Source organism: Streptomyces sp. ISL-12 (genome assembly GCF_018614415.1).
Lineage (GTDB): Bacteria > Actinomycetota > Actinomycetes > Streptomycetales > Streptomycetaceae > Streptomyces.
Map to the genome: position 1 here is coordinate 1 of NZ_JAGGOO010000158.1, position 55,834 is coordinate 55,834.

Here is a 55,834-nt window from a genome sequence, read left to right on the forward strand (position 1 = left end):
ACGGTTTCCTCTCGGGTCTGGTGGGCTCGGAGTTGTGTATAAGAGCCGGGGGGGGGGGGGGGCGGGGGCTGCTGGGGGGGGCTGCGCGCCGGGGGGGTGGGGGGGCCGGGGGGCGGCTGGGGCCTCCGGTGCCGCGGGGTCCGGTGTGCCGCCGGGGGCGGCGGGGCCGTGCCCACGCGTGCCGTCCTGCTCCGTGCCGCCGCCGTGACCGTCCCGGCCCTGTGCTGCCGGGGCCCCCGCGTCGGAGGCGGGGCCGGGGGGAAGGGGAGCGGGGGCATCGGCGTGGTCGGTGCCGCCGTCCTGGGGCCGGCCGGGGCGTGCGGAGCCGGGGGCCGGGGCCGTAGACCCCGTGTGGTGCTCGGCCGGCTCGCCGTTGCCGGACCGCGGCTGCCCGCTCCCGCCGCTCACGTCCACGGTTTCCCCTCGTTCGAAGCGTCTTCCGCTCCTGCCGGGCGGAAGGGTCTCATGTCGATGGTATGCGGCCCGCTCGCCCCCTTCCGCCCCGGCACCCCTGTGCTCCCCCTGCTCTCCCCGCTCCCCCCGTTCTCCTTGCTCCCTCTGCTCTCCCCGCTCTCCCACGTCACGGGCGTCACCGCCGTGGCTGGGTCACTGTCAGTGGCGGGCCGTAGGGTCTGTCGCATGGAGACGAGCATCGAGGGTGTGGTGGGAGACCCCGCCGGTCCGGGCGCACCGGTGGACCCGCCGGTGCCAGCCGGTACGGCGGCATCGGCGGCAACAGCGACGCCGGGGGCGGACGAGGGCGCGGCGGCCTCAGTGGGCACGGCGACCGGGGTGGCCGCCGTGACGGACGTGGCCGCCGTGAATCCCGTGGTGGAGCCCGCCGCCCCCGCCGCCAGGCCCGTCGCCATCCCTCCCGCCTCGCTCTCGCCCTCGCGGGCCGGCGACTTCATGCAGTGCCCGCTGCTGTACCGGTTCCGGGTGATCGACCGGCTCCCGGAGAAGCCGAGCGAGGCGGCGACCCGGGGCACCCTGGTGCACGCGGTGCTGGAGCGGCTCTTCGACGCCCCGGCGGCCGAGCGCACCCCGCCGCGCGCGAAGGCCCTGGTGCCCGGCCAGTGGGACCGGCTGCGCGAGACCCGGCCCGAGGTGGTGGAGCTGTTCGCCGACGACCCGGAGGGCGAGCGGCTGGCGCGCTGGCTGGCCGAGGCGGAGCGGCTCGTGGAGCGCTGGTTCACGCTGGAGGACCCGAGCCGGCTGGAGCCGGCCGAGCGGGAGCTGTTCGTCGAGACGGAGCTGGAGTCCGGGCTGCGGCTGCGCGGCATCATCGACCGGGTCGACGTGGCGCCCACCGGCGAGGTGCGGATCGTCGACTACAAGACGGGCAAGGCGCCCCGGCCGGAGTACTCCGAGAGCGCGCTGTTCCAGATGAAGTTCTACGCGCTGGTGGTGTGGCGGCTGAAGAAGGTCGTCCCCCGCCGGCTGCAACTGGTCTACCTGGGCAGCGGTGACGTGCTGACGTACGACCCGGTCGTCGCCGATCTGGAGCGGGTCGAGCGCAAGCTGCTGGCGCTGTGGGACGCGATCCGGCGGGCGACCGAGACGGGCGAGTGGCGGCCGCGGCCCACCAAGTTGTGCGGCTGGTGCGACCACCAGGCGCACTGTCCGGAGTTCGGCGGCACTCCCCCGCCGTATCCGCTGCCGGTGGTGGCGGCCGGGCCGGGAGGGAGCGGCCAGGGGTAGCGCCCCGGCCGCGTCCGGTGCCACGGGCGCAGGGCAGAATGGGGCCGGACTAGCGAAGGAGACTTACGTGGCCATCCGTGTCCTACTGGTCGACGACCAGCCGCTGCTGCGTACGGGCTTCCGGATGATTCTGGAAGCGGAGCAGGACATCGCGGTCGTCGGCGAGGCCGGTGACGGCCTCCAGGCGCTGGACCAGGTGCGGGCGTTGCAGCCCGATGTGGTCCTGATGGACATCCGTATGCCGCGGATGGACGGCGTGGAGGCGACCCGGCAGATCACCGGGCCCGGGCGGGACGGCCCGGCGAAGGTGCTGGTGCTGACCACCTTCGACCTCGACGAATATGTGGTGGAGGCGCTGCGGGCGGGGGCCAGCGGCTTCCTGCTGAAGGACGCCCCGGCCAACGAACTGGTGCAGGCGATCCGGGTGGTGGCGGACGGTGAGGCGATGCTAGCGCCGAGCATCACCAAGCGGCTGCTCGACAAGTACGCGACCCATCTGCCCTCGGGCGAGGAGCCGGTGCCGGACACCCTGCACACGCTCACCGAGCGTGAGGTGGAGGTGCTGAAGCTGGTGGCGCGCGGTCTGTCCAACGCGGAGATCGCCGCCGATCTGTTCGTCAGCGAGACGACCGTCAAGACGCATGTCGGGCACGTCCTGACCAAGCTGGGACTGCGCGACCGGGTGCAGGCCGCGGTGTACGCGTACGAGAGCGGACTGGTGCGCCCCGGCGCGCAGTAGGCCGGTCGCGGCACGGCAACGTGAAGGGCGCCCCTCTCCGGAAGAAGAGGGGCGCCCTTTCGGTGTGCGGCCGGTGTGTCCGGCGTGCGGTGCGGGCGGGCTCAGTCGCTGACGCCGCGGCCCAGCTCCCAGAGCTGGAGCGAGGAGGCGGAGTTGAGCAGGTAGGCGGTGCCGGTGATGTCGTCGCGGGTGGCGACGTACTGCTTGCCCTGCCACAGCGGCAGCAGCGGTACGTCCTCGGCGACGATGTCCTGGATCTCCGTCAGGCTGTCGGCGGCGGACAGCCGGTCGGCCTCGCGGCGGGACTCCGGGATCAGCGTGTTGATTATCTTGCTGTTGGCGTACGGCGAGTACAGGGTGTTGTTCTTGTCGAGGAACGGCGCGATGAAGCTGTCGGCGTCCGGGAAGTCGGGGAACCAGCCCATGCCGAAGACGTCGTACTCGTGCTTCTTCTGCCCCTCCCGGTACTTGTCCCAGATGGTGCCCTTGATGTCGACGTCGAAGAGACCGCTGTCGTTGAGCTGCTTCTGCAGCTCCTCGAACTCCGTCTTGGCGGCCGCGCCGTAGTGGTCGGTGGTGTAGTTCAGCGTCAGCTTCACCGGCGTGGTGATGTTGGCCTGTTGCAGCAGCGCCCTCGCCTTGTCGACGCTCGGGTCGCCGTACTCGTTGAAGAACGAGTTGGAGTGGCCGGTGATGGTGGCCGGGACCATCGAGTACAGCGGCTCGGCCTGGGAGCCGTAGACCTTGGAGACCAGTTCGCTGCGGTTGATCAGCTGGGCCATCGCCTGACGGACGGCCTTGTTCTTGACGGTCGCGGCCTCGGTGTTGAACGCGAGGTAGCGGATCTCCAGGCCGGACACCTCGACCAGGTCGACGGCGCCGCCGGAGGCCTTGGACAGCTCGTCGATCTGGTCGGGCGTCATCGCGCGCGTCATCACGTCGATGTCGCCGTTCTCGATGTCGGCGCCCATCGTCTCGGCGTCGGCGTACGAGACCATCTCGACCTTGTCGTTGTTCACCGTCAGAGTCCCCTTGTAGTTGGGGTTCTTGGTGAACACGGCCTTGGTCAGCTCGTCGCCCTCGGTCTCCGCCTTGAAGGTGTAGGGGCCGGAGCCGGAGAGCTCGAAGCCCTCGCGCAGCTTGTCCTTCGCGTAGTCGTCGGAGTCGACGATGCCGGCGACGGGGGTCGACAGCTTGTACGGGAAGGTGGCGTCGGCGGTGTTGAGGTGGAAGATCACCTCGCGGTCGCCCTGTGTCTCGACGGTGTCGATGGTGGACAGCAGCGAGGAGACGCCGGTGTCGGCCTGGATGGCGATGGCCCGCTCGATGGAGTACTTCACGTCGGCGGCGGTGATGGCGTCACCGTTGGCGAACTTCAGACCGTCCCGCAGGGTGCAGGAGTAGCGCTCGTTGCCCGTGTCGGTGAAGCCGCACTGCTCGGCGGCCTCGGGCACCGGCTCGCCGTCGCCGCGCGGCTGGATCATCAGCGTCTGCTGGGTCTGGCGCAGGATGTTCCAGAGGCCCACGTCGTACGCCCACGCCGGGTCGAGGGGCGCGGGGGCCTCTTTCGTGGCGGTGAACCGGTCCGTGGTGCCGACGACGATCGCGTCTCCGCCGCCACTGCCACCGTCGGAGCCGCCGCACGCGGCGAGCACCGGCGCGAGCAGGCCGACCACGGCCGGCAGCACCAAAGTCTTGCGGTTCATGCTCGGGATTCTCCAGGGCTGTCGATTCCGTGTATCCGGCTTGCAGGGGTGTCGCGGCCGATCACGGGGGTAAGGGCTGAGGTTCTCGCGACGAGATTAGTCCGCGTCCGCACGACAGTTCGCAGCCGCTGGAGTTGAGCCCCCATCACGCAGTGAAACCGGGCGTGGACACACCGAAAACCCGACAGTGGAAGGATTCGTGCAGGGTTTCACCAATCAGGACACATGGGCACTGCGCCGCCCCCGGCAGTACGACGAACAGCACAGGCACAGCTTTCTGTCGACCCCCGGGAGCGTGGGGAACGTCACATGGCCAAGCAGGTGTGTGAGGCACTCAATTCGGCCGTCCCGGGACGGGGAATTACCCTTCGAAACCCCTTCGCCACGCATCTCGGCAACTCACCGGTAGGTTTCCGCGAATTACCCTTCTTTACCGGTGCACGCTGGGTGAACGCCTAGCGCGTGTGCGTCATCAACCCGCGTAGAAATGCCAGGTCCACCTGTTCCAGCGAGGGCACGACGGTGCGTCTGAGGGCCGGTGCGATGGGGGCGACGGACGGAACCGCGACGACGTGGCAGCCCGCGGCCTCGGCGGCGGCGACGCCGGTCGCGGTGTCCTCGACGACGGCGCATCGGTGGGGATCCGCGCCGAGTCCGGCGGCGGCGGTCAGGTACGGGTCCGGGTACGGCTTGGTGCGCGGGACCTCGTCGCCCGCGACCGTCAGGGCGAAGTGGTGGGCGCCGAGCGAGGTGAGCACCCGGTCGATGATGCGCCGGTGGGAGGCGGAGACCAGAGCGGTGGGGATCTCGTGCTCGGACAGCTCGGCCAGCAGCCGCTCGGCCCCGGGCATGAGGGGCAGGGCCCGGCCGATGCGCTCCTCGAAGCCGTCGTTGAGCAGCACGGTGAGTTCGGCCAGTGAGATGTCGGCGCCGGTGGCCTCGATCAGGAAGCCGGCGCTGCGGGTCATGGGGCCGCCGACCACGACATGGCGCCAGGAGTCGTCCAGGGTGTACCCGAGCCCGGCGAAGACCTCCGCCTCCACGTCCCACCAGAAGCCCTCGGTGTCCACCAGGGTTCCGTCCATGTCCAGGAGCACGGCCTGGAGGGCGGAGCCTTCGGCCGTACGGGTACCGAGCGCGGGGACCGTACTGGTCATCCACTTACCTCCTTGAGGGACGATCAGGCCGGTTCCCTGAGCGGGAACCGGCCTGCGGTGGACCGACCAGTGTACGTCGCCCGCGGACGAAGCGCCCGGCGGTGTGCCGGCGGGCGGTGACGTACGGCCCGCCGGGCGCTGACCCGGGGCCCGGCCGACGGTGACGTACGGCTCAGCGGGCGTTGAAGTACTTCGCCTCGGGGTGGTGGATCACGATGGCGTCGGTGGACTGTTCGGGGTGGAGCTGGAACTCCTCCGACAGGTGGACGCCGATCCGCTCCGGCTCCAGCAGGGCGGCGATCTTCGCCCGGTCCTCCAGGTCGGGGCAGGCGCCGTAGCCCAGCGAGAAGCGGGCGCCCCGGTACTTCAGCTCGAACATGCCCTGCATCTCGTCGGGGTCCTCCCCGGCGAAGCCCAGTTCGGAGCGGACGCGGGCGTGCCAGTACTCGGCGAGGGCCTCGGCGAGCTGGACGGACAGGCCGTGCAGTTCGAGGTAGTCGCGGTAGGCGTTGGCCTCGAACATCCGGGCGGTCTCCTCGCCGATGCGGGAGCCGACGGTGACGACCTGGAAGCCGACGACGTCCCGCTCGCCGGACTCCTCCGGGCGGAAGAAGTCGGCCAGGCACAGGCGCCGGCCGCGCCGCTGGCGGGGGAAGGTGAAGCGGGTGCGCTCGTTGCCGTCGTCGTCGAGGACGATGAGGTCGTCGTCCTTGGAGACGCACGGGAAGTAGCCGTAGACCACGGCCGCTTCCAGCAGGTTCTCCGTCTGGAGCCGGTCGAGCAGACCGCGCAGCCGGGGCCGTCCCTCGCTCTCGACCAGTTCCTCGTACGACGGTCCGTCGCCGGTGCGGGCCTGCTTCAGGCCCCACTGGCCCTTGAACAGGGCGCCTTCGTCCAGCCAGGAGGCGTACTCCTTGAGCTGGATGCCCTTGATGACGCGGGTGCCCCAGAAGGGGGGCTCGGGGACCGGGTTGTCGACGGCGACGTCGGAGCGGACGTGGCCGGCCTCCGGGCGCTCCTCGACCTCGACGGTCGCGGCCCGGACCCGGCGCTGGCGCAGCTCGGGGAGCTTGGCGCCGGGCACGCCGCGCTTGATGCCGATGAGCGCGTCCATCAGCCGCAGTCCCTCGAACGCGTCCCGCGCGTAGCGGACTTCGCCCTCGTAGATCTCGTGGAGGTCCTGCTCGACGTAGGCGCGGGTGAGGGCGGCGCCGCCGAGGATGACGGGGAAGTCGGCGGCCATGCCCCGCTGGTTGAGCTCCTCCAGGTTCTCCTTCATGATCACCGTGGACTTCACCAGCAGCCCGGACATGCCGATCACGTCGGCCTTGTGCTCCTCGGCCGCCTCCAGGATCGCGGAGACCGGCTGCTTGATGCCGAGGTTGACGACGTTGTAGCCGTTGTTGGACAGGATGATGTCGACCAGGTTCTTGCCGATGTCGTGCACGTCCCCGCGCACCGTGGCCAGCACGATCGTGCCCTTGCCCGCCTCGTCCGTCTTCTCCATGTGCGGTTCCAGGTACGCGACCGCGGTCTTCATCACCTCCGCGGACTGGAGGACGAACGGCAGCTGCATCTGGCCGGAACCGAACAGCTCGCCGACCACCTTCATGCCCTCGAGCAGCACCTCGTTGACGATCTCCAGGGCTGGACGGGCCTCCAGCGCCGCCTCCAGGTCCGCCTCCAGGCCGTTGCGCTCGCCGTCGATGATCCGCCGCTGCAGGCGCTCCTCCAGCGGCAGCGCGGCCAGTTCCTCGGCCTTGGACGCCCTCAGCGACTTGGCCGTGGCGCCCTCGAACAGCTGCATGAGCTTCTGCAGCGGGTCGTAGCCCTCGCGGCGCCGGTCGTAGATCAGGTCGAGGGCGGTGGTGACCTGCTCCTCGTCGAAGCGCGCGATCGGCAGGATCTTCGACGCGTGCACGATCGCCGAGTCCAGGCCCGCCTTCACGCACTCGTCCAGGAAGACCGAGTTCAGCAGGATCCGGGCGGCCGGGTTGAGACCGAAGGAGATGTTCGACAGGCCGAGGGTGGTCTGCACGCGCGGGTGACGGCGCTTCAGCTCGCGGATGCCCTCGATGGTGGCGACCCCGTCCCGGCGGGACTCCTCCTGGCCGGTGCAGATGGTGAAGGTCAGGCAGTCCACCAGGATGTCCTCCTCGCGGACGCCCCAGTTCCCGGTCAGGTCCGCGATCAGCCGTTCGGCGATCTCGACCTTCTTCTCCGCGGTGCGGGCCTGGCCCTCCTCGTCGATGGTCAGCGCGATCAGCGCCGCGCCGTGCTCCCGGGCGAGCGCGGTCACCTTCGCGAATCGGGACTCCGGACCGTCGCCGTCCTCGTAGTTCACCGAGTTGATCACCGCGCGGCCGCCGAGCTTCTCCAGCCCGGCGCGGATGACGGGAACCTCGGTGGAGTCCAGCACGATGGGGAGGGTGGAGGCGGTGGCGAAGCGGCCGGCCAGCTCCTCCATGTCGGCGACGCCGTCCCGGCCGACGTAGTCCACGCACAGGTCCAGCATGTGCGCGCCCTCGCGGATCTGGTCCCGGGCCATCTCCACGCAGTCGTCCCAGCGGCCCTCCAGCATGGCCTCACGGAACTTCTTCGACCCGTTGGCGTTCGTCCGCTCACCGATCGCCAGGTAGGAGGTGTCCTGGCGGAACGGCACCGACTGGTACAGGGAGGCGGCGCCCGGCTCGGGGCGCGGCTCGCGCTCGGCCGGGGCGAGCCCTTCGACCCGCTGCACGACCTGCCGCAGGTGCTCCGGCGTGGTTCCGCAGCAGCCGCCGACCAGCGACAGGCCGTACTCGCGGACGAACGTCTCCTGCGCGTCCGCCAGCTCGGGGGCGCCCAGCGGGTAGTGGGCGCCGTCCTTGCCGAGGACCGGCAGGCCGGCGTTGGGCATGCAGGACAGCGGGATCCGGGAGTGCCGGGCCAGGAAGCGCAGGTGCTCGCTCATCTCGGCCGGGCCGGTGGCGCAGTTCAGGCCGATCATGTCGATGCCCAGCGGCTCCAGCGCGGTCAGCGCCGCGCCGATCTCCGAGCCGAGCAGCATGGTGCCGGTGGTCTCGACGGTCACGGACACGATCACCGGCATGTCGATGCCGAGCGCGTCCAGGGCGCGGCGGGCGCCGAGCACGGCGGACTTGGTCTGGAGCAGGTCCTGCGTGGTCTCCACCAGCAGGGCGTCGGCGCCTCCGGCGACCAGGCCCTCGGCGTTGCGCTGATAGGCGTCGCGCAGTACTCCGTACGGGGCGTGCCCGAGGGTGGGGAGCTTGGTGCCGGGGCCCATGGAGCCCAGGACCCAGCGCTGCCGGCCGTCGCGCGCGGCGAACTCGTCGGCCACCTCGCGGGCCACCCGGGCGCCGGCCTCGGACAGCTCGTGGACCCGGTGCGCGATGTCGTACTCGCCGAGGGCGGAGTGGTTGGCGCCGAAGGTGTTGGTCTCCACGCAGTCCACGCCGACCGCGAAGTACTCCTCGTGGACCGAACGGACGATGTCCGGCCGGGTCAGGTTCAGGACCTCGTTGCAGCCCTCCAGCTGCTGGAAGTCGTCCAGCGTGGGGTTCTGCGCCTGCAGCATGGTGCCCATCGCACCGTCGGCGACCACCACGCGGGTGGCGAGCGCCTCGCGCAGGGCGGTGACACGGGTCCGGGTGTCGGCGGACGGGGTGGACGGCGACGAGGCCATGGACGGGCTCCCTAGGATGCGACGGCTGTCGGCTTTGCGGCTTCCCGGGGACATCGGTACACAACACACCGGGAGGGCGCACGCCGCCAGGGTAGCCGGGAGGCGGGGCCCGCGGTCAGGGCGTCCACGGGACGGACGAGGATGGGACGCGGTGCCGAGGTGTCCCGGGGGTGTCCTGGGGGTGTCACGGTGTGCGGGGCGCGGTGGCCGAGGGTGCCCTGAGCGCCGTAAGCGCCGTAAGCGCCGAGGGTGCCTCGCCGTGCGGTCGCCGTGGCCGAGGAGTGCCACAGTTGCGCACCGACCATTGGCGAGAGGTCGGCATGGACCGGTAGTGTTCGGCATTGCCGAACAGTGGAAGTGACGTCGCACGTCGACGGTAGGACGGGACGGAGGCGGGACGGCGATGGCACGGAACATCCAGTCGCTCGAACGGGCGGCCGCGATGCTGCGGCTGCTCGCGGGCGGCGAGCGACGGCTCGGCCTGTCGGACATCGCCTCGTCGCTGGGCCTGGCCAAGGGCACCGCCCACGGCATCCTGCGCACCCTCCAGCAGGAGGGCTTCGTCGAGCAGGACACCGCCTCCGGTCGCTACCAGCTCGGGGCGGAGCTGCTGCGCCTGGGCACCACCTACCTGGACGTGCACGAACTGCGGGCCCGCGCCCTGGTGTGGGCGGACGACCTGGCCCGCTCCAGCGGCGAGAGCGTCCACCTGGGCGTGCTGCACCAGCAGGGCGTGCTGATCGTGCACCACGTCTTCCGGCCCGACGACAGCCGGCAGGTGCTGGAGATCGGCGCCATGCAGCCGCTGCACTCCACCGCCCTGGGCAAGGTGCTCTCCGCCTACGACCCGGTCGCGCACAGCGAGGCGCTGGAGACCGAGCGCCGGGCGTTCACCGACCGGACGATCTGCGAGCCGGACGCCTTCGAGCACGTACTGGACCTCACGCGCGCGCGTGGCTACGCGGCGGACATCGAGGAGACCTGGGAGGGCGTCGCCTCGATCGCCGCGCCCATCCACGACCGGCGGCGCATGCCGGTCGGCTCGGTCGGCATCACGGGGGCCGTGGAGCGGGTCTGCCAGGAGGGCGAGCTGCGCCCGGAGCTGATCGCGGCGGTGCGGGACTGCGCCCGCGCGGTCTCCCGGGACCTGGGCGCCGGACGCTTCTGACGCCTGCCGGAACAGGCGGTACCGGGGCGCCGGGGGCGGCGCTCCGGTCGTTCGCCTACCCCGGAGATCTGGCTAAATCTGCCAAACTGCCCATACGACAACACACCCGACCGGAAGGCCGGCGACACGAATCGATCAATAACGATCGTGTTTTCGATAACAGGACTCTTGACGGGTGTGCGATGTCGGGATGAGACTCCGTCCATCGGTCGGCATTGTCGAACACCTACCGGCAATAAGCGCTAGAGTGGACGACGCCAAGGGCCGGCAACGCTCTCATTCCCATGAGGGCGCCAGAACACCCGGACGAATCCGGGGGTTCGGCTTCCCTGGACGAAGGACAAAGGAGTCGCGGGTGTCCAGCTCCGACATCTTCATCGGCGAGACCATCGGTACCGCCATACTCATCCTGCTCGGCGGCGGCGTCTGCGCCGCCGTCACGCTCAAGGCCTCCAAGGCGCGCAACGCCGGATGGGTGGCCATCTCCCTCGGGTGGGGCTTCGCCGTCATGGTCGGCGCCTACATCTCCACGCCGCTCTCCGGCGCCCACCTGAACCCGGCGGTCACGCTGGCCCTGGCGATCAAGGACGGCAACTGGGGCGATGTCCCGGTCTACTGGGGCGGTCAGATCCTCGGCGCCATGATCGGCGCGACCCTGGTCTGGATCGCCTACTACGGCCAGTTCCACGCCCACCTCACCGACAAGGAGATCGTCGGCGGCCCGGGCGCCCAGAACACCACCGCCAAGTCGGTGGAAGCCCAGGAGAAGGGCGCCGGCCCGGTCCTCGGCATCTTCTCCACCGGCCCGGAGATCCGCAACGCCGCGCAGAACCTGGCCACCGAGATCATCGGCACCTTCGTGCTGATCCTCGCCATCATGACCCAGGGGCTGAACCAGGACGGTGACGGCCTCGGCGCGCTCGGCGTCCTGATCACCTCGTTCGTGGTGGTCGGCATCGGACTGTCGCTGGGCGGCCCGACCGGTTACGCGATCAACCCGGCCCGCGACCTCGGCCCCCGCATCGTGCACGCCCTCCTGCCGCTGCCCAACAAAGGCGGCTCCGACTGGAGCTACGCCTGGGTCCCGGTGGCCGGACCGCTGATCGGCGCCGCGATCGCCGCGGGCGTCTACAACGTCGCCTTCGCGTGAACCACGCCGGACCCCACCGCCACCACCACGGACCCCAGGAGCACACAGTGACCGACACCCACACCGCCGGCCCCTTCATCGCCGCGATCGACCAGGGCACCACCTCCTCGCGCTGCATCGTCTTCGACCGCGACGGACGCATCGTCTCCGTCGACCAGAAGGAGCACGAGCAGATCTTCCCCAAGCCGGGCTGGGTCGAGCACGACGCCACCGAGATCTGGACCAACGTCCAGCAGGTCGTCGCCTCGGCCGTCGAGAAGGCCGGCATCACCCGCGACGACATCAAGGCCATCGGCATCACCAACCAGCGCGAGACCACGCTGATCTGGGACAAGAACACCGGTGAGCCCGTCCACAACGCCATCGTCTGGCAGGACACCCGCACCGACGCCCTCTGCCGGGAGCTGGGCCGCAACGTCGGCCAGGACCGCTTCCGCCGCGAGACCGGCCTGCCGCTGGCCTCCTACTTCGCCGGCCCCAAGGCCCGCTGGCTGCTGGACAACGTCGAGGGCCTGCGCGAGCGCGCCGAGGCCGGCGACCTGCTCTTCGGCACCATGGACAGCTGGGTCATCTGGAACCTGACCGGCGGCGTGGACGGCGGCCGGCACGTCACCGACGTCACCAACGCCTCCCGCACCCTGCTGATGAGCCTGCGCACCCTGCGGTGGGACGAGAAGATCTGCGAGTCCATCGGCGTGCCGACGCAGATGCTCCCCGAGATCCGCTCCTCCGCCGAGGTGTACGGCGAGATCAAGGGCGGCGCGCTGGGCGAGCTGCTCGGCGGCATCCCGGTCGCCTCCGCGCTCGGCGACCAGCAGGCGGCCCTGTTCGGCCAGACCTGCTTCGACGAGGGCGAGACCAAGTCGACGTACGGCACCGGCACCTTCATGCTGATGAACACCGGTGACAAGGTCATCAACTCCTACAGCGGCCTGGTGACCACCGTCGGCTACCAGATCGGCGACCAGACGCCGGTCTACGCCCTGGAGGGCTCGATCGCCGTCACCGGTTCGCTGGTGCAGTGGATGCGCGACCAGATGGGCCTGATCTCCACCGCCGCCGAGATCGAGACCCTGGCGATGCAGGTCGAGGACAACGGCGGCGCCTACTTCGTACCGGCCTTCTCCGGCCTGTTCGCCCCGTACTGGCGCTCCGACGCCCGCGGTGTGATCGCCGGCCTGACCCGGTACGTCACCAAGGCGCACCTCGCGCGCGCCGTGCTGGAGGCCACCGCCTGGCAGACGCGGGAGATCGCGGACGCCATGACGAAGGACTCCGGTGTGGAGCTGACCACCCTCAAGGTCGACGGTGGCATGACCTCCAACAACCTGCTGATGCAGACCCTCGCCGACTTCCTGGACGCGCCGGTGGTGCGTCCGATGGTCGCCGAGACCACCTGCCTCGGCGCCGCCTACGCCGCCGGCCTGGCCGTCGGCTTCTGGAACAGCACCGACGACCTGCGCGCCAACTGGCGCCGGGCCGCCGAGTGGACCCCCCGCATGGACGCGGACACCCGCGACCGCGAGTACAAGAGCTGGCTCAAGGCCGTCGAGCGGACCATGGGCTGGCTTGAGGACGAGGAGTAAGAACCACCATGACCACCCAGTCCACCCTGCAGTCCGTACCTGCCCTGGGCACGCACCCGGCCTCCGGCTCGAACCCGAGCCGAGCCGAGACCCGGGAGCAGCTCTCCCAGGCGTCGTACGACCTTCTCGTCATCGGCGGCGGCATCCTCGGCATCTCCACCGCCTGGCACGCCGCGCAGTCCGGCCTCAGGGTGGCTCTGGTCGACGCCGGTGACTTCGCCGGCGCCACCTCCTCCGCCTCCTCCAAGCTGCTCCACGGCGGTCTGCGCTACCTGCAGACCGGCGCGGTGAAGCTGGTGGCGGAGAACCACTTCGAGCGCCGCGCGGTCTCCCGCCAGGTCGCCCCGCACCTGGCCAACCCGCTCACCTTCTACCTCCCCGTGTACAAGGGCGGGCCGCACGGCGCGGCGAAGCTCGGGGCCGGTGTCTTCGCGTACTCGGCGCTCTCCGCGTTCGGCGACGGCGTCGGCCACCTGCTCTCGCCCGCCAAGGCCCAGCAGGACGTGCCCGAGCTGCGCACCGAGAACCTCAAGGCCGTGGCCGTCTACGGCGACGACCAGATGAACGACGCGCGCATGGCGCTGATGACGGTCCGCGCGGCCGTCGACGCCGGCGCCGTGGTCCTCAACCACGCCGAGGTCTCCGGGCTGCGCTTCACCAAGGGCCGGGTCACCGGCGCCGAGCTGAAGGACCGGCTGACCGGCGAGGAGTTCGGCGTCAACGCCCGCCTGGTGCTCAACGCGACCGGCCCCTGGGTCGACCACCTGCGCAAGATGGAGGACCCGAACGCGGCCCCCTCCATCCGGCTGTCCAAGGGCGCGCACCTGGTCCTGAAGCGCACCTCGCACTGGAAGGCCGCGCTGGCCACCCCGATCGACAAGTACCGCATCACCTTCGCCCTCCCCTGGGAGGACATGCTGCTGCTCGGCACCACCGACGAGGAGTACGAGGGCGACCCGGCGGACGTCGCCGTCAACGACAAGGACATAGCCCAGATCCTGGACGAGGCCGCGTTCTCCGTCCGGGACCAGCAGCTCGACCGCGACCTCATCACGTACGCCTTCGCGGGTCTGCGCGTCCTGCCGGGCGGGCCCGGGAACACGGCGAAGGCCAAGCGCGAGACGGTCGTCACCGAGGGCCGGGGCGGCATGCTGTCCGTCGCGGGCGGCAAGTGGACCACCTTCCGCCACATCGGCCGCACCGTGATGCAGAAGCTGGAAGCGCTGCCGGGCCACCCCCTCGGCGACGACTTCGAGCCCGTCTCCTCCCTGCCGAAGAAGCTGCCGCTGCCCGGCGTCGCCAACCCCCGGGCCATCGCCCACCGGCTGCTGGTGGACCGTCCGGCACCCGGCCCGCGGATGGCGGCCGACACCGCCAAGCACCTGGCGACGCACTACGGTTCGCTGGCCCTGGACATCGCCCGGCTCGCCAACGAGTGCCCGGAGCTGGCCGAGCGGGTCCACCCCGACGCGCCGGAGATCTGGGCGCAGGTCGTCTGGGCCCGTGACCACGAGTGGGCCGAGACCCCGGACGACGTGCTGCGCCGCCGGACCACGCTGACCATCCGCGGCCTGGCCACGGACGAGGTGCGCGGCAAGGTGCAGGACCTGCTCGACAAGAAGTAGGCACACGGCGGGAGGCGGCGGCCCCAGGCTTCGGGCGGGGTCGCCGCCTCCCGCGTGGGTGCCCCCATAATGGCCTGATACATCGGATGTCTGAGCGGCATCCGGCCGAAGGCAGCAGGAGGCCGAGCGTGGCAGTCACCGACGAGGCGATCGAGAAGATCAAGGACATGATCGTCTCCGGCGCGCTGCGCCCCGGCGACCGGCTGCCCAAGGAGAGCCGGCTCGCCGACGAACTGGGCCTGTCCCGCAACTCGCTGCGCGAGGCCGTCCGCGCCCTGTCCCTGATCCGCATCCTGGACGTACGGCAGGGCGACGGCACCTACGTCACCAGCCTGGACCCGCAACTCCTGCTGGAGGCGCTGAGCTTCGTCGTCGACTTCCACCGCGACGACACGGTGCTGGAGTTCCTCGCCGTACGCCGCATCCTGGAGCCGGCCGCGACCGCGCTGGCGGCGGCCTCGATCAGCGACGCGGAACTGGACGCGCTGGACGCCCAGTTGGACGCGCTCGGCGACGACCCCTCGGTGGAGCGGCTGGTCGCGAGCGATCTGGAGTTCCACCGGGGCATCGTGCGGGGCTCCGGCAACTCAGTGCTGTGTTCGCTGCTCGACGGACTGTCCGGGCCCACCACCCGGGCCCGGATCTGGCGCGGTCTGACCCAGGAGGACGCGGTCGGCCGCACCCTGCGCGAACACCGCGCGATCCTGGCCGCGCTGCGCGACCGGGACGCGGAGGCGGCCCGTTCCTGGGCGACCGTGCACATCGCGTCGGTGGAGCAGTGGCTGCGCTCCACCCTGTGATCCGGGCCGGGTGTTCGACCGTGGGGAACGGGGCAGTGATCCGTTCACTCCCCCGTGCAAGGGGGCTGCGGACGCCCCCGCCGCACGCCGTAAGGTTGGGTCGTTAAGCGAGGGCACGTCGGAAGGAGGCGCTGGGTGATCGAGCTCGAGGGGGTTCCCGAGCTGATCGACCCGGTCATGGTGGCCGCGTTCGAGGGCTGGAACGACGCCGGCGACGCCGCCTCCACCGCGGTCGCGCACCTGGACCGGGAATGGAAGGGCGAGGTCTTCGCGGCACTGGACGCCGAGGACTACTACGACTTCCAGGTGAACCGGCCCACGGTGTTCCTGGAGGCCGGGGTGCGCAAGATCACCTGGCCGACGACGAGACTGTCCGTGGTCCGGGTCGGCGGTGACAAGCCGCGTGACCTGGTTCTGGTCCGCGGCATCGAACCGTCCATGCGCTGGCGCTCGTTCTGCAACGAGCTGCTGGGCTTCGCCCATGAGCTGGGCGTCGAACTGGTGGTCATCCTGGGCGCCCTGCTGGGTGACACCCCGCACACCCGTCCGGTCCCGATCAGCGGCACCACGTCCGACGCCGACCTGGCCCGCCGCATGGACCTGGAGGAGACCAAGTACGAGGGGCCCACGGGCATCGTCGGCATCCTCCAGGAGGCGTGCACGCACGCGGGCGTGCCGGCCGTCTCGCTGTGGGCGGCGGTGCCGCACTACGTGTCGCAGCCGCCCAACCCGAAGGCCACACTGGCTCTCCTGAACCGTCTGGAGGACCTGATCGGCGTACGCATCCCGCTGGGCGAGCTGGCCGAGGACGCGCGGGCCTGGCAGGTGGGCGTGGACCAGCTGGCCGCCGAGGACAGCGAGGTTGCGGAGTACGTCCAGACGCTGGAGGAGGCCCGGGACACCGCGGAGCTGCCGGAGGCGTCGGGCGAGGCGATCGCCCGCGAGTTCGAGCGGTACCTGCGGCGCCGGGACGGCGGCGGACCGGGCGGCCACGCGACGGCGGACGGCGGCGAGGCACCGCCCGGCCCGCCGTTCCTGCGGGACGGGCGGGACGGCCCCGGCGGGCGTCCGCGGCCGCCGAAGCCGCCGAAGGCCGGCGGCGAGGACGAGGATTCCTCGGAGGAGTGACAGGAGTGACAGGGAGCGGTGCTCCCCGGATCTCAGACCTGGTCCGCTCCCCCCTGGATCTCAGACCTGGTCCACCACCACCGCGTCGTACTCGGTGTCGGGCCGCGGCGGGTCGACGTCGAAGCGCGCGTTGGGCAGGTAGAGGCGGTCGCCCCAGGCGGCGACGGTCGTCGGGATGCGGAACCGCGGGTCGGTGACGCGGGTGACCGCGGTGCCCCGGGTCCCGGCCGCGTCCAGCCGGAACACGTCGACGGCGTTCTGCCACTGCTGGACGGCGTAGAGGGTCCGGCCGAGCAGCAGCAGGCCGTCTCCGTTCGGGAGCCGGGCGGGGCCGAGGCCGACGGCGCGGGCGAGGCCGGTGCCCGGGTCGACCCGCATCAGGCCACCGCCGTTGGCGAAGGCGTTGACCAGCAGCAGCGCGCTGCCGTCGGGGGTGCGCTCGATGCCGTTGGCGGTGAAGTCCGGACCCTGCTCCCAGTCCCCGCCGAGGGTGACGGTCCGCAGCGCGCCGGGCCGGCCGTGCCGGTCGAGGGCGACCCGGTGGAGCACCGGCGCGAAGGAGTCGGTGAACCAGGCGGCGTCCGGGGTCAGGACCACGTCGTTCACGAAGGTGGTGCCGGTCGCGTACACCTGTTCCGTCTCGCCGGTACGGGCGTCGACGACGCGTATCTCGCCGCTCTCCCCGCCGGCGACGAAGAGTCTGCCGCGCCGGCCGACGCGCAGCCCGACGCTGGGGTGGCCGGCGCCCAGCCCCCGGGCGACGACCGCGCCGCGTCCGGTGGCCAGGCTCGCCCGGTAGACGTCGCCGTTGGCGAGGGAGCCGAAGTAGGCGTACGGAGCGCGGCCGATGGCGATGCCTTCGGGGCGGAAGCCGTCGGGCAGCGGGAACCGCCGGGGCCAGGGGGCCGCGCCGGCCGCGTGGGCGGTGCCGGCCGGCAGGGCCGTGCCGGTGAGGGCGGCGGCGCCGATGAGCAGGGTGCGACGTGCGAAGGAGCGTTCGGTGGGTGCCACGGTGCGTCCTTCCGCGAGAGGGCCGGCCGTCGTGCGGCCGGCCACGGGCAGAGGAGCACAGCCCAGCACATGGCGGAGGGCTTCCGCAGCGGGTGGCCGCGGAAGCCCTCCTGTCACTTCACCGGAAGCGCTACAGGGCGACGCCCAGCAACGCGTCCACCACGCGGGAGACGACGCCGGGGGCGCCGGTGTCCGTGCCGCCCGACTCCTGCTGGAGCGCGGCCCAGCGGTCGACCGCGGCGAGCGCGGCCGGGGCGTCCAGGTCGTTCGCGAGGGCCTCGCGGATCTCCTCGACCAGCGCCTCGGCGGGCGGGCCGTCGGGCCGGGAGACGGCGGCCCGCCAGCGCTCCAGGCGGTCCTGGGCGTCCCGCAGCACCTGGTCGGTCCACTCCCAGTCGGAGCGGTAGTGGTGCGCGAGCAGCGTGAGGCGGATGGCGGCCGGGTCGACGCCGTCGCGGCGCAGCTGGGAGACGAAGACCAGGTTGCCCTTGGACTTGGACATCTTCTCGCCGTCCAGGCCGACCATGCCGGCGTGGACGTACGCCTTGGCCATCGGGAACTCGCCGGTGAGCACCTGGGCGTGCGAGGCGCCCATCTCGTGGTGCGGGAAGGCGAGGTCGGAGCCGCCGCCCTGGACGTCGAAGCCCATGCCGAGGTGGTCCAGGGCGATGGCGACGCACTCGATGTGCCAGCCGGGCCGGCCGCGGCCGAGCGACCCGCCGTCCCAGCTGGGCTCGCCCTCGCGGGCCGCCATCCACAGCATCGGGTCGAGGGGGTTCTTCTTGCCCGGCCGGTCCGGGTCGCCGCCGCGCTCGGCGGAGAGCAGCCGCATCGCCTCGGCGTCCAGGTTCGACACCTGGCCGAAATGAGGGTCGGACTCGACGGAGAAGTAGACGTCGCCTTCGAGCTCATAGGCGGCGCCCGCGTCGCGGAGCCGCTCGACGAGCGGGACGATGCCCGGTATGGCCTCCACGGCGCCTATGTAGTGCTTCGGCGGGAGCATCCGCAGCGCCGTCATGTCCTCGCGGAACAGGGCGGTCTCCTGCTCGGCGAGGGCGGCCCAGTCGACGCCGTCCCGGACGGCCCGCTCCAGGAGGGGGTCGTCCACGTCGGTGACGTTCTGGACGTAGTGGACCTGGCGCTTGGTGTCGAGCCACACGCGCTGTACGAGGTCGAACGCGTTGTACGTCGCCGCGTGCCCCATGTGGGTCGCGTCGTACGGCGTGATGCCGCAGACGTAGATACGGGCGACGGGACCGGGGTCGAGGGAGACCGGGCCGCCGGTCGCGGTGTCGTGAATCCTCAGGTCGCGGCCCTGACCAGGCAGGGCGGGGACCTCGGAAGCGGGCCAGGCATGCATGACACGAGCGTAACCGGACGGATGTTCCGTACACGAACCGGACGGCGGCAGGATGACCGGTTAGGCGTTCTTGCCGATCTTTCCGAAGTGTGCTGATCAGACCGGCGGCCAGGGGATGGCCGGCCACTCGCCGCCCGGCTCAGGATGGGTCCCGGAGGCCAGCAGCGCGTCGACACGCGCGCGCGTGGCCTGGGTCTCGGCCGGTGTGATCAGCTCGCCCAGTCGGGTGGCCAGGCTCCCGCCGTCCTTCAGCGCCTCCCGCAGCGACCTGAGCACCTCCAGGGCCTCCGCGGTGAGCGGTTCCCCCGCCCAGCCCCACAGCAGCGTGCGCAGCTTGTCCTCGGCGTGGAAGGTGACGCCGTGGTCGATGCCGTAGAGCCGGCCGTCGGCGGGCAGCAGGTGGCCGCCCTTGCGGTCGGCGTTGTTGATCACCGCGTCGAGTACGGCGAGGCGCCGCAGCCGTGCGTCGTCGGCGTGCACCAGGAGCGCGGTCCTCCCCTCCCCGACCTCGGCGAAGCCGATCGCCTTCCAGCCGGGCTCCGGCTCCTCGCCGTCGACCAGGGCGAGGAGGTCGGCCTCCGGGGTGACCTCGATCCACTGCTGGACCATGCCCTCGCCGTACGGTCCGTCGCGCAGCACGGTCACCGGCACCAGGCCCCAGCCGGTCGCCTCGGAGACCTCGTACGCGGCGACCTCCCGCTGGGCGAGGGTCCCGTCGGGGAAGTCCCACAGCGGCCGTTCACCGGCCACCGGCTTGTACACGCAGGCGGCCTCGCGGCCCTGGTGCGAGACCGTGCAGTACAGCGCCGCGTTGGAGGCGTCGCGGATCCTGCCGCGGACGGTCAGCTCGCCCTGGGTGAGCAGGGCGGCGAGGGACCCGTCGGCGAGGGGCGCGTGCGGCGTCACGCCCCGCGGCGGTATCCGTTCTGGCGCGGACATACGTGTCCTTCCGGGTCGAGCGGGAGGCTGCACAGCGGGCACGGCGGCCGGCCCGCGTTGACGACGTCGAGGGCGCGCTTGGCGAAGGCCCTGGCCTGCGCGCCGGTGAGCCGGACCCGCAGCATCGGGGGGCCGTTCTCCTCGTCCTGGAGGAGCCGCTCCTCGGCCTCGGCGAGGTCCTCCTCGGAGTCGGCGTCCAGCTCCACCAGGGCCTGCGCCTCGACGATCATGCGCTGTTCGTCGCCGTCCCAGGCCAGCGCCATGGTGCCGACCCGGAACTCCTCCTCCACGGGGGCGTCCAGCGGGGCGGTGTCGGCGGGCTCGGTGGGGGCCATCGCGGGGACGGCGGCGCTGCCGCCGCTGCGGCGGACGACCTCGTCGAGCAGCTCGTCCATCCGTTCGGCGAGCGCGGCGACCTGTGTCTTCTCCAGGGCCACGCTGGTCACCCGGGGGCCGGCGGTGGCCTGGAGGAAGAACGTACGGCGCCCGGGCAGTCCGACCGTGCCGGCCACGAAGCGGTCCGGCTGGTCGTAGAGGAACACCTGACGGGACACGTCCTGTCTCCATGGGAAGTCGGGGGTGGCTACTGCTGGGACCGCTTCACCCTACTGCGGCCGACGATCACGGTGCGCCCGCGCCGCCCCCGACCGTGGCGTCGTCGCCCTGCGGCTGCTCGGGGGGCGCGAGCGAGGTCAGGTCGCCGGTGTCGCCGAGGCGGACCAGGAAGGGCCGCAGCCGGGTGTAGCGGATCGCCGTGACGGAGCACGGGTCGACGTGGATGCGCTGGAAGAGGTCGAGGTGGAGGCCGAGCGCGTCCGCGACGAGCGACTTGATGATGTCGCCGTGGGAGCACATGAGGTAGACGGCTTCCGGGCCGTGGTCGCGCTCCACGCGCGCGTTCCACTCGCGTACCGCCTCGGCGGCGCGGGTCTGCATGGCCCGCATGGACTCGCCGCCGGGGAAGGCCGCCGCGGAGGGGTGCGCCTGCACGACCTCCATCAGCGGCTCGTCCTTCAGCTCGGCGAGCTTGCGGCCGGACCAGTCGCCGTAGTGGCACTCCCCGATCCGCTCGTCGGTGTGGGCGCGCAGTTCGGGCCGGGCGTCCAGCAGCGGCCGGATCGTCTCCTGGCAGCGTTGCAGGGGGCTGGCGACGACCTCGGCGATCGGCAGTGCGGCGAGCCGCGCGGGCAGGGCGGCGGCCTGGGCGGCACCGCGTTCGTCGAGGGCGACGCCGGGCGTCCAGCCGGCGAGCAGCCCCTCGGTGTTGGCGGTGGAACGTCCGTGCCTGACGAGGATCAGCGTGGGCATGCGCCAAGGGTAGGCGTACAGCACCGGGCACCGGCGTCCGGGCGAGGGGAGAATGGGTTCGGTGATCGTCGACTGTGCCATCTACCGGGACGGACACCGCACCGAGGGCCCGGAGGACTTCTCCGACGCGCTGGATCAGGCGCGGTCCGCGGGCGGTTTCGTGTGGATCGGGCTGCACGAGCCGACCGAGGAGGAGTTCGAGCACGTCACCCAGGAGTTCGGGCTGCACCCGCTGGCTGTGGAGGACGCCCTGAAGGCGCACCAGCGGCCCAAGCTGGAGGTGTACGACGACTCGCTCTTCGTGGTCGTCAAACCGGTGGTCTACGAGCCGGAGAGCGACACCGTCTCCTCCGGCGAGGTCATGATCTTCCTCGGGGACGCCTTCGTGGTGGTCGTCCGGCACGGCGAGGGCGCCGCGCTCAAGGCGGTGCGGCAGCGGCTGGAACACGAGCCGGAACTGCTCGGCAAGGGCCCGACCTCGGTGCTGTACGCGATCACCGACGCCGCCGTCGACCACTACCTGGAGGTGGCCACCGAGCTCCAGACCGACCTGGAGGAGCTGGAGGCGGACGTGTTCTCCCCGGACGGCGGCTCGCGGAACACGGCCTCGCGGATCTACACCTTCAAGCGGCAGGTCCTGGAGTTCCGCCGGGCGACCGGACCGCTGGTGCCGCCGCTGGCCCGGCTGGCCGGCACCGGCGCGTTCGGCGGGGCCGTGCCCTTCGTGAACGACCACGCGCGCCCGTTCTTCCGGGACGTGCACGACCACATCACGCGCGTGAACGACTCCGTGGAGGGCCTGGACCGGCTGGTCTCGGACATCCTGTCGGCGCACCTGGCGCAGATGAGCGTCCGGCAGAACGACGACATGCGGAAGATTTCCGCGTGGGCGGCCATGGCGGCGGTCCCCACCATGATCGCCGGGGTCTACGGCATGAACTTCGAGCACATGCCCGAGCTGCACTGGGTGTGGGCGTATCCGGCCGTGATCGTCCTGATGGCCGCCCTGGAGGTGCTGCTGTACCGGATGTTCAAACGCAGGGGCTGGCTGTAGCCTTCCGTCCCGGTCAGGCGGGTTCGGGGGCCGCAGGGGTCGCCGGACCGCCGAGGGCGTCGCGGCGTTCGGGCATCCTGAGGGTCACCATGCGACGCCAGCCGCCGAGCCGCTCGTAGGCGTACACCGCGCGGATGCCCGCCGCGAGCGCCGCCGACTTGGCGCGGGGCCAGCCGAGGACGCGGCCCATGTGCGCCATCACCGCGAGGCTGACGTCCCGGTAGACGGCGATCTCGGCGAGCGCGCACTCGCGCAGGGTGCGCTGGATCAGCCGGCCGTGTCCGGCGGCGGCGAAGCGGAGCAGTTCCTCGTGGGAGTAGGCGAGGTGGTTGTCCTCGTCGCCCGAGATCATGCGGACCGCGTTGCCGATGTCCGGGTGGGAGGCGAAGTACTTGCGGAGCATGAGCATCTGGTCGGCGGCCCGCTGCTCGGTGACCCTGCTGTGCGCCAGGTACGTGATGATGTCGTGCACGGTGAGCGGCTGGTCGGCCTTGAGCTTCTCGTGGGCGAGACCGATGCCGCGCTTCTCCAGGAGCGCGGTGTAGTCGGTCTCCGGAGGAACGGGTACGGGCTCCAGGCCGCGCTTCTTCAGCAGCGCGTCGAAGATGCGGCCGTGCTTGTCCTCGTCCGCCCCGTGCCGGGTGATCTTGGGGGCGAGGGCGCGCTCGCTCTCCGGTACCAGCGCGGCGATCCGCGCGTTCTCCCAGCCGCCCTGCGCCTCACCGCTGGCCGCGATGGAGCAGAACAACCGGAACGACTCGTCGTTGTCGAGGGTCTCCTGGAACAGACTCCTGGCCGACAGCATCACCGGTCACCTCTCCGCCTCTGCAAGGATCCGCGCACCTGTCGAGTCAAGTGCGGGACATGAGGGACGGCAACAGGTGTGTCGGACAAGTCAGCCGAACGAAGGACAGGCGGGCCCATGAGCGGGCGTAACCACGCGCGCGTGGCGGCGTTGTTCCCCGTGACGGCCGTGGCGGGGAAGACCCCCGAGCCCCCACCACGGCCGTGAGACTTCCCCTCAGGCGAGCCCGGCGCGTTCGAGTGCCTCCGTGCCGGCCCGCAGCGAGGCGAGCCGCTCCTCCAGGGTGAAGCCCGCCGGGGCCAGGGTCAGGGTGGTGACGCCGGCCGCCGCGTAGGCGCGCATCCGGTCGGCGATCCGGTCGACGGAGCCCAGCAGGGTGGTCTGGTCGATCAGGTCGTGCGGTACGGCGGCCGCGGCGCCCTGCTTGTCGCCGTCCAGGTACTTGTCCTGGATCTCGGCGGCCTCCTTCTCGTACCCCATGCGCCGGGCGAGCTGGTTGTAGAAGTTCTGCTTGCGGCTGCCCATGCCGCCGACGTACAGCGCGGTGTACGGGCGGAAGGTGTCGGCGAGCGCGGTGACGTCCTTGTCGTCGCCGACGGCGAGCGGGACGGTCGGGCAGACGTCGAAGCCGTCGAGGGACTTGCCCGCCTTCTCGCGTCCGGCGCGCAGGTGCCGGATCGCGGTCTCCTCCAGGTGCTCGGCGGACGGGAAGATCAGCAGGGCGCCGTCGGCGATCTCGCCGGTCTGCTCCAGGTTCTTCGGGCCGATCGCGGCGATGTAGAGCGGGATGTGCTCGCGCTGGGGGTGGACCGTGAGCTTGATGGGCTTGCCGGGGCCGCCGGGCAGGGGGAGGGTCCAGTGTTCGCCGTCGTGGGTCAGGCGTTCGCGGGACATGGCCTTGCGGACGATCTCGACGTACTCGCGGGTCCGGGCCAGCGGCTTGTCGAACTTCACGCCGTACCAGCCCTCGGAGACCTGCGGGCCGGAGACCCCGAGGCCCAGGCGGAAACGGCCGCCGGAGAGGGAGTCGAGGGTGGCGGCGGTCATCGCGGTCATCGCCGGCTGGCGGGCCGGGATTTGGAAGATGGCCGAGCCGACGTCGATGCGCTCGGTCTGCGCGGCGACCCAGGTGAGCACCGTGGCGGCGTCGGAGCCGTAGGCCTCGGCGGCCCAGCAGACGGCGTACCCGAGGCGGTCTGCCTCCTGGGCCACGGCCAGATTGTCCCCGTCCATTCCGGCGCCCCAGTAACCGAGGTTGATCCCGAGCTGCATGGCCGATTCCCCTTACCGATCAGTAACGTCCCTGGTGCACCGACCTTAGCGGGCGGATCCGGTTGTCCACAGGCCCCCACAGGCGAAGCCGTGGCCAGTAATCTCGGCGTTCATGGAGCAGAGGCATCTCGGCCGCACCGGCCTGCGCGTGTCCCGCATCGGACTGGGGACCCTGACCTGGGGCCGGGACACGGACGAGCACGACGCGGCGGAGTGCCTGAAAACGTTCTGGGAAGCGGGCGGGACACTGGTCGACACCGCCGACGTCTACGGGGACGGCGACGCCGAGTACCTGCTGGGCCGGCTGATGGAGGGCCTGGTGCCGCGCCGGGACCTGGTGATCTCGACCAAGGCGGGCAGCGTTCCCGATCCCGACCGCCGCTTCGACGGCTCGCGCGGGCACCTGCTCTCCGCGCTGGACGCCTCGCTCTCCCGGCTCGGCACCGACCACGTGGACGTGTGGCACGTGCACGCCTACGACCCGTACACCCCGCTGGAGGAGACGCTGCACGCCCTCGACCTGGCGGTGAGCAGCGGACGCGCCCGCTACGCCGGGGTCGCCAACTTCTGCGGCTGGCAGCTGGCGAAGGCGGCGACCTGGCAGCTGGCGGCGCCGGGCGTGCGCAACCGGCTGGCCAGTACGCAGCTGGAGTACTCGCTGGTCCAGCGCGGCATCGAGCGGGAAGTGCTGCCTGCCGCCCTCGACCTGGGGATCGGGCTGCTGCCCTCCTCGCCGCTCGGGCGCGGGGTGCTCACCGGGAAGTACCGGGGCGGCACGACGCCGGGCGACTCGCGCGGCGCCTCGGAGCACATGGCGCCGTTCGTCGCGCCCTACCTCGACGACACGGCCGCGCGGATCGTGGACGCGGTGGCCACGGCGGCGGACGGGCTCGCGGTGACGCCGCTCCAGGTGGCCCTGGCCTGGGTGCGGGACCGGCCGGGGGTGGCCGCGCCGATCGTGGGCGCGCGCACCGCGCAGCAGCTCACGGCGGCGTTGTCAGTGGAGGCGCTTAGTCTTCCTGACGAGATCTGCCGGGCGCTCGACGACGTGTCGGAGCCTGTGCACCGCTATCCCGATCACGACTGGAGCACGCTGTGAGCACGGAGCCCGAGCCGGCCGAGAACACCGGGGACGCCGTGGACGACGCCGCGCCGACGGCGCCGGGCGCCGTGGAGGAGGACGACGCCACCTCGGCGGCGGAGGGCGACTCCGACGGGGGTGGGGGTGCTCCGTCCGACGGGGGCGGGGACGCTCCGTCCGACGGGGGCGGGGACGCTCCGGAGGTGCCGGGCGGGGACGCTGAGGGTGCTGAGGAGGGCGCTGGGCCGGCGGAGGCCGGGGACGAGGCACCGACCGGAGCCGAGGGCGGCGCGACCGAGGGCGGCGGCGCTGCGGGCGCGGCCAAGGAGTTGTCCGAGGCCGAGGCCGAGCTGGCCGCCCAGCGGATCGAGCGGGAGCGGATCGAGCGGCGGAAGGCGGAGCGGAAGGCACCGGTGGCCGCCGGGGCCAAGCTCAGCGGCACGGCGGCCGACCTGCTCGCCGCCGTCCGGGCCGTGGAGAGCGGCGCGAAGCCGGTGGCGACGGTCTTCGCCGACCCGGAGCCCGCACCGCGCCGCCCGGCGCCCGAGGCCGAGCCGGTACGCCGTCCCCAGCCGGTGCCGGACCGGGCACCCGGCGCGGTCCCGCCGCCCGCGCCGGAGACGGTCCAGGCCGTGCGCCAGGTACTGGCCCGGGGCGGCGCCCCCGAGACGCTCGCCGCGCCGGCCGCCACACTCCTCGGCGAGGGGGCGGACGACGCCCTGCGCGCGGACCCCTGGCAGTTGCTGCGGATCGCCGGGGTGCGGCCGGAGCAGGCCGACGGCTTCGCGCGGGCGCTGCTCGGTGCCGAGTGCCGCCCGGACGACGAGCGGCGCGGGCGGGCGGTCACCGTCTGGCTCCTGGAGCAGGCGGCGCTCGCCGGGCACACGGCACTGGAGCTGCCCAGGCTGACCGCGGCGCTCGCCCAGCGGGGCGTGCCGGACCCGGACGCCGCCGTACAGAGCACGCTCGCCGAGGGCGAGGCCCTGGCCTTCCAGGACGCCTTGGAGGAGACCGGTGCCCCGGCTCCCGCACCAGCCGAGGGCGAGGAAGGCGGGGACGAGGAGCGTCCCGTCCGGGTGCTGATCGGCCTGGAGCGGTACGCGCTCGCCGAGGAGAGCCTCGCCGACGGTCTGGCCCGGCTGGCCGGCTCGGTCCCCAAGGAGGGCGCATCCCCGGAGGACTGGGAGCGGGCCGCCGCCGCGGCGCAGGGCGCGGCGGCCGAGCTGATCCGCGCGACCGGGAGCCACGGGCTGGTTCTGCACACCGGCGGCGAGGCCTCCCTGGCCGAACCGGCGGCCCTGCTGCGCGCGGCGCACGGACTCGGCCTGCGCGCCTGGGCCGCCACGCCCAGCGCGTCCGGCCGCGACCGCTTCGTCTCCCTGCTCGCGGCGGACGGCGCCCCACCGGTCACGACCGTCGCCGGTCTGCTGGCCGGGACCGAGGGGCCCGGCCGGGACGCGGAAGGCGCCCTCGACCTGGACCTGCTGGTCGTGTTCGACGCCCCGCAGGTGGACGTGGAGTCGGCCGCCCTGCTCACCGAGTCCCTGCCGGACGGGGCGCGGCTGGTGCTGGCCGGTGACCCCGCCGTGCTGTGGTCCGTGGGCCCGGGGCGGGTCTTCGCCGATCTGCTGGCGGCACGGATCTGCCCGCAGATCGCCTCCCGGCGGCCGGACCCCGGACCGCTGGGCGAACTGGTCTCCGGCATCGGCATCGGTGAGCTGCAGCAGGTCCGGGCGCCGGGCAAGGAAGTCGTGATCGTGCCGGTGCGGGACCCGGGCGAGGCCGTGCACCGCACCGTGCAGCTGGTCTCGGACTCCGTGCCGCGGGCGATCGGCGTGCCCGCCGAGGAGACCCAGGTGATCACCCCGGGGCACGGCGGACCGGCCGGCACCCGTGCGCTCAACGCGGCGCTGAAAGAGCGGCTCAACCCGGGCCCGGGCCGTTTCGGCGGCTTCGACCCGGGTGACCGGGTCGCCTACACGCCCGTGCCCGGCCGTACGCTGCCGGGCCGTGTGGTCGACGCCGACGCCGACGGACTGCGCCTGTCCTGCGCGGGCGAGACCGTGGTCGTACCGAGGGAGTGGGTGGAGAGCCGGGTACGGCACGGGTGGGCGCTGACCGCGCACCAGGCGGCGGGCGGGCGGTGGCCCGCGGTGGTGGTGGTCCTGCCCGGTGACGCCGCGCAGGCGCTCAGCCGGCCCTGGGTGTACACGGCGTTCGGCCGGGCCGGGCGTCATCTGTCCGTCGTCCACGGAGTGGACCAGGCACTCCCCCGGGCCGTGGCCGAGGTCCCGGCGGCGCCCCGGACGACCCGGCTGCCGGTGCTGCTCCCTCCGCGGGAGCCGGCGGCGGACTGACCGCCCGGCGGGGACGGCAGCCGCACGGCGAGGGCGGTAACGGCGGTGGCCCCGGGACGGCAGCTCCCGGGGCCACCGCCGTACGGCCCGCTCAGCGACGATCCGCGTCCAGCGGCTCCACGTCCTGGTCGTCCTCGTCGTCCAGCTCCTCGTCGGCGGCGTCACCGGCGTCGATGTCCGCGTCGACGCTCTCGTCGCTCTCGTCGCCGTCCTCGTCCAGTTCCTCCGGGTCGAAGTCGTCGTCGAGATCGTCATCGGGCTCGTCGTCGAAGACCGAGCTGACGTCGAACCGGCACACCACCCGCTGTGGATCGACGTGTTCGAACGGCGCCTCCAGCCACTCGCCGGCCTCGGCGGGTTCGTCCGCGGCTGTGACCCAGAGCGTGGAGTCGCCCTCCTCCAGACCGAACTCCTTGTGCCGGGAGGCGACCTCGTCGGGTTCGAACTCGCCGAAGAGCAGCCCCAGCGCCCCGTGCACCGTGCTGGAGGCGCCGTTGCCCGGACCGCGTTCGCCGTCCGCCTCCTCGACCCGCCGGGCCTGTGCCAGCAACCGCTGCGGTTCCGCCACGGCGTAGTCACGGCGGATCAGCACGCTCACCGCGTTCGGTTCCTCGGGGCCCGTGTACGGCGGCAGCGCGTCCTCCGCCGCGGGGATCTCGAAGGGAGTGACCTCGTCGTACCGGTCGTAGAGCAGCTCGTCATAGGCCTCGGCGGCGGCTGCCACCTGGTTGAACGCCTCGTAGACGGCCGGGTCGTCGTCACCCGACCGTCGTTCGACCGCGGCCAGGTGACGATCGAGCGCGGTCTTGACCGCCTCGGCGGCGGCGCGTACCTCGGCAGCGGTGGGCTGCACAGCATCAGACATACAGCAGACGCTATCCGTACCGGGCCCCAGCCCGCACAATAGATGCGATGCCGGAATACGAATTTGTCGACGTGTACGTACCGCGCGGGGTCTCCCGCAAGGAGACGGCACGTCTGCTGACGGACCACGCCGAGTACGGACACTGGGAGTTGTACCGCCTGAGCCTGCTGCGCGACGGCAGCCGCAGGGTGCGGCTGCGCCGTCGGATCATCCGACAGATGCGCGCCACTTGGTGAGACGCGGCAGGGCGGTGGCGGTGGAGACGGAGCGGGCCCCGCCGCTGCGGCGGGGCCCGCTCCGTCTCCACCGTGGGGAGCGTCACACCGAGGCGCGCGCCTTGCGGTACAGCACCGCGCCCGTGAGCAGTACGCCCGCGCCCATCGGCAGGGCGAGGCCCAGCGGCAGGTCGCTGCCGGTGGCCGCGAGCTGCGCCTCGGGGGCGGGCTGGGTGACCGACGGGCCGTCCGGCGTCCCGCCGCTCCGGACGGGCGGGGCGCTCGGCTCACCCGGGTCGCCGGGATCACCGGGCCGGCCCGGGTCACCGGGTTCACCGGGGTTGCCCGGCTCCTCGGGGCTGCCGGGGTCGCCCGGGTCACCCGGCTTCCCGGGAGGCGTCTCCGTGCCGCCGCCCGGCGGGTCGGTGGGGTGACCGCCGCCTTCCTGGCCGCAGCCGTTGCCGGTGGCCGGGTTGGCGACGCCGATGACGCTCACGCTGTTGCCGCAGACGTTCACCGGCACGTGGACCGGCGCCTGGACATGGTTGCCGGAGCCGACGCCGGGCGAGTCGGTGGCGTGACCGCCGGCGTCCGCGCCGCCGCCGTGCGACCCGTGGCCGCCGGACGACCCGCCGGAGTGCTCACCGGAGTGCCCGCCGGAGTCCCCGTTGGCGCACGCGTTGCCCACCGCCGCGTTGAGGCCGCCGATGACGGTGACCGTGTTGCCGCAGATGTTCACCGGCGCGTGCACCGGCGCCTGCACCAAGTTGCCGCTGAGTACTCCCGGCGATCCCGAGGCGGCGCCCTGGGCGCCGGAGCCCGTCGCGTGGGCGGTGCCGCCCGCGGCGGCGAGCACGCCGGTGGCCGCCGCCATCGTCATCAGGCCCTTGCGGGTGACCTGTCGCATGTGCTGAATTCCCTGCCTTCGACCTTGTGCCGACGTTCCACGTTGTTACACGTTCCGCGGTCCACATTCCGCGTCCTGCGGTTCACGTTCCGCGGGTCGCGATTCACGTTCTGCGATTCGCGTTCCGCGTTCTGCGGTTCACGGTCTGCGGTTCACGGTCCGCGTTCCGAAAGGCCGGTCGGCCCCGGAGCACACGGCATGCGCTCCGGGGCCGACGGGCTCAAGCCCTCACCGGGCGAGGCACAACGTCACTTGTTGACGCAGGTGTTGCCGAAGGCGGGGTTCAGCAGGCCGATCACGTTGATCGTGTTGCCGCAGACGTTCACGGGGACGTGGATCGGCGCCTGGACGACGTTGCCGGAGAGCACACCCGGGGAGTGGACGGCGGCACCCTGGGCACCGGAGTCGGCGACGGCCAGACCCGCACCCGCCATAACCAGTCCACCGGTGGCAGCGGCAGCGGCGACGACCTTCTTGATCATTATTCCTCCTAGTTGGCAAGCGCGATCCAAATTGCGGATCACATGACCAGTAACGAGGAGGGAGTAATCGGGCTACGAGCTTATGGTCGCATTCACCCTTCCCGGTCGGGCTCCGCACACCCGCCCGATTAACAGAGTGTCGTTTCAGCAGCCCAATTCAGGACGCATCACCCCCAGACCCTCAAGAGGCGTCACCTTCAGGACGCGTCGATGAAGCGGTCCAGCACCCGCACCCCGAACCGCAGGCCGTCCACCGGCACCCGCTCGTCGACGCCGTGGAACATCCCGGCGAAGTCCAGCTCCGGCGGCAGCTTCAGCGGGGCGAAGCCGAAGCCCCGGATGCCGAGGTCGTCGAAGGACTTGGCGTCCGTGCCGCCGGAGAGCATGTAGGGGATGGCCTTCGCGGCCGGGTCCTCCGCGACCAGCGCGGACTGCATCGCGGCCACCAACGTCCCGTCGAAGGTGGTCTCGACGGCCTTGTCGGAGTGGACGTCCTCGCGCCGCACCTTCGGGCCGAGGATGCGGTCGAGGTCGGCGAGGAACTCCTCCTCGTGCCCGGGCAGGAACCGCCCGTCGACGTGCGCGGTGGCCTCGCCGGGGATGACGTTCACCTTGTAACCGGCCCCCAGCTGGGTGGGGTTGGCGGTGTTGCGGAGGGTGGCGCCGATGAGCTTGGCGATGCCGCCGAGCTTGGCGAGGGTGCCCTCCATGTCCTCCGCGTCGAGTTCGACGCCCATCGCGTCGCCGAGTTCGTCGAGGAAGGCCCGGGTCGTCTTGGTGACCCGGATGGGGAACTGGTGCCGCCCCAGGCGCGCGACGGCCTCGGACAGCTCGGTGATGGCGTTGTCCCGGTGGATCATCGAGCCGTGCCCGGCGGTGCCGGCCACCGTCAGCTTCATCCAGTGCATGCCCTTCTCGGCCGTCTGGATCAGGTAGAGCCGGCGCTGCTCGCTCACCGTGAAGGAGAAGCCACCGACCTCGCTGATGGCCTCGGTGACGCCCTCGAAGAGGTCCGGGTGGTGGTCGACGAGGTACCGGGCGCCGTACGTGCCGCCCGCCTCCTCGTCGGCGAGGAAGGCCAGGACGATGTCGCGCGGCGGCTTGCGCCCGCTGCGCAGCCGGTCGCGGACGACCGCCAGGGTCATCGCGTCCATGTCCTTCATGTCGACGGCGCCGCGGCCCCACACGCACCCGTCCGCGATCTCGCCGGAGAAGGGGCCGTGGGTCCAGTCGTCGGCGTTGGCCGGGACGACGTCGGTGTGGCCGTGGATGAGCAGCGCGGGCCTGGACGGGTCCTCGCCCTCGATCCGGGCCACGGTGGAGGCGCGTCCCGGGTGCGACTCGAAGATCTTCGGTTCGAGTCCCACTTCGGCGAGCTTCTCCGCGACGTACTCGGCCGCCTTGCGCTCGCCCGGCCCCGAGTGGTCGCCGTAGTTGCTGGTGTCGATCCGGATCAGGTCGCGGCAGAGGTCGACGACCTCGTCCTCGCCGGTGACGCTTCCGGTCGTGCCCGAGTCGCTCACGTGCTTCCTCCCGCTGTCACTGCTGGTGGGTCCCCCTCATCCTCCTCCCCCCGGCGGGTGACGCCCAAGACCGGTCCCGGCCCGTCACACGCCGTTCACGCGGGAGCGGGGGTGATCGGGCACCCCGGGAAGCCTGGTAATGTTTACGTCGTCGCCGCGGGAAACACCCCGCACGACAGACACCTTGTCCGGGTGGCGGAATGGCAGACGCGCTAGCTTGAGGTGCTAGTGCCCTTTATCGGGCGTGGGGGTTCAAGTCCCCCCTCGGACACCAGATGAGACCCCTGCTCGCCAGGGGTCTTCTGCTTTTCCCCGTTCTCCGGCGGAGAGCGGGGACGTTCTCCGGCCCTGAACGGCGACCCGGCACAATGGCCGTCATGACCACCCGCACCTGCCCCTGTGGACTGCCCGAGGCGTACGAGAAGTGCTGCGGCCGGTTCCACGCGGGCGCCGCCGCCGCGCCGACCGCCGAGGCCCTGATGCGCTCGCGCTACAGCGCCTTCACGCGGCTGGACGCGGGCTATCTGCTGCGCACCTGGCACCCGCGCACCCGCCCCGCCCGGCTCGACCTCGATCCGGGGATGCGGTGGACCGGGCTGGAGATCCTGGAGACCACGGACGGTTCCGCCTTCCACTCCACCGGCACGGTGACGTTCCGGGCGTCCTACCGGGGCGGCTCGCTGCACGAGCGCAGCCGCTTCCAGCGGGTCGACGGGGAGTGGGTGTACGTCGACGGGGAGTTCCTCGACTGAGGGCCGCGTTACGGCGCCAGGATGTCCAGTTCCTGGAGGGCGCCGACCGTGATCTCGCGGGTGAGCGCCTCCGCGCGCTCGGCGTCGCGCTCGCGCACGGCCTCCGCGAGGCGGACGTGGAGGGTGACGGCGGCCGGGTCGGGGTCCTCGAACATCACGGCGTGGTGGGTGCGGCCGGAGAGGACCTCGGCGACGACATCGCCGAGGCGGGCGAACATCTCGTTGCCCGAGGCGTTGAGGATCACGCGGTGGAAGGCCACGTCGTGGAAGAGGTACTGCTCCAGCCGGTGGCCGCTGGAGTTGGCGACCATGCCGAGGGCGCACTCGGTGAGTTCCGCGCACTGGGCCGTCGTGGCGTTGCGCGCGGCGAGGCCCGCCGCCACCGGCTCCACCGCCGAGCGCAGGACGGTGAGCGAGCGCAGCTGCCGGGGCCGGTCGGCGCCCGCCAGGCGCCAGCGGATGACCTGGGGGTCGTAGACGTTCCACTCGCGCTCGGGCAGGACGGTCACGCCGACGCGGCGGCGGGACTCCACGAGGTGCATGGACTCCAGGACCCGTACCGCCTCGCGCATCACGGAGCGTGAGACGTCGAAGCGCTGCGCCAGTTCGTCGGTGCGCAGGACACTGCCCGGAGGGTATTCGCCGGCGGTGATGGCGGGGCCGAGGGTGTCCAGTACATGGCCGTGCAGACCCCGGCCCGGTGTGCTCATGCACTCAGCGTACGTGCCGGATCACACCGATAAAAAGTCAGACTTATATGTCACAGGCTCTTGAATTCGTCGTACCTAATGGGTTTCAGTTGCGTCGACATCACGTGTCGACGAAGACAGCAGACAGCGAGAGCACGATGCAGCAGCCGCAGATCCCCCATGTCGTCGTGGTCATGGGGGTGGCGGGCACCGGGAAGACCACCATCGGTCCCCTGCTCGCCGCCCGCCTCGGCGTTCCCTACGCCGAGGGCGACGACTTCCACCCGCCGGCCAACATCGCCAAGATGACGGCCGGCACCCCGCTCGACGACGACGACCGGTGGCCCTGGCTGGACGCCATCGGCGCCTGGGCGCACGAGCGGGCCGGGTTCGGCGGGGCGGTCAGCTGCTCGGCGCTGAAGCGGTCGTACCGCGACCGGCTGCGGGCCGCCGCGCCCGGTCTCGTCTTCGTCCACCTCACGGGCAGCCGCGAGCTGATCGAGGACCGGATGTCGCACCGCGAGGGGCACTTCATGCCGACGGCGCTGCTCGACTCCCAGTTCGCCACGCTCCAGCCGCTCCAGCCGGACGAGGCCGGGGTCGCCGTGGACGTCTCCGGCAGCCCCGAGGAGATCGCCGAACGGGCCGTCACCGCCCTCCGGGCGCTTCCCGAACCCGCGTAGCCCCCCCTCCCCCTCCCCACCCCGCATTTCCATCACCGCAAGGGAAACACCGTGACCAGACTCAGCGTCGAGATGCTGGCAGCGGACACCGTCGAGCCGATCACCTCGGCCGGTCACGCCCAGCTGGGCATCGCCGTGCTGCTGGGCATCGCCGTCATCGTCCTGCTCATCACCAAGTTCAAGCTGCACGCCTTCCTGGCGTTGACCATCGGTTCGCTGGCGCTCGGCGCGTTCGCCGGGGCGCCGCTGGACAAGGTCATCACCAGCTTCACCAGCGGGCTCGGCTCCACCGTCGCCGGCGTGGGCGTGCTGATCGCCCTCGGCGCGATCCTCGGCAAGATGCTCGCCGACTCCGGGGGCGCCGACCAGATCGTGGACACGATCCTCGGCAGGGCGAGCGCGCGCTCGATGCCGTGGACGATGGTGCTGATCGCGTCCGTGATCGGCCTGCCGCTCTTCTTCGAGGTCGGCATCGTCCTGCTGATCCCGGTCGTCCTGATGGTCGCCAAGCGCGGCAACTACTCGCTGATGCGCATCGGCATCCCGGCCCTGGCCGGCCTGTCCGTGATGCACGGTCTGGTGCCGCCGCACCCCGGTCCGCTGGTCGCGATCGACGCGCTCGGCGCCAACCTCGGCGTGACCCTGGCGCTGGGCGTCCTGATCGCCGTCCCCACGGTGATCATCGCCGGGCCGGTCTTCTCGAAGTTCGCGGCCCGCTGGGTGGACGTCCCGGCGCCCGAGCGGATGATCCCGCAGCGCGCCTCCGAGGACCTGGAGAAGCGCCCCGGCTTCGGCGCGACCCTGGCCACGATCCTGCTGCCGGTCGTGCTGATGCTCGCCAAGGCACTCGTCGACATCATCGTCGACGACCCGGACGCGCTGGTGCAGCGGACCTTCGACGTCATCGGCAACCCGCTGATCGCCCTGCTGGCCGCCGTGATCGTGGGCATCTTCACGCTGCTGCGGCCCGCCGGGTTCGCCAAGGACCGCGTCTCCGGGCTGGTCGAGAAGGGCCTCGCGCCCATCGCCGGCATCCTGCTGATCGTCGGCGCGGGCGGCGGCTTCAAGCAGACGCTGATCGATTCCGGCGTCGGCCAGATGGTTCTGGAGATCTCCGAGGACTGGTCGATCCCGGCGCTGCTGCTGGCCTGGCTGATCGCGGTGGCGATCCGGCTGGCGACCGGTTCGGCGACCGTGGCGACCGTCTCGGCGGCCGGCCTGGTCGCGCCGCTGGCGGCCGACATGTCGACGACGCACGCGGCTCTGCTGGTGCTGGCCATCGGCGCCGGTTCGCTGTTCTTCAGCCATGTCAACGACGCCGGCTTCTGGCTGGTCAAGGAGTACTTCGGACTCGACGTCGGCCAGACGATCAAGACCTGGTCGATCATGGAGACGATCATCTCGGTGGTCGCCGGCGCGCTGGTCCTGCTGGTCTCCCTGATCCTGTAGGTACCGCACGGCCGACGGACGGCCCGAGGCCCCGGTGTCCGCCGGGGCCTCGGGCCGTCCTGCTTGGATGGTTCCATGAGCGCTGCAGACGAAATCCTCGACGTCGTCGACGAGCACGACCGGGTGGTCGGCCGGTCCCCGCGCGGTGAGGTGTACGCCGAGGGGCTGCGCCACCGCTGCGTGTTCGTCCAGGCCCGGGACGCGCGGGGACGGATCTTCGTCCACCGGCGCACCCCCCAGAAGCTGGTCTTCCCCTCCCTCTACGACATGTTCGTCGGCGGAGTGGTCGGCGCGGGCGAGTCCTACGACGACGCGGCGCTGCGCGAGGCGGAGGAGGAACTGGGGGTGAGCGGGCTGCCGCGCCCCCGGTTCCTGTTCAAGTTCCTGTACGACGACGGGGGCGGGCGCAGTTGGTGGTCGGCGGTGTACGAGGTGCGCTGCGAGTCGGCCGTACGGCCGCAGGTGGAGGAGGTCGCCTGGTACGACTTCCTGCCGGAGGAGGAGGTCGAGCGGCGGCTGGCCGAGTGGGAGTGGGTGCCCGACGGCCTGGCGGCGTACCGGCGGCTCACCGGGCGGGAAGGGTGACCGGCACCGGCCCGATAGGGTCCCGCTCGTGATCGACTTCGCACGGAACGTCCGCCTGTGGTTCGCGCCCGACGCGGTCCGGCGGGAGGGCGGCACCCCGGACTACCGTTTCTCGCTGGCGAACGAGCGCACCTTCCTGGCCTGGCTGCGCACCGCGCTCGCCCTGATCGGCGGCGGGTTCGCGGTGGACCAGTTCCTCCCCGACCTGCGCTGGGGCTGGCGCGTCGGGCTGGCGCTCGCGCTGCTGGCGTCGGGGGTGCTGTGCTCCTTGCGCGCCGTCAACCACTGGGTCCGCTGCGAGCGGGCGATGCGGCGCGGCGAGGACCTCCCGGTCTCCCGCTTCCCCGCGCTGCTCGGCGTCGTCGTCGCCGTGGTGGCCGTCGCCATGGTCGTGGTGGTCCTGGTCGGGTGGGAGGGGTGAGCGGCGCCCCTCCCCCGCACCACGAGCCGGAGGTCCCCGGCCCGGCCCCGGACCCGGACCGTGATCCCGACCGTGATCCGGGGCTTCAGCCCGAGCGCACCCGGCTCGCCTGGCGCCGCACCACCCTGGCGGGGGCCGTCGCCGCGGTGCTCGGCGCGAAGACCGCGCTGCACGGCGACGCCTCCGCCGTCTCCGTCACCGCCGGCGCGCTGGCCTGCTTCCTGTGGCTGGGCGTGCTGTTCCTCGCCCACCGCCGCATCGCCGCCGTCGCGTCCTCGAACCGGCCCCCGGCGCTCGCTCCGCCGCACGCCGCCGCGGTCGCCCTGTGCACGGTGGCGATCGCGGTGTGCGGGGCCGTCCTGATCGTGGCCTAGCGGACGAGCGCCCGGATCCACTCCGGGTCGGCCGTGAGTACGTCCGTCCAGGCTCTCCCGGCGGGCGTCCGCCGCGCGTCCCAGGAGGTGCGTCCACGCCCCGCGCGGCCGGGCCGCCGTACCGCGCGCGGCTGATCGTCTCCATGGCTCCGGCCCTCGGGGGTACCCGGGCGCCACGCAACCCGGAATGTACCGATACGCACCATCGGCGTGGCAGCCTGACCGACGGCGGCCCGCCCGCACCGGCCGGCCGCCCCGAGCCAGTCGCCGTCGTCCTTCCCGAAGGTGAGCACCATGAGCACCCTGCACCAGGAACACCCCGCCCACGCGCACGCCCACGGTCCGGCCTGCGGGCACACCGAGGTGCCGCACGGCGACCACGTCGACTACGCGCACGACGGGCACCTGCACCGCGAGCACTCCGGCCACTGGGACGAGTGCGAGACCACCGGGCACACCGCGCATGAAGGACACGAGCACCAGCACGGCGAGACGTGCGGGCACGCGCGCGTGCGCCACGGCGACCACGTCGACTACCTCCACGACGGCCACCGGCACGCGGCGCACGACGGCCACTGGGACGACCACTGACGGCACTCCCCGCGGCCGGCCGGCGGCTCCTCGCGCACCCGCGCGGGGAGCCGCCGGCGCGTGGTGGCGCGGATCACGTTCCGGTCCGCCCTCTGGACGGCATACCGACCGGTCGGCATCATGATCCCGGTACGGTCCACCCCTCGTCCACCCCGCCGGAGGAGCGCCGATGAGCCCCGACCACCCGCCCGGACTCGATCCCGACCGGCTGCGCGGCCTGCTCGACCGGGAGCGGCCCGGCCTGGTGCGCGGCCCGCTGACGGGCCGGCTGATCGAGGGCGGACGGTCCAACCTCACCTACGCGGTCACCGACGGCGTCTCCCGCTGGGTGGTGCGGCGCCCGCCGCTCGGTCATGTGCTGGCCACCGCGCACGACATGCGGCGCGAGCACCGGGTGATCAGCGCCCTGCACCCGACCGGCGTGCCGGTCCCCGGCACGGTGCTGCTGTGCGAGGACGAGGAGGTGCTCGGGGCGCCGTTCTACGTGATGGAGTTCGTCGAGGGCACGCCGTACCGCACGGCGGACCAGCTCGCCCCGCTGGGCCCCGAGCGCACCCGGGGTGCCGTACTGAACCTGGTGGACACCCTCGTCGAGCTGCACGCGGTGGACCCCGGCGCGGTGGGACTCGCCGGCTTCGGGCGGCCCGAGGGGTTCCTCGACCGCCAGCTGCGCCGCTGGGCCAAGCAGCTCGACGCCTCCCGCAACCGCGACCTGCCCGGCATCGACGAACTGCACGCCACGCTCGGCCGGGAGCTGCCCCGCTCGCCCGCCTCCGCCGTGGTGCACGGCGACTACCGGCTGGACAACGTCCTGATCGGCGACGACGACCGGATCACGGCGGTGCTCGACTGGGAGATGTCCACGCTCGGTGATCCGCTGACCGACCTCGGGCTGCTGGTGATGTACAGCCGGCCGCTCGGGATGCCCGGCTCGCCCGTCTCCACCACCGCCGAGGCCCCCGGGCACCCCAGCCCCCGGGAGCTGGTCGAGCGGTACGCCGCGCGCTCGGGGCGCGACGTGTCGGGGATCTCCTGGTACACGGCGTTCGCCTGGTTCAAGCTGGCCGTGATCCTGGAGGGCATCCACTACCGCTACACGCTGGGGCAGACGGTCGGGCGCGGCTTCGACCGCATCGGTGACCTGGTGCCCGTCTTCATCGAGCACGGACTGACCACCCTTCAGGAAGGCTGACCGGCATGGACTTCGCGTTCGACGCCCGTACCGAGGAACTCCGCGCCAGGCTGCTCGCCTTCATGGACGAGTACGTCTACCCGGCCGAGGCGGTGGCCCACGAGCAACGCGCCCGGCTGGCGTCGCCCTGGGAGACCCCGCAGGTCGTGGAGGACCTCAAGGCCGAGGCCCGGCGCCAGGGCCTGTGGGACCTGTTCCTGCCCGACGCCGAGCACGGCGCGGGCCTGACCAACCTCCAGTACGCGCCGCTCGCCGAGATCACCGGCCGCAGTCCGCAGCTGGCACCGACGGCCACCAACTGCGCGGCGCCGGACACGGGGAACATGGAGGTGCTGGCCCAGTTCGGGGACGAGGCGCAGAAGAAGCAGTGGCTGGAGCCGCTGCTCGCCGGGGAGATCCGCTCCGCGTTCGCGATGACCGAGCCGGAGGTGGCCTCGTCGGACGCCACCAACATCACCACGCACATCCGGCGCGAGGGCGACGAGTACGTCATCACGGGCCGCAAGTGGTACATCTCCGGGGCGATGAACCCGGACTGCAAGATCTTCATCGTGATGGGCAAGACCGACCCGGACGGCGACGACATCCGCCGGCAGCAGTCGATGGTGCTGGTGCCGCGCGACACCCCGGGGGTCACCGTCGTACGCGGGATGCGGGTCTTCGGTTACGAGGACCACTGGCACGGCGGGCACGCGGAGGTCGTCTTCGACCACGCGCGCGTGCCGGTGTCGAACCTGGTCGGCGAGGAGGGCGGCGGGTTCGCGATCGCCCAGGCGCGGCTCGGGCCCGGCCGTATCCACCACTGCATGCGGCTGATCGGCATGGCGGAGCGGGCGATCGAGCTGATGTGCCGGCGGGCCGTCTCCCGGACCGCGTTCGGCAAGGCGCTGGCCCAGCAGGGCGTGGTGCAGAACTGGATCGCGGACGCGCGGGTGGCCGTCGAGCAACTGCGGCTGCTGGTGCTGAAGACGGCCTGGATGATGGACACCGTGGGCAACCGGGGCGCGCACACCGAGATCCAGGCCATCAAGATCGCGACCCCGCGCACGGTCGTCGGCATCCTCGACCGGGCGATCCAGCTGCACGGCGCGGGCGGGGTGAGCCAGGACTTCCCGCTGGCCGAGCTGTACGCGGGCGCCCGGACCCTGATGCTGGCCGACGGTCCGGACGAGGTGCACCAGCGGTCGCTGGCGCGGCGGGAGCTGAAGAAGTACCTGTAGGGCGCGGGGGCGGGCATGGACGGTGCCCGCCCTCGCCTGCCCAGGTCACTCCTCCGGCGCCTCCTGGACGGTGCCGGACGGCTTCGCGGCGCCCACGGTGGTGCCGAAGCCGGAGAAGACGCCCTCCGGCATGTCGTCGCGGGTGCTGTCCTGCCGTACGAGGAGCGGCTCACCGGTGGTCGCCGCGTACCAGGTGACCGACTCGCCGTTCGCCGTCGTGACGAGCGGGACCGCCTGCCGCCCGTCGACCGTGGTGACCTTGCCCTCGGTCACCTCGCTGTCGGTCCCGCCGAGGGTGTCGGGCTCGGTGAACTGCTCCCGGTGGCACCAGGAGGCGAGGCTCTTCATCAGGGCGTTGTCCTCCGTCCCGTGCGGCCATGCGTCGGCAAAGAGCCTGTCGCTGCCGATCTCGGCGTCGAACCCGTCGGCGAGTCCGGAGTCGAGGGCCCAGACGTCGTCGCCCTTGATGACGGTCTCCAGGGAGCCCTTGTCCTTCGTCTGCACGGTGCCGACGCACTCCGTGGCGGAGACCTTGAGGTCGGACGAGGCGCCGGAGCAGGTCATCCCCTCCCGGAAGGACTTGGCGGCGGCGTTGGCCGCGTGACCGGCGTCGTAGATCTCCTTGGCGGTCTTCTTCTCGATGCCGTTGGGCTCGGCGGCCGGGCCGGACTCGGCGGCCTGCGACGCCTCGGCGTCAGAGTCCTTGGCGTCGGAGGCCTTGGCGCTCGAATGATCATGATCAGTCAGCAGATGCTGACCGCGAGGGTTCGGCCGGCCTCGGAGCGTTACGGTCGCAGCGCCCGCAGCAGCAGGTCGGCGAGGTGGTCGGCGAGTTGCTGGGGGCTGAGCGGGCCGTCGGGGCGGTACCAGGTGGACAGGTGGTGGATGGAACCGAAGTGGTAGTCCACCACCAGGTCCGCCGGGGTCTCCTTGGAGAAGACCCCGGACTGCTGGCCCTCCTCGACCAGGGCGCGGAACCGTTCGTGGTAGCGGCGGCGCTCGGCGCGTACCTGCCGGTTCTTCTCCGGGCTCAGGTGGTGCATGGAGCGGAAGAAGATCGACGCGTCGTCCAGGTTGTCGATGGTGGTGACGACCACGTCGGCCGCCGCGTCCCGCAGCCGCTTCTCGACCGGTTCGTCGGCGTCCGCGAAGGTGTCCAGGCGTTCCTGCTGGAGGCGCAGCACGCGTGCGTACACCTCGTGCAGCAGGTCGTCCTTGGATCCGAAGTAGTGGTAGAGCGCGCCCTTGGTGACGCCGGCCGCCTCGACGATCTCCTGCACCGAGGTGCGGTCGTAGCCACGCTCCGCGAAGAGCCGGGTGGCGGCGGCCAGGAGCCGCTGCGGCACCGGGGTGCCGTCCCCGTCCGTCGTCCTGGGCACTGCCGCCACCTGCCTTTCCGTGACACTGTTCTAGTCGTTGCGGGAACGCAGTTCCCGACGGAGGATCTTGCCACTCGCCGTTTTCGGCAGCTCGGGCAGGATCTCCACCTGGCGCGGGTACTTGTAGGCGGCCAGTCTCTCGCCGCAGTACGCGGCCAGCTCGCCGGGGTCGGTCCGGGCGCCCGGGCGGAGGCTGATGTACGCCTTGACGGTCTCGCCGCGGTAGCCGTCGGGCACCCCGACGACGGCCGCCTCGCGCACCGCCGGGTGGGTGTAGAGGACGTCCTCGACCTCGCGCGGCCAGACCTTGAAGCCGGAGGCGTTGATCATGTCCTTCTTGCGGTCGACGACGTAGAGCCAGCCGCGCTCGTCCATGAAGCCGATGTCGCCGGTGCGCAGTTCGCCGCCGGGGAAGGTCTCGGCGGTGGCGTCGGGGCGGCGCCAGTAGCCGGGGACGACCTGGGGGCCGCTGACGACGATCTCGCCCTGCTCGCCGAAGGGCACCTCCTCGCCCTGGTCGTCGAGGACGCGGACGACGGTCTGCGGGCCGGGCACGCCCACCGCGAGGGTCCCGGAGACCGGGTCGACGGGTGCCTCCAGGTGGGGCGGTACGGAGGCGCAGGGGGCGGTGCACTCGGTGAGGCCGTAGCCGTTGCGGATGTACGGCCCGAAGCCGGCCCGGAACCGCTCCACCAGGGCGGGCGGCAGTGGGGCGCCGCCGGAGGAGATCACCGTGAAGGAGGCGAAGTGGTCGCGGGTGACGCCGGGGTGGGCGGCCAGGGCCATGAAGGCGGTGGACGGGCCGACGGTGTAGTGCGGGCGGTGCTCGGCGAACGCGTCGAGGACGACGCCCGCCTCGAAGCGGTAGGCGAGGACGAGCGTGCCGCCGCTGGTCAGACAGGCGCCGAACTCGCAGACCAGGCCGGTGATGTGGAACAGCGGCGCCAGCGCGAAGTAGACCGGTGCCTCGGGCAGGCCGAGCCCGGTGCGCTGCCGTTCGGCGTTGTACATGATGTTGCGGTGGGTGTTGGTGGCGCCCTTGGGGGTGCCGCTGGTGCCCGAGGTGTAGCTGATCAGCGCGGTGTCGTCGGCGGCCGGGGCGCGGTCCGGCGGGGCCGGGTGGCCGGCGCGGGCCGTTTCCGTGAGGTCGTCGGCGTCGGTCACGGGCTGCCGTGCGAAGGCCAGTACGCGCGCGTCCCCGCGGGTCTGGAAGTCCAGCTCGCAGGCGGTGAGCACGATCCGCACCGGGGAGTCGGCGGCCGTGTCGCGCAGATACGCCTCCCAGGCCCGGTCGGAGCAGATCAGCGCACTCGCCTCGGCGTCCCGCAGGACGTGCCCGGTCTCCCCCGACTTGTACATGGGGTTGACGGGGACCACGATCCCGCCCGCCTTCCAGGCGCCGAGGACGGCGAGGACGAAGTGCGGGGAGTTCTGGAGGACGACGGCGACGCGGTCGCCGCGCTCCAGGCCGCGGGCGGCGAGCCGGCCGGCGACGGAGTCGCTCAGCTCGTCCGCCTCGCGGTAGGTCAGGCGGCCGTCGAAGTAGGCGAGGAAGGTGCGGTCGGGAGTCTCGGCGACCACCCGGCGCAGGGCGTGCACCAGGGAGGCGTCGGGGTGCAGCGGGGCCTTCTGGGCGTCGGTGAGCAGGTCCAGCCAGGGCTTGGCCGCGTACCGGGAGCCGGTGGAGGTCATCGGGCGGCCCCCTCCTCCCACTGGCGCTGGAGGCGGTTCATGCCGCGCAGCCAGCGGTCCGGTTCGGCGGCGCGGGCCTGGTAGTACGCGGCGACCTCGGGGTGCGGGAGGATCAGGAAGCGGTCCTCCTCGATGCCCCGGAACAGGGCGTCCGCCACGTCCTCCGGCTCGATCGCGGTCGGCGCGAGCACCAGGTCGCCCGCGCTGCCGCTGGCGGTGAGCATGTCGGTGCGCACGCCCTGCGGGCAGATGGCGTGCACCTTGATCCCGCGGTGGCGGTACGTCAGCGACAGCCACTCGGCGAAGGCGTAGGCGCCGTGCTTGGTGACGCTGTAGGGGGCGGCGCCGATCATGGTGAGCAGGCCGGCGGCGGACACGGTGGAGACGAACCGGCCCCGGCCGCGCTCCAGCCAGTCGGGCAGCAGGGCGTGGGCGGCGCGGACATGGGCCATGACGTTGACGTCCCAGGCCAGCGCCCAGACGGCCTCGTCGGCGGCCTCGGTGCCGCCGGAGCCGACGCCCGCGTTGGCGCAGTAGACGTCGACCGTGCCGCCGAGCGCCTCGCGGGCCTCGTCGACGACGGCCGAGGCGTCGCCGGGTATCGCGATGCCGCCGATCTCCTCGGCGACCGCCTTCGCCTTGCCGGGGTCCAGGTCGTTGACGACGACGCGGGCGCCCCCGGCGGCGAAGCGGCGGGCCAGCGCGGCTCCGATGCCGCCTCCCGCTCCGGTGACGACGACACCCGCGTCCTGCACGGCTTCCACCAAAGGTCTCCTTCGACGCGACGCCAACTGGCGGTGACAGACTAACCAGTCGGTATGTGCTGCGGAAGGGTGTTTCGCGGTTCGCCTCGTTCCGCCGGGCCGGGCCGCGCACTAGCGTGCGTGGGCATGACACTGTCCAGACGGACCTTGCTCACCACGACGACGGCGGCGGCGACCGCGACGGCGGCGACCACCGGGACCGCGCGGGCGCCCGCCGGTACCGGCCGGGCGTCCGGCGGGCGCCGGGCGCGGACCGGCTTCGAGCGGCTGGCCGCCGACGGGTACGCCCTGCTCGACGGCGACCGGGTCGGCGTCGTCACCAATCCGACCGGCGTCACACGGGACGTGCGGCACATCGTCGACGTCATGCACGCCGACGACCGGGTGGACCTCACCGCCGTCTTCGGCCCCGAGCACGGCTTCCGCGGCACCGCCCAGGCGGGCGGCTCGGAGGGCCGGTACGACGACCCGGCGACCGGGCTGCCGGTCTACGACACGTACCTCAAGAGCGGGCAGCCGCTCGCGGACGTCTTCACCGCGTCCGGCGTGGACACCGTCGTCTTCGACATCCAGGACGTGGGGGCGCGCTTCTACACGTACATCTGGACGCTGTACGACTGCATGGAGGCCGCAGCGCTCGCGGGCAAGCGGTTCGTGGTCCTGGACCGGCCCAACCCGGTGACGGGGCGGGCCGCGCTGGGCCCGGTGCTGCACCCGGAGTTCGCCACCTTCGTCGGCCGGCGGCCGATCGCGCAGGCGCACGGCATGACCGTCGTGGAGCTGGCGCGGCTGTTCGACGGGGAGTTCCTGACGACGCCCGTAGCCCTGGAGACCGTGCCGATGACCGGCTGGCGGCGGTCCGACTTCTACGACGCCTCCGGCCTGCCCTGGGTGCCGCCGAGCCCCAACATGCCGACGCCTCAGACCGCGCTGGTGTACTCGGGGACCTGTCTGTTCGAGGGCACCAACCTGTCCGAGGGGCGCGGCACCACCCGCCCGTTCGAACTGCTGGGCGCGGAAGGGATCGACGGGGCGTGGGCCGCCGCCGCGAACGGACTGGGGCTGCCGGGGGTGCGGTTCAGGGAGGCGTACTTCGCGCCCGTCTTCTCCAAGTTCCAGGGCAGGACGGTCGGTGGTGTGCAGCTCCATGTGCACGACCGCGCGGCGTTCGATCCCGTGCGTACGGGGATCGCGCTGCTGGTGACCGCCAAGCGGACCTGGGACGGGTTCGCGTGGCGGTCCGACCAGTGGATCGACAAGCTGACCGGTTCCGCGCGGGTGCGCACGATGATCGACGCCGGCGCGGACACCGACGAGGTGGTGGCGGGCTGGCGGGCGGAGCTGGAGGCGTTCCGCCGGGTGCGGGAGCGGTATCTCGTCCACCACTGACCGCCCGCCGCCCGCCCGTACTCACCTGTGGGACGTGAACTCCACCACCTGCTGGTAGGTGGGGCGGTTCTGCCAGCTGACCGGGCCGTGCCTGATGCCGCCCAGGGTGCGGTGGATGATCGCGTCGGCGCACCACTGGTCGCCCGCGGCGCAACTGTCGTCGCCGGGGTAGACCTGCGCGGGCGTCTTCGCCGCCGCCTCCTTCAGGGTGGCGATCAGCGTGTCCCGGCAGGCCGCCGGGTCGCCGCCGCCGCAGTAGGTCCGGGCGAGGGGGCCGCGTACGGACTCGCCGAGCACCGCCCTCAGATCCTTGTCGACAAAGCTCCACCAGCCGTACTGGAAGGCGCTGCCGGCGTGTCCGCCGGTCGGGCCGTGGGCGGCCGACGGGGACTCGTCGACGGGGAGGTTGGCGGTGAAGGCGTCGTACAGGCCGCTGCCGAGGCCGGGTTCGAACGCGGCCCGCACCAGCAGCGGCCACCAGGCGTCCATGGTGCGGACGGCGTCGGCGTGGGCGTACGTCTTCGAACCGGCCGAAGTCTCGGTGCGCTTGCCGCCCGCCGCCAGCCAGGCCCGGAGCCGGTCGACGGCCGCCTTGGCCGCGGGGTCGGTCACCGGGGCGGTGTCGATCACCCTCAGCAGGTCCGGCAGGACGTCCTCGGCCCGCAGGTCGGTGAGGCCCGCGTCGGCCATCGCCCGGACGAGCGAGGCGCGCGTGACTCCGCCCTGCTCGACCAGTTTCCGCACCCGGTCGTCGAGCAGGTTCCCGCGGTGGACCGAACCGTTGCCCCAGGAGGCGACCGAGTAGCCCTCGGCCACCTTGTTGTTCCAGGAGACGTAGTAGTCCTGGTCGGTCGAGCGGGGGTGGGCGGAGGCGGGGGTGTAGTCGGCGGTGTTGGCCGCCGGGTCCCAGCCCTGCCACTCCCCCGCCGGGCGGGCCCAGACGGGGAAGTCGGCGTCCACGCCGTCGGCCCGCACCGGGTTGTCGCCGCTGTTGTAGTACGCGGTGTGCTCGGCGTCGGCGTAGAACCAGTTGAAGGTGTAGTTGATGTGCTGGACCGCGCGCTGGAAGTCCTGCGGGCCCTTGACGTAGTCGGGGTCGTTGAGCATCTGGAAGCCGATGATCGAGTCGGCCTCGTGCAGGAAGGACGAGCGCAGGGAGACGTAGGCGACCTTCGTGCCGCCGACGGTCGCGCGGTGCTCCACCGGGCCGTACTTCGTGCGCCAGACCCGCAGGGTGTAGGAGCCGGCGGCGGTGGAGTCGGCCACGGTCGGGGTCCAGGCGTTCTTGCGCTCGACCTTCTCCATGGGGGTGCAGGTGCCGCGGTAGAGGTAGTGGAAGTCGTCCTGGCACAGCTCGACGGCGTACGTGTCGATGATGTCCTGGCCGGACGTGGTCGCGCTCCACGCGTAGTCCTGGCCCCGGCCCAGTTCGACGTACATGCTCAGGCCCGCGAAGGAGGCGCCGCGGGCGCTGAGGCCGGGGCCCTGGATCTCCTGGAGCATCAGGAGCTGGGGCGCGAAGTAGCCGGTCTGCGGTCCGAAGACGGCGACGGGGTGTCCGCTCGCGGTGTGGTCACCGCTGACGACGAGGGCGTTGGACATGCCGCGCCGGGCGGAGGAGAGGGTGCCGGTGGCGGCGGTGGCCTGCTCCGCCGCGCTGCCCGTGCGGTCGTACACGAGGGGTTCGGCCGTCACCGAGCCGGCGTCGGGCAGGGCCCGGCCCTGCGGGTCGGCGGGCGGGGTGAGGTACGGGAAGGTGCCGTCCTGGACGGTGAGGGCGGCCTCGGGGTCGTCGCGCTGGCGGAAGGACTCCCAGACCTGCGTGCCCTCGGTCACGCCGTACTTCTCCTGGGCGGCGAGCAGGGACAGGGCGTTGTTCACCTCGCCTCCGCCGCCGGAGCCGAACAGGGCGCCTATGACGGAGGCGAGGGCGACCAGGTCGGCGGGTTCGAAGTGCTCGATGGTGCCGGCGTTGGTGATCGCGTCCTTGTGGCCGGTCAGGACGTACTCGCCGGGGAAGGTGCGAGCCTGGTCGGAGGCGTCGATGTAGGCGTTGACACCGGCGACGTAGGCCTCGACGTCGGCCAGGGCCTGCGCGCCGCGTTCGCCGGCCTTCGCGGCGGCGCTGTCGATCTGGGCCTCCAGCTCGGCCTCGGTGTACGGGGCGGCGCGCCAGAACTGCTGCTCCAGGCCCTGGTTGGCGGGGGCGCCGCCCGCGAAGGAGGTCAGCTCGCCGCGGCCGACGTGGCGGAACAGGTCCATCAGCCAGAGGCGGTCCTGGGCGGCGGCGTAACCGGCGCCGAACTCGGTGCCGTAGCGGGTGGTGCCCGTGATGTGCGGCACACCGGTCTTCTTGTCGCGGACGATCGTCACGTCGGTGCGGCCGGCCGGGCGGACGGTGGAGGCGACCTGGTCGGCGGGGACGCCGAACGAGGCGTCGTTGAAGAAGGTGTCGATCGTGTCGTTGGTGAGGGTGCGGTGGCCGGTGGCGAGGTTCGCGTAGGGGCCGAGCTGGTCCTCGGCGTGCGCGGGCTGGGTGCCGAAGGCCTGGTTGAGCAGGATCTGGGCGAGGGTGGCGTTGCCGTTCTGGCCGGGCGGCAGGATGTCGGAACACTGTCCGCCGCAGTGGTCGTCGGCCGCCGCGGTGACGGCCGGCGCCCCGGCGGGGGCGGTGCCGGCCGGGGCGGCCGAGGCGGTCCCGGCCGTGCCGGCCGGGGAAAGCGGTGACAAAAGACCGGCAATGAGGGCGCATAGCGATGCGCTCTTCAGGAACCCGTGGATTCCGCGGGGAGTTCTCAGTCTGTCGAGGGCCGTGCGTGGGGTGCGCCGTGACATGGGGCAGCTCCTCCCGACGGGGACGCGCCGGATGTTACCGGCGGTATCCCCGGGATTGAAGGTGAACATGCGTCACTTTCAGCGGCAGCACAGCGGAACGACACAGCGGACACACAGGTCACGGGAGTCGACTCAGGAGGCGGTCCAGCCGGGTTATGGGGGCCATCGGAAATCGGATGGAGCCGAATCGTGTGTCGATACGTCTATTCGGCGACGTCCGTACGACGACGCCGAAGTGACCGGAATACAGGTGCAGGTGTGACGGAGGTGCAGGGCGATGGCCGGTTTCCGGAGTCTGGCGAGACAGGTCCGCGATCCGCGGTCCGACCTGGCGCTGCGGCGCTACTCGCTGCGCAAGTGCCTTGAGCGGTTCGCCCCTTACGGACACAGGGCGACCTGGGACCACCTGTGCTCCCGTTGGGGGTTCGGGCCGGAGGACAGGTCCCCGGACCCGGCGCGGCTGGTGGCCGCGCTGGAGGAGCTGGAACAGGCGCGGTCGGTGTGGCTCGCCTACGAGGTGGAGTTCGCCGAGCGCCGTAGGAAGGAGAAGCACGACGGGCTGCGCCGGCCCGGCAGCGTGGACGACTGGCACCGGCTGACCTGGGGCGGGTTCGGTGTGGCGTGGTGCGACGACCCGCGGGTGCATCCCCGTGAGCCGCTGGCCGAGGTACTGCGCCGGCTGATAGCCGCGCTGGAGCGCGAGCCGGGGACGGCGTGCCCGGTGTGCGCGGGTGAGCGGCTCGTCTGGAGGTACGACCTGGACCACGAGCCGTCGGCCGGTCCGGTCTGCGCGGACTGCGGGATCCTGGTACCGCGGCCCGTACTGACGCCGGAGGCCCTGTCGGCCACCCGGCGGGAACGGTTGCTGGTGTCGGTCTGAACCGACGTGAGGTACGGCGCGACGACGTGCGGTTGGGGTACGGGGGGGGTGGTGCGGCACGGCCCGGGAGCGCCGGGGCCGCACCGCCTGGGCCTCCGCTCTGGGCCACTTGGTGCGTGCGCGGGGTGGCGTGCGGTCGTTGACGTGGTGTCACCGCGGGTGGCCGGGGCCGCTCGCGTCCGCGCCCGCGCCCGTATCCCGAGGGCAGGAGCTTCCACCGCCGCCGGGCGGGCAGCCGCCACCTGGGTCCCGCGCCGGCTGTCGCCTTGCCGACAGCACGGGCGCAGCACAGCCGAGACCCACGTCGGCCGCAGTCCCGCGGACAGAAGCGTGCCGAGCCCCGCCGGCAGACGCCCGCCAGACCCGCCGGCAGACGACCGCCAGACCACACAGGCAGACACCCGCCAGACCCGCCGCCAGACACCCGCCAGACCGCACAGGCAGACACCCGCCAGCCCCGCCGCCAGACACCCGCCAGACCGCACAGGCAGACACCCGCCAGCCCCGCCGCCAGACACCCGCTAGGCCCCGCGCCGGCCGCCGCCCCGTTCCACCATCAGCCGGGACCCGGCCCGGCTCTCGCCGAAGACGTCGTCCGGGTTGGACAGCACGCAGGTGTCCAGGGACAGACACCCGCAGCCGATGCAGTCGGTGAGGTGGTCCCGCAGCCGGTCGAGTTGCCTGATGCGCTCGTCCAGCTCGGAGCGCCAGGCCTCGGAGAGACGGGCCCAGTCGTCCCGCGTGGGCGTGCGCTCCTCGGGCAGTTCGGCGAGCGCCTCACGGATCGTGGCGAGCGGGATGCCGACCCGCTGGGCGGCCCGGATGAAGGCGACCCGGCGCAGGGTGTCCCGGCTGTAGCGGCGCTGGTTGCCCGAGGTGCGGCGGCTGCTGATCAGACCCTTGGACTCGTAGAAGTGAAGGGCGGAGACGGCGGCGCCGCTGCGCGCGGCGACCTGGCCGACCGTGAGTTCGTGGATCTTCTCTGGAATCTGGGGCACCCCTCGAAGACTACCCATCCCGCACTCCGCCCGGTCCGTTGACAGGGGCCGCGCGGCCGACCATGCTAAGCAGTTGCTTAGTAGAGATGACATGGCACACGCGGGAGGCCGGGACATGGCAGAGCCGAGGATCTTCACCTCCGCCGACGAACTGAAGGCGGCGGTGGGCGAGCGACTGGGGTACACCGACTGGCTGGAGATCGACCAGAAGCGGATCGACCTGTTCGCGGAGGCGACCGGCGACCACCAGTGGATCCACGTCGACCCGGAGAAGGCCGCCGCCGGACCGTTCGGCACCACGATCGCGCACGGCTATCTGACCCTGTCGCTGCTGCCCCTGTTCGGGCCGCAGCTCCTCGCCGTCGAGGGCGTGAAGATGGGGGTCAACTACGGCACCAACAAGGTCCGTTTCCCCTCCCCCGTACCGGTCGGCTCGCGGCTGCGCGCCACCGCGACCATCACGAACGCCGAGGACGTCACCGGCGGCGTCCAGGTCACCGTCGCCTTCACCGTGGAGCGCGAGGGCGGGGACAAGCCGGTGTGCGCCGCGGAGTCGGTCTCGCGGTACTACTTCTGATACGTCACGCCGCTACTGGTCCCGACCGGCGGCCGGGGTCTTCGCGCCCACCATCCGCAGCACGAGGTCGGCGTAGAGCGCGCCGACCTCGTCGGGCGTCCGGGTGCCGTTGACGTTGAACCAGCGGGCCACGTCGATGCAGAGCGAGAGCACGGCCAGCGTGGTCCCCTTGAGGTCGAGCACCTCGAACTCGCCGGTGGCCACGCCGTCCTCGATGATGCCGCGCACCTCGGCGTCGCACTGGCGGCGCAGCGCGACGATCTCCGCGCGGGCGTCCGGGCCCAGCGCGTCCAGTTCGTACTGGACCACCCGCGCGGTGGTGCGCCGTCCCGCGTGCCAGCGGACGAAGGAGCTGACGGCGTCGGCGAGCCGCTCGGTGGCGCCGCCCTCGCCCCGGGCCGCCGTGCGCAGGATGTCCAGCGCCCGGTCGTGGCCGATCCGGCTGATGCGGTGGAGCAGCTCTTCCTTGGTCTTGTAGTGGATGTACAGCGCGGCCGGGCTCATGCCCGCCCGCCCCGCGATGTCCCGGGTGGTGGTGGCGTGGTAGCCGCGCTCGGCGAAGGCCTCCACGGCGGCGACCAGCAGTCGCCGGGCCGCGTCAGGGGTGACCTCGCTCCAGGGCTCGGTGTCGCCGCCCCTGGTCTCCTCCGCCGTACTCATCGCCTTCTCGCCCCTCTCGGTGACAGGAGGACCACCATACCGCCGAAGCTGAGCGGGCGCTTAGATCAGTCGGCTCACAGCTTCTGGAAGGGGTCGTGCGCGGCGAGCAGCTGCTCCACCCGTGCCTGGTCGACTCGGCTGACGATCTGCCCGGCCTCCTGCCGGTCGCGGATGATCTTCGCCAGGGTGAAGGACGAGGTGACGAGGTACAGGACGGCGATCCCGAGGAAGGCGCGCACCCAGGCGTCGGCCTCCAGGTTGACGATGCCGATGGCGGTCGCGGCCATGGCGACCGCGAAGGACGCGACGGCCTGTCCGTAGAAGGCGGCCGTGCTCTGCTGCTTGACCGGTGTGTCACTCATGGGGACAAGCGTCGGCGGATGTGGCCGCGACCACATCCGCCCGCCTACTCAGACCTCGTACTCAGACCGCCTGCTCAGACCGCCTGCTCAGACCGCCTGCTCAGACCGCCTGCTCAGACCGCCTGCTCAGACCGCCTGCTCAAAGCACGTACTCAGAGCGCGCCCTCAGAGCGCGCCCTCAGAACGCCGATACGCCCGTCAGCGCCCGCCCGATGACCAGCTTCTGGATCTGGCTGGTGCCCTCGTAGAGGGTCATCACGCGGGCGTCGCGCAGCAGCCTGCCGGCCGGGTACTCGTCGATGTAGCCGTAGCCGCCGAAGACCTGGAGGGCGTTGTTGGCGGCGCGGACGGCGGCCTCGGAGGCGAACAGCTTGGCCTTGGAGGACTCGACGGCGAAGGGCTGCCCGCGGTCGATCAGGTCGGCGACCCGCCAGGTCAGCAGGCGGGCGGCGTCCACGTCGACGGCGATGTCGCTGATCAGTTCCTGGACGAGCTGGTGGCCGGCGATGGGCTTGCCGAACTGCTCGCGCTCCCCGGCGTACTTCACGGCCGCGTCCAGCGCGGCCTGGGCTATGCCGACGCAGCCGGCCGCGACCGACATCCGGCCCTTGGCCAGGGCCGACATGGCGACCGAGAAGCCCTTGCCCTCGGGGGCCAGCATCGCGGAGGCGGGCACGCGGACGTCCTCCAGCACCAGTTCGGCGGTGGCCTGGCCGCGCAGGCCGAGCTTGCCGTGGAGGGTGCGGCGGGTCAGGCCGGGGGTGTCGGTGGGGACCAGGAAGGCGGAGACGCCCTTGTGGCCGGGGGCGTCCGTGGAGCGGGCGAAGAGCAGCACGACGTCGGCCCAGGTGCCGTTGGTGATGAACATCTTGGTGCCGTTGATCACATAGTCCCCGCCGTCGCGGACCGCCCGCGTGGTGAGGTTCCCCGCGTCCGACCCCGTACCGGGCTCGGTGAGGCCGAAGCAGCCGACGTACTCGCCGGAGGTCAGGCCCGGCAGCCAGCGGCGCTTGTGCTCCTCGTCGCCCCAGGCGGCGATCGTCTTGGCGACCAGGCCGAGGGAGACCGACACGATGCCGCGCACGGAGGAGTCGCCGCGGCCCAGCTCCTCCGTGACCAGGCAGTACGCGAGGTGGTCGCCGCCCGAGCCGCCGTACTCCTCGTCGATCGTCAGCCCGAGGAAGCCGACCTCGCCGAGCTTCTTGACGACGGCGCGGTCCACGTCCTCCGCGCGGTCCCAGGCGACGACGTGCGGGGCGATCTCGCGGTCGACGAAGTCCCGGGCCAGCTGCCGGACGGCACTCTGTTCCTCGCCGAGCTCCAGGTTCATGCCGCGCCACCTCACAGACGAACGAACATTAATTAGCACTGCTAGTTTCTTGTCGCAGCCCTACTATGTGCGCCATGGCCCGACCGCGCAAGCCCCTGCTCAGCACCGAACGGATCGTCACGACGGCCCGCGCGCTGGTGGACGCTGAGGGCCTCGCGGCCGTCTCCACCCGTCGGCTCGCCGCCGAACTGGGCGTCAGCGGGCCCTCGCTCTACAACCACTTCCGCACCAAGGACGAGATCCTGGAGGCGGTCGCCGACTCGGTGAGCGGACAGGTCGACCTGTCGATGTTCGAGGACGGCCGGCCCTGGCGGACCGCCCTGCACGACTGGGCCGTCTCCTACCGGGCCGCCCTGCGCGACCACCCCAACATCGTCCCGGTCCTCGCCCACGGCCCCGGCCACCGCCCGGCCGCGCTGCGGCTGGCGGACGCCGTCTACGGCGCGATGGTCGAGGCCGGCTGGCCCCCGGCGCAGGCCACCTCGATCGGTGCGCTGATGCGGTACTTCGTGATGGGCTCCGCGCTGGGCTCGTTCGCCGCCGGCTTCCCCGCCGAGCCCGGTGCCTACGACCCCGCCGACTATCCCCACCTCCAGCAGGCCCACCGGCTCGCCGAGCAGCAGGAGAAGATCGACGAGCGGGCCTTCGAGACGGGGCTCGCGGCGCTGCTGGACGGACTGGCCCTCCAGTACGAGCAGGTCGCGCGGGGCGACTGAGAGGCTTCGGCGCCCGCCGAAGTGTCCGTGCCGCATGCTGGTGCCATGACCTCCAAGGACCCCGGTGCGGCCGGGCTCGCGCGGCTGGCCGGGCTGATCGCCGACGAGACGCGGGCCGCCTGTCTGCTGGCGCTGCTCGACGGGCGGGCGTGGACCGCCGGTGAGCTGGCCCGGCACGCGGGGGTCGCGCCGTCCACGGTCAGCGAGCACCTGGGCAAGCTGGTCGCGGGCGGTCTGCTGACCGAGGAGCGGCAGGGGCGGCACCGGTACGTACGGCTGGCCGACGACCGGGTGGCGCAGCTCGTGGAGGACCTGACCGCGCAGGTGGCGCCCGAGGCCGTGGCGCGGCGTCCGCGTTCGCTGGCCGCGGCGGGCGCCGGGTCGGCGATGGCCCGGGGGCGCACCTGTTACGACCACCTCGCCGGGCGGCTCGGGATCGCGGTGACCGACGCGCTGACCGCCCGGGGGCTGCTGCGCCAGGACACCGGGTTCGCGCTCACGGACGCGGGCCTCGCCTGGTTCGACGCGACCGGCATCGGGCTCGCCCGCACCGGGCGCCGGCCGCTGGCCCGGGCCTGCCTCGACTGGACCGAACGCCGCCCCCATCTCGCCGGTGTCGCGGGCGCCGCGCTGTGCCGGCACGCCCTGGACGCGGGCTGGTGCGTGCGCATCGGCAGCGGGCGGGCGGTGAAGGTGACGGCGGCGGGGGCGCGGGCGCTGTCGGAACTGCTGGGCGTGACGGCGGACGCCTTGCGCTGAGCGCCGACGCCCTTCTCCGGCGACCGCCGGTTTCCACCGCCCTTCTTCCCAGCCTTCTCCCCAGCCTTCTTCCCAGCCTTCTTCCCAGCGTCCTTCCCAGCCTCTGGAGCATGATGTCCCCCTCCCGGTCGGCGGCCGGTGCCGCCGCGGTCACCGTCGTCCTGTGGGCCTCCGCCTTCGTCTCGATCCGCAGTGCGGGCGACGCCTACTCGCCGGGCGCGCTGGCGCTCGGCCGCCTGCTGTCCGGGGCCCTGGTGCTGGGGCTGATCTGCCTGGTGCGGCGGGAGGGGCCCCCGCCCCGGCCGGCCTGGCGGGGCATCGCGATATCCGGCGTGCTGTGGTTCGGCTTCTACATGGTCGCCCTCAACTGGGGCGAACAGCAGGTGGACGCCGGTACGGCCGCCCTGGTCGTCAACGTCGGTCCGATCCTCATCGCGCTGCTCGGCGCGCGGCTGCTCGGGGACGTCGTACCGCCCAGGCTGCTGGCCGGAATGGCGGTGTCGTTCGCCGGGGCGGTGACCGTGGGATTGTCGATGTCGGGCGAGGGCTCCGCCTCGGTGCTCGGGGTGGCACTGTGCCTGCTGGCCGCCGTGGCGTACGCGGGCGGGGTCGTCGCCCAGAAGCCGGCTCTGGACCGGGCGAGCGCGCTCCAGGTGACGACGTGGGGGTGCCTGGTCGGGGCCGTGGTCTGTCTGCCGTTCGCGGGGCAGTTGGCGCACGAGGCGGCCGACGCGCCCCTGTCCGCGACCCTCAACATGGTCTACCTGGGTGTCTTCCCGACCGCGCTGGCGTTCACGACGTGGGCGTACGCGCTGGCCCGCACGACCGCCGGCCGGATGGGCGCGACCACCTACGCGGTTCCCGCGCTGGTCGTCCTGCTGTCCTGGCTGGCGCTGGACGAGGTGCCGGGGCCGCTCACCCTGGTGGGTGGGGCGCTGTGTCTGGCGGGTGTGGCGGTGTCGCGGTCCCGGGCCCGGTCCGCCACCGCCGGGGGCGATGCGGAACGGCGGCCCGGGAGCAGCGCGTCGCGGGTCTAGTGGCCCGGACGCTCACCGTGTCTGCCGTCTAGTGGCCCGGACGCTCACCGTGTCTGCCGGGTGATCGGCGGGGCGCCCGGCGGTCAGCGGGCCGCCGACGTGTCCGTGTGCGTCAGTGTCAGTGTCCCCGTACGTCCCAGTTCGCCAGCACGGCGTCGGCCGCGGCGTGCAGATGGCGGGCCGGCGTGCCGTCGCACACCTGCGTCGAAATGCCGAGCAGGAAGCTGTGGATCATGGACGTGACGCCGTCCACGTCGGTGTCCTCGGCGAGTTCTCCCGAGGCGATGCCGCGTACGACGCACGCCCTGATGCGCGCCCTGTCCGCCGCGCGGCGTGCCGCCACGACCTTTCGCACCCCGGCCTCCCCCGGCTCCGGTGCCCGGACCGTCCCCGAGAGGGCGACGAGGCAGCCACGGGGGTGGGACGTGTCGGTCTGCATGTCGATCGACCCGTGGAGGAGGCGGGCGACGGCCTCCCGGGGGCTCACCGCCTCGTCGGCCACGACCTCGGTGACGCTGCCCGGTCCGGCGATGTAGTGCTCCACGGCCTTCTCGAACAGTCCCTCCTTCGAGCCGAAGGCGCCGTACAGGCTCGCGGAGGACAGTCCCGTGGCCTCGCGGAGCCGGGCCAGCGATGTCGCTTCGTAGCCCTGTTCCCAGAACAGCAGCATCGCGGCCTCCAGGACGGCCTCCATGTCGAAGGTGCGGGGACGGCCGACGGGGGGCACGGCAAACCTCCTCTATTACAGACTGACTGATCCAGTTTTACACCCGACAGCGCCGCGGTCAATATCGGATCGTTCAACCCATAACTAGGGAGGAACCCGCCCGATGACCACAACGTGCCCCACGCCGATCCGCGAGCAAGCACACGAGC

53 protein-coding genes and 1 tRNA gene (1 of these 54 cut by a window edge) are annotated in these 55,834 nt (G+C 72.2%); 29 read left to right on the plus strand and 25 right to left on the minus strand.

The window, feature by feature from the left end; genetic code table 11:
- The first annotated feature begins 639 nt into the window (after positions 1 to 639).
- On the plus strand, positions 640 to 1,701 hold the full coding sequence (locus J7I94_RS34390; protein WP_251076168.1) for a RecB family exonuclease: 1,062 nt from the start codon (positions 640 to 642) through the stop codon (positions 1,699 to 1,701).
- Positions 1,702 to 1,768: 67 nt separating this feature from the next.
- Positions 1,769 to 2,440 (plus strand): response regulator transcription factor, encoded by a 672-nt coding sequence (locus J7I94_RS34395; protein WP_215173697.1) that lies wholly within the window; start codon positions 1,769 to 1,771, stop codon positions 2,438 to 2,440.
- A gap of 101 nt (positions 2,441 to 2,541) precedes the next feature.
- Here J7I94_RS34395 and J7I94_RS34400 read toward each other — a convergent pair whose 3' ends face one another.
- The 3 genes from J7I94_RS34400 to metH all read right to left on the minus strand — a co-directional run bounded on the left by J7I94_RS34400 (position 2,542) and on the right by metH (position 8,988).
- On the minus strand, positions 2,542 to 4,146 hold the full coding sequence (locus tag J7I94_RS34400; RefSeq protein WP_215173699.1) for an ABC transporter substrate-binding protein: 1,605 nt from the start codon (positions 4,144 to 4,146) through the stop codon (positions 2,542 to 2,544).
- 455 nt (positions 4,147 to 4,601) lie between these two features.
- Entirely contained in the window at positions 4,602 to 5,303 is a 702-nt protein-coding gene (locus J7I94_RS34405; RefSeq protein ID WP_215173701.1) for an HAD family phosphatase, read from the minus strand.
- A 172-nt stretch (positions 5,304 to 5,475) separates the two neighbouring features.
- Positions 5,476 to 8,988, minus strand: a complete 3,513-nt coding sequence (gene metH / locus J7I94_RS34410; RefSeq protein ID WP_215173703.1) for a methionine synthase — start codon at positions 8,986 to 8,988, stop codon at positions 5,476 to 5,478.
- A gap of 403 nt (positions 8,989 to 9,391) precedes the next feature.
- On the opposite strand from metH, the gene J7I94_RS34415 reads away from it, so the two are divergent.
- The 6 genes from J7I94_RS34415 to J7I94_RS34440 all read left to right on the plus strand — a co-directional run bounded on the left by J7I94_RS34415 (position 9,392) and on the right by J7I94_RS34440 (position 16,445).
- Complete coding sequence (locus J7I94_RS34415) at positions 9,392 to 10,156, plus strand: IclR family transcriptional regulator (RefSeq protein WP_215173705.1); 765 nt, start codon at positions 9,392 to 9,394, stop codon at positions 10,154 to 10,156.
- A 355-nt stretch (positions 10,157 to 10,511) separates the two neighbouring features.
- A complete protein-coding gene (locus J7I94_RS34420; protein WP_215173707.1) occupies positions 10,512 to 11,306 on the plus strand; it encodes an MIP/aquaporin family protein in 795 nt (264 codons plus the stop codon).
- 47 nt (positions 11,307 to 11,353) lie between these two features.
- On the plus strand, positions 11,354 to 12,892 hold the full coding sequence (glpK, locus tag J7I94_RS34425) for a glycerol kinase GlpK (protein ID WP_215173708.1): 1,539 nt from the start codon (positions 11,354 to 11,356) through the stop codon (positions 12,890 to 12,892).
- A gap of 8 nt (positions 12,893 to 12,900) precedes the next feature.
- The gene (locus J7I94_RS34430) at positions 12,901 to 14,517 is read left to right on the plus strand and encodes a glycerol-3-phosphate dehydrogenase/oxidase (RefSeq protein ID WP_215173709.1); all 1,617 of its coding nucleotides are present in this window, start codon (positions 12,901 to 12,903) and stop codon (positions 14,515 to 14,517) included.
- A 128-nt stretch (positions 14,518 to 14,645) separates the two neighbouring features.
- Complete coding sequence (locus J7I94_RS34435) at positions 14,646 to 15,317, plus strand: FadR/GntR family transcriptional regulator (protein WP_215173710.1); 672 nt, start codon at positions 14,646 to 14,648, stop codon at positions 15,315 to 15,317.
- A 135-nt stretch (positions 15,318 to 15,452) separates the two neighbouring features.
- Positions 15,453 to 16,445 (plus strand): PAC2 family protein, encoded by a 993-nt coding sequence (locus tag J7I94_RS34440; RefSeq protein WP_215173711.1) that lies wholly within the window; start codon positions 15,453 to 15,455, stop codon positions 16,443 to 16,445.
- A gap of 60 nt (positions 16,446 to 16,505) precedes the next feature.
- On the opposite strand, the gene J7I94_RS34445 is transcribed toward J7I94_RS34440, so the two are convergent.
- From J7I94_RS34445 to J7I94_RS34465, 5 genes are all read right to left on the minus strand, one after another.
- Complete coding sequence (locus J7I94_RS34445) at positions 16,506 to 17,456, minus strand: superoxide dismutase (protein WP_215173712.1); 951 nt, start codon at positions 17,454 to 17,456, stop codon at positions 16,506 to 16,508.
- A gap of 130 nt (positions 17,457 to 17,586) precedes the next feature.
- Entirely contained in the window at positions 17,587 to 18,816 is a 1,230-nt protein-coding gene (mshC, locus tag J7I94_RS34450; protein ID WP_215173713.1) for a cysteine--1-D-myo-inosityl 2-amino-2-deoxy-alpha-D-glucopyranoside ligase, read from the minus strand.
- A 96-nt stretch (positions 18,817 to 18,912) separates the two neighbouring features.
- Positions 18,913 to 19,755, minus strand: a complete 843-nt coding sequence (locus tag J7I94_RS34455; RefSeq protein WP_215173715.1) for an SCO1664 family protein — start codon at positions 19,753 to 19,755, stop codon at positions 18,913 to 18,915.
- Positions 19,719 to 20,309, minus strand: coding sequence for a DUF3090 domain-containing protein (locus J7I94_RS34460; RefSeq protein WP_215173717.1), 591 nt, complete (start codon positions 20,307 to 20,309; stop codon positions 19,719 to 19,721). The genes J7I94_RS34455 and J7I94_RS34460 overlap by 37 nt, the downstream gene beginning before the upstream one ends.
- Before the next feature lie 67 nt (positions 20,310 to 20,376).
- Positions 20,377 to 21,063, minus strand: coding sequence for a histidine phosphatase family protein (locus J7I94_RS34465; protein ID WP_215173719.1), 687 nt, complete (start codon positions 21,061 to 21,063; stop codon positions 20,377 to 20,379).
- Between the two features lie 61 nt (positions 21,064 to 21,124).
- Between J7I94_RS34465 and corA the strand changes: the two genes are divergently transcribed.
- The gene (corA, locus tag J7I94_RS34470) at positions 21,125 to 22,117 is read left to right on the plus strand and encodes a magnesium/cobalt transporter CorA (protein WP_215173721.1); all 993 of its coding nucleotides are present in this window, start codon (positions 21,125 to 21,127) and stop codon (positions 22,115 to 22,117) included.
- A gap of 13 nt (positions 22,118 to 22,130) precedes the next feature.
- On the opposite strand, the gene J7I94_RS34475 is transcribed toward corA, so the two are convergent.
- Positions 22,131 to 22,922 carry a ferritin-like domain-containing protein gene (locus J7I94_RS34475; RefSeq protein ID WP_215173724.1) on the minus strand — a complete coding sequence of 264 codons (792 nt, stop codon included), beginning with the start codon at positions 22,920 to 22,922 and terminating at the stop codon, positions 22,131 to 22,133.
- 216 nt (positions 22,923 to 23,138) lie between these two features.
- A complete protein-coding gene (locus J7I94_RS34480) occupies positions 23,139 to 24,194 on the minus strand; it encodes an LLM class F420-dependent oxidoreductase (protein WP_215173725.1) in 1,056 nt (351 codons plus the stop codon).
- A 112-nt stretch (positions 24,195 to 24,306) separates the two neighbouring features.
- Here J7I94_RS34480 and J7I94_RS34485 point away from each other — a divergent pair, with 112 nt between their 5' ends.
- A complete protein-coding gene (locus J7I94_RS34485; RefSeq protein ID WP_215173726.1) occupies positions 24,307 to 25,293 on the plus strand; it encodes an aldo/keto reductase in 987 nt (328 codons plus the stop codon).
- Positions 25,290 to 27,632: an ATP-dependent RecD-like DNA helicase gene (locus J7I94_RS34490; RefSeq protein ID WP_215173728.1), complete on the plus strand. Its 2,343-nt coding sequence runs from the start codon at positions 25,290 to 25,292 to the stop codon at positions 27,630 to 27,632. The genes J7I94_RS34485 and J7I94_RS34490 overlap by 4 nt, the downstream gene beginning before the upstream one ends.
- Positions 27,633 to 27,723: 91 nt before the next feature.
- Here J7I94_RS34490 and J7I94_RS34495 read toward each other — a convergent pair whose 3' ends face one another.
- Entirely contained in the window at positions 27,724 to 28,497 is a 774-nt protein-coding gene (locus J7I94_RS34495; protein ID WP_215173730.1) for a hypothetical protein, read from the minus strand.
- Positions 28,498 to 28,544: 47 nt separating this feature from the next.
- Between J7I94_RS34495 and J7I94_RS34500 the strand changes: the two genes are divergently transcribed.
- Positions 28,545 to 28,733, plus strand: coding sequence for a DUF5703 family protein (locus tag J7I94_RS34500; RefSeq protein ID WP_215173731.1), 189 nt, complete (start codon positions 28,545 to 28,547; stop codon positions 28,731 to 28,733).
- Between the two features lie 82 nt (positions 28,734 to 28,815).
- Here the strand turns inward: J7I94_RS34500 and J7I94_RS34505 are convergent, their stop codons facing one another.
- The 3 genes from J7I94_RS34505 to J7I94_RS34515 form a co-directional block, all read right to left on the minus strand.
- Entirely contained in the window at positions 28,816 to 29,619 is an 804-nt protein-coding gene (locus J7I94_RS34505) for a chaplin family protein (protein WP_215173733.1), read from the minus strand.
- Between the two features lie 248 nt (positions 29,620 to 29,867).
- Positions 29,868 to 30,101 carry a chaplin ChpH gene (gene chpH / locus J7I94_RS34510; protein WP_215173735.1) on the minus strand — a complete coding sequence of 78 codons (234 nt, stop codon included), beginning with the start codon at positions 30,099 to 30,101 and terminating at the stop codon, positions 29,868 to 29,870.
- Between the two features lie 197 nt (positions 30,102 to 30,298).
- The gene (locus tag J7I94_RS34515; protein WP_215173738.1) at positions 30,299 to 31,624 is read right to left on the minus strand and encodes a M20/M25/M40 family metallo-hydrolase; all 1,326 of its coding nucleotides are present in this window, start codon (positions 31,622 to 31,624) and stop codon (positions 30,299 to 30,301) included.
- 186 nt (positions 31,625 to 31,810) lie between these two features.
- On the opposite strand from J7I94_RS34515, the gene J7I94_RS34520 reads away from it, so the two are divergent.
- Together J7I94_RS34520 and J7I94_RS34525 are read left to right on the plus strand one after the other, a co-directional pair.
- Positions 31,811 to 31,898: transfer RNA gene (locus tag J7I94_RS34520), tRNA-Leu, on the plus strand.
- Positions 31,899 to 32,001: 103 nt separating this feature from the next.
- Positions 32,002 to 32,376: a YchJ family protein gene (locus tag J7I94_RS34525; RefSeq protein WP_215173740.1), complete on the plus strand. Its 375-nt coding sequence runs from the start codon at positions 32,002 to 32,004 to the stop codon at positions 32,374 to 32,376.
- Between the two features lie 8 nt (positions 32,377 to 32,384).
- Here J7I94_RS34525 and J7I94_RS34530 read toward each other — a convergent pair whose 3' ends face one another.
- Entirely contained in the window at positions 32,385 to 33,086 is a 702-nt protein-coding gene (locus J7I94_RS34530; RefSeq protein WP_215173742.1) for a FadR/GntR family transcriptional regulator, read from the minus strand.
- Positions 33,087 to 33,223: 137 nt separating this feature from the next.
- On the opposite strand from J7I94_RS34530, the gene J7I94_RS34535 reads away from it, so the two are divergent.
- From J7I94_RS34535 to J7I94_RS34570, 8 genes are all read left to right on the plus strand, one after another.
- Positions 33,224 to 33,748, plus strand: a complete 525-nt coding sequence (locus tag J7I94_RS34535) for a gluconokinase (RefSeq protein ID WP_215173798.1) — start codon at positions 33,224 to 33,226, stop codon at positions 33,746 to 33,748.
- A 51-nt stretch (positions 33,749 to 33,799) separates the two neighbouring features.
- Positions 33,800 to 35,197 carry a GntP family permease gene (locus J7I94_RS34540; RefSeq protein ID WP_215173744.1) on the plus strand — a complete coding sequence of 466 codons (1,398 nt, stop codon included), beginning with the start codon at positions 33,800 to 33,802 and terminating at the stop codon, positions 35,195 to 35,197.
- Between the two features lie 75 nt (positions 35,198 to 35,272).
- The gene (locus tag J7I94_RS34545; RefSeq protein WP_215173746.1) at positions 35,273 to 35,782 is read left to right on the plus strand and encodes an NUDIX hydrolase; all 510 of its coding nucleotides are present in this window, start codon (positions 35,273 to 35,275) and stop codon (positions 35,780 to 35,782) included.
- Positions 35,783 to 35,810: 28 nt separating this feature from the next.
- A complete protein-coding gene (locus tag J7I94_RS34550; RefSeq protein WP_215173748.1) occupies positions 35,811 to 36,203 on the plus strand; it encodes a DUF202 domain-containing protein in 393 nt (130 codons plus the stop codon).
- Positions 36,200 to 36,577 carry a DUF202 domain-containing protein gene (locus J7I94_RS34555; RefSeq protein WP_215173750.1) on the plus strand — a complete coding sequence of 126 codons (378 nt, stop codon included), beginning with the start codon at positions 36,200 to 36,202 and terminating at the stop codon, positions 36,575 to 36,577. The genes J7I94_RS34550 and J7I94_RS34555 overlap by 4 nt, the downstream gene beginning before the upstream one ends.
- Positions 36,578 to 36,871: 294 nt before the next feature.
- Positions 36,872 to 37,168 carry a hypothetical protein gene (locus tag J7I94_RS34560; protein WP_215173753.1) on the plus strand — a complete coding sequence of 99 codons (297 nt, stop codon included), beginning with the start codon at positions 36,872 to 36,874 and terminating at the stop codon, positions 37,166 to 37,168.
- 169 nt (positions 37,169 to 37,337) lie between these two features.
- Positions 37,338 to 38,360, plus strand: a complete 1,023-nt coding sequence (locus J7I94_RS34565; protein WP_215173755.1) for a phosphotransferase family protein — start codon at positions 37,338 to 37,340, stop codon at positions 38,358 to 38,360.
- Between the two features lie 5 nt (positions 38,361 to 38,365).
- The gene (locus J7I94_RS34570; protein WP_215173757.1) at positions 38,366 to 39,580 is read left to right on the plus strand and encodes an acyl-CoA dehydrogenase family protein; all 1,215 of its coding nucleotides are present in this window, start codon (positions 38,366 to 38,368) and stop codon (positions 39,578 to 39,580) included.
- Between the two features lie 45 nt (positions 39,581 to 39,625).
- Here J7I94_RS34570 and J7I94_RS34575 read toward each other — a convergent pair whose 3' ends face one another.
- From J7I94_RS34575 to J7I94_RS34590, 4 genes are all read right to left on the minus strand, one after another.
- Positions 39,626 to 40,144 (minus strand): hypothetical protein, encoded by a 519-nt coding sequence (locus tag J7I94_RS34575; RefSeq protein ID WP_215173759.1) that lies wholly within the window; start codon positions 40,142 to 40,144, stop codon positions 39,626 to 39,628.
- 221 nt (positions 40,145 to 40,365) lie between these two features.
- Complete coding sequence (locus tag J7I94_RS34580) at positions 40,366 to 40,959, minus strand: TetR/AcrR family transcriptional regulator (RefSeq protein ID WP_215173761.1); 594 nt, start codon at positions 40,957 to 40,959, stop codon at positions 40,366 to 40,368.
- Positions 40,960 to 40,989: 30 nt separating this feature from the next.
- Positions 40,990 to 42,651, minus strand: a complete 1,662-nt coding sequence (locus tag J7I94_RS34585) for a class I adenylate-forming enzyme family protein (RefSeq protein ID WP_215173764.1) — start codon at positions 42,649 to 42,651, stop codon at positions 40,990 to 40,992.
- On the minus strand, positions 42,648 to 43,418 hold the full coding sequence (locus J7I94_RS34590) for an SDR family oxidoreductase (RefSeq protein ID WP_215173766.1): 771 nt from the start codon (positions 43,416 to 43,418) through the stop codon (positions 42,648 to 42,650). Before J7I94_RS34590 ends, J7I94_RS34585 begins: the two co-directional genes overlap by 4 nt.
- A 123-nt stretch (positions 43,419 to 43,541) precedes the next feature.
- Between J7I94_RS34590 and J7I94_RS34595 the strand changes: the two genes are divergently transcribed.
- A complete protein-coding gene (locus J7I94_RS34595) occupies positions 43,542 to 44,804 on the plus strand; it encodes an exo-beta-N-acetylmuramidase NamZ domain-containing protein (RefSeq protein WP_215173768.1) in 1,263 nt (420 codons plus the stop codon).
- A gap of 21 nt (positions 44,805 to 44,825) precedes the next feature.
- On the opposite strand, the gene J7I94_RS34600 is transcribed toward J7I94_RS34595, so the two are convergent.
- Positions 44,826 to 47,639 (minus strand): penicillin acylase family protein, encoded by a 2,814-nt coding sequence (locus tag J7I94_RS34600; protein WP_215173770.1) that lies wholly within the window; start codon positions 47,637 to 47,639, stop codon positions 44,826 to 44,828.
- A gap of 277 nt (positions 47,640 to 47,916) precedes the next feature.
- Here J7I94_RS34600 and J7I94_RS34605 point away from each other — a divergent pair, with 277 nt between their 5' ends.
- Positions 47,917 to 48,519, plus strand: coding sequence for a hypothetical protein (locus J7I94_RS34605; protein ID WP_215173772.1), 603 nt, complete (start codon positions 47,917 to 47,919; stop codon positions 48,517 to 48,519).
- 521 nt (positions 48,520 to 49,040) lie between these two features.
- On the opposite strand, the gene soxR is transcribed toward J7I94_RS34605, so the two are convergent.
- A complete protein-coding gene (gene soxR / locus J7I94_RS34610; RefSeq protein WP_308114828.1) occupies positions 49,041 to 49,517 on the minus strand; it encodes a redox-sensitive transcriptional activator SoxR in 477 nt (158 codons plus the stop codon).
- A 115-nt stretch (positions 49,518 to 49,632) separates the two neighbouring features.
- On the opposite strand from soxR, the gene J7I94_RS34615 reads away from it, so the two are divergent.
- Positions 49,633 to 50,094, plus strand: coding sequence for a MaoC family dehydratase (locus tag J7I94_RS34615; protein ID WP_215173776.1), 462 nt, complete (start codon positions 49,633 to 49,635; stop codon positions 50,092 to 50,094).
- A 12-nt stretch (positions 50,095 to 50,106) separates the two neighbouring features.
- Here the strand turns inward: J7I94_RS34615 and J7I94_RS34620 are convergent, their stop codons facing one another.
- From J7I94_RS34620 to J7I94_RS34630, 3 genes are all read right to left on the minus strand, one after another.
- Entirely contained in the window at positions 50,107 to 50,754 is a 648-nt protein-coding gene (locus tag J7I94_RS34620) for a TetR/AcrR family transcriptional regulator (RefSeq protein ID WP_215173778.1), read from the minus strand.
- A gap of 74 nt (positions 50,755 to 50,828) precedes the next feature.
- Entirely contained in the window at positions 50,829 to 51,116 is a 288-nt protein-coding gene (locus J7I94_RS34625) for a YiaA/YiaB family inner membrane protein (protein WP_215173780.1), read from the minus strand.
- 178 nt (positions 51,117 to 51,294) lie between these two features.
- Positions 51,295 to 52,446: an acyl-CoA dehydrogenase family protein gene (locus tag J7I94_RS34630; RefSeq protein WP_215173782.1), complete on the minus strand. Its 1,152-nt coding sequence runs from the start codon at positions 52,444 to 52,446 to the stop codon at positions 51,295 to 51,297.
- Between the two features lie 74 nt (positions 52,447 to 52,520).
- On the opposite strand from J7I94_RS34630, the gene J7I94_RS34635 reads away from it, so the two are divergent.
- From J7I94_RS34635 to J7I94_RS34645, 3 genes are all read left to right on the plus strand, one after another.
- Positions 52,521 to 53,162, plus strand: a complete 642-nt coding sequence (locus J7I94_RS34635) for a TetR/AcrR family transcriptional regulator (protein ID WP_215173784.1) — start codon at positions 52,521 to 52,523, stop codon at positions 53,160 to 53,162.
- Positions 53,163 to 53,207: 45 nt separating this feature from the next.
- Positions 53,208 to 53,921: a helix-turn-helix transcriptional regulator gene (locus J7I94_RS34640; protein ID WP_215173786.1), complete on the plus strand. Its 714-nt coding sequence runs from the start codon at positions 53,208 to 53,210 to the stop codon at positions 53,919 to 53,921.
- A gap of 110 nt (positions 53,922 to 54,031) precedes the next feature.
- Positions 54,032 to 54,958: a DMT family transporter gene (locus tag J7I94_RS34645; RefSeq protein ID WP_374198480.1), complete on the plus strand. Its 927-nt coding sequence runs from the start codon at positions 54,032 to 54,034 to the stop codon at positions 54,956 to 54,958.
- A gap of 118 nt (positions 54,959 to 55,076) precedes the next feature.
- Here J7I94_RS34645 and J7I94_RS34650 read toward each other — a convergent pair whose 3' ends face one another.
- On the minus strand, positions 55,077 to 55,685 hold the full coding sequence (locus J7I94_RS34650) for a TetR/AcrR family transcriptional regulator (protein WP_215173788.1): 609 nt from the start codon (positions 55,683 to 55,685) through the stop codon (positions 55,077 to 55,079).
- A 103-nt stretch (positions 55,686 to 55,788) separates the two neighbouring features.
- Between J7I94_RS34650 and J7I94_RS34655 the strand changes: the two genes are divergently transcribed.
- Positions 55,789 to 55,834, plus strand: the 5' portion of a protein-coding gene (locus J7I94_RS34655) for an MFS transporter (RefSeq protein ID WP_215173790.1). Its footprint extends 1,148 nt past the window's final position; 46 of the gene's 1,194 nt are visible here — the first part of the coding sequence; the start codon lies at positions 55,789 to 55,791; its stop codon lies beyond the right edge, outside the window.

What these genes read in the sequence shown, in the direction of transcription:
- J7I94_RS34600 (WP_215173770.1), bottom strand. Translation starts at nt 47,639, where the DNA reads ATGTCACGGCGCACCCCACGCACGGCCCTCGACAGACTGAGAACTCCC.
- J7I94_RS34545 (WP_215173746.1), top strand. Translation starts at nt 35,273, where the DNA reads ATGAGCGCTGCAGACGAAATCCTCGACGTCGTCGACGAGCACGACCGG.
- metH (WP_215173703.1), bottom strand. Translation starts at nt 8,988, where the DNA reads ATGGCCTCGTCGCCGTCCACCCCGTCCGCCGACACCCGGACCCGTGTC.
- J7I94_RS34455 (WP_215173715.1), bottom strand. Translation starts at nt 19,755, where the DNA reads ATGTCCGCGCCAGAACGGATACCGCCGCGGGGCGTGACGCCGCACGCG.
- J7I94_RS34570 (WP_215173757.1), top strand. Translation starts at nt 38,366, where the DNA reads ATGGACTTCGCGTTCGACGCCCGTACCGAGGAACTCCGCGCCAGGCTG.
- J7I94_RS34400 (WP_215173699.1), bottom strand. Translation starts at nt 4,146, where the DNA reads ATGAACCGCAAGACTTTGGTGCTGCCGGCCGTGGTCGGCCTGCTCGCG.
- J7I94_RS34635 (WP_215173784.1), top strand. Translation starts at nt 52,521, where the DNA reads ATGGCCCGACCGCGCAAGCCCCTGCTCAGCACCGAACGGATCGTCACG.
- J7I94_RS34630 (WP_215173782.1), bottom strand. Translation starts at nt 52,446, where the DNA reads ATGAACCTGGAGCTCGGCGAGGAACAGAGTGCCGTCCGGCAGCTGGCC.
- J7I94_RS34500 (WP_215173731.1), top strand. Translation starts at nt 28,545, where the DNA reads ATGCCGGAATACGAATTTGTCGACGTGTACGTACCGCGCGGGGTCTCC.
- J7I94_RS34585 (WP_215173764.1), bottom strand. Translation starts at nt 42,651, where the DNA reads ATGACCTCCACCGGCTCCCGGTACGCGGCCAAGCCCTGGCTGGACCTG.
- J7I94_RS34615 (WP_215173776.1), top strand. Translation starts at nt 49,633, where the DNA reads ATGGCAGAGCCGAGGATCTTCACCTCCGCCGACGAACTGAAGGCGGCG.
- J7I94_RS34565 (WP_215173755.1), top strand. Translation starts at nt 37,338, where the DNA reads ATGAGCCCCGACCACCCGCCCGGACTCGATCCCGACCGGCTGCGCGGC.
- J7I94_RS34625 (WP_215173780.1), bottom strand. Translation starts at nt 51,116, where the DNA reads ATGAGTGACACACCGGTCAAGCAGCAGAGCACGGCCGCCTTCTACGGA.
- J7I94_RS34430 (WP_215173709.1), top strand. Translation starts at nt 12,901, where the DNA reads ATGACCACCCAGTCCACCCTGCAGTCCGTACCTGCCCTGGGCACGCAC.
- J7I94_RS34535 (WP_215173798.1), top strand. Translation starts at nt 33,224, where the DNA reads ATGCAGCAGCCGCAGATCCCCCATGTCGTCGTGGTCATGGGGGTGGCG.
- J7I94_RS34405 (WP_215173701.1), bottom strand. Translation starts at nt 5,303, where the DNA reads ATGACCAGTACGGTCCCCGCGCTCGGTACCCGTACGGCCGAAGGCTCC.
- J7I94_RS34560 (WP_215173753.1), top strand. Translation starts at nt 36,872, where the DNA reads ATGAGCACCCTGCACCAGGAACACCCCGCCCACGCGCACGCCCACGGT.
- J7I94_RS34495 (WP_215173730.1), bottom strand. Translation starts at nt 28,497, where the DNA reads ATGTCTGATGCTGTGCAGCCCACCGCTGCCGAGGTACGCGCCGCCGCC.
- J7I94_RS34390 (WP_251076168.1), top strand. Translation starts at nt 640, where the DNA reads ATGGAGACGAGCATCGAGGGTGTGGTGGGAGACCCCGCCGGTCCGGGC.
- J7I94_RS34620 (WP_215173778.1), bottom strand. Translation starts at nt 50,754, where the DNA reads ATGAGTACGGCGGAGGAGACCAGGGGCGGCGACACCGAGCCCTGGAGC.
- J7I94_RS34505 (WP_215173733.1), bottom strand. Translation starts at nt 29,619, where the DNA reads ATGCGACAGGTCACCCGCAAGGGCCTGATGACGATGGCGGCGGCCACC.
- J7I94_RS34485 (WP_215173726.1), top strand. Translation starts at nt 24,307, where the DNA reads ATGGAGCAGAGGCATCTCGGCCGCACCGGCCTGCGCGTGTCCCGCATC.
- J7I94_RS34645 (WP_374198480.1), top strand. Translation starts at nt 54,032, where the DNA reads ATGATGTCCCCCTCCCGGTCGGCGGCCGGTGCCGCCGCGGTCACCGTC.
- J7I94_RS34480 (WP_215173725.1), bottom strand. Translation starts at nt 24,194, where the DNA reads ATGCAGCTCGGGATCAACCTCGGTTACTGGGGCGCCGGAATGGACGGG.
- J7I94_RS34605 (WP_215173772.1), top strand. Translation starts at nt 47,917, where the DNA reads ATGGCCGGTTTCCGGAGTCTGGCGAGACAGGTCCGCGATCCGCGGTCC.
- J7I94_RS34475 (WP_215173724.1), bottom strand. Translation starts at nt 22,922, where the DNA reads ATGCTGTCGGCCAGGAGTCTGTTCCAGGAGACCCTCGACAACGACGAG.
- J7I94_RS34525 (WP_215173740.1), top strand. Translation starts at nt 32,002, where the DNA reads ATGACCACCCGCACCTGCCCCTGTGGACTGCCCGAGGCGTACGAGAAG.
- J7I94_RS34415 (WP_215173705.1), top strand. Translation starts at nt 9,392, where the DNA reads ATGGCACGGAACATCCAGTCGCTCGAACGGGCGGCCGCGATGCTGCGG.
- J7I94_RS34465 (WP_215173719.1), bottom strand. Translation starts at nt 21,063, where the DNA reads ATGCCCACGCTGATCCTCGTCAGGCACGGACGTTCCACCGCCAACACC.
- J7I94_RS34530 (WP_215173742.1), bottom strand. Translation starts at nt 33,086, where the DNA reads ATGAGCACACCGGGCCGGGGTCTGCACGGCCATGTACTGGACACCCTC.
- mshC (WP_215173713.1), bottom strand. Translation starts at nt 18,816, where the DNA reads ATGCATGCCTGGCCCGCTTCCGAGGTCCCCGCCCTGCCTGGTCAGGGC.
- J7I94_RS34640 (WP_215173786.1), top strand. Translation starts at nt 53,208, where the DNA reads ATGACCTCCAAGGACCCCGGTGCGGCCGGGCTCGCGCGGCTGGCCGGG.
- J7I94_RS34575 (WP_215173759.1), bottom strand. Translation starts at nt 40,144, where the DNA reads ATGACCTGCTCCGGCGCCTCGTCCGACCTCAAGGTCTCCGCCACGGAG.
- J7I94_RS34595 (WP_215173768.1), top strand. Translation starts at nt 43,542, where the DNA reads ATGACACTGTCCAGACGGACCTTGCTCACCACGACGACGGCGGCGGCG.
- chpH (WP_215173735.1), bottom strand. Translation starts at nt 30,101, where the DNA reads ATGATCAAGAAGGTCGTCGCCGCTGCCGCTGCCACCGGTGGACTGGTT.